Consider the following 56,109-nt stretch of genomic DNA (forward strand, 5'->3'; position numbering starts at 1 on the left):
CCCTGGCCCAGAGTCACGGCCAGTTCCAGCGGCTCGTAGCCGATGAAGGTGACTACCAGCGGCAGCGGCCCGGCGGCACCGCTGCGGAACCGGAAGCGGCCCAGCGAATCGGTGCTGGCCCCGTCGAAAGTGGTTTTCAGGAACACGTTCACGCCCGGCAGCGGCTGGCCGTCGCCGTCGCGCACCGTGCCGGAGAATTCGGTGACTGATGAACTAAGCGCCTGACTGGCCGCCGGGGTGGATTGAGCGGCGGCGGAACGGGCGGCCGTGAGCAGCACGGGCAACAGGAGCAGCGGGAGTAGCAGGGTTTTCATGGGGCCAGCGGTTAAGTACTGGTTCAAAGGTGCCGGCCGGCCCCACCCACGTTCAACTTTGTGTTGCCGAAGCGTCGGATGGCGCGGATGAAACGCAGCCGCGAGCCGACAACCGTTTTGTTGAGGTGGTGAGCACCGCGCCGGTTGCCGCAGATGTGCGTTGTTTGCAGCCCCGCCCGATGCCACGCCCGTGCTTAGCCGCCCGGCCGGCTTGCGCCAGAGCCTTTCTATGTCCGCCAACTTCTACGCCCGCATTGCCCACACCCTGCGCAACCAGCCCGCGCAGACGCTGCTCACCTGGCCAGCGGCCGCGCCCGGCGAGGCGGCACCCAGCGAGGTGACATCTGACCGGACGCCGGCCGCCGAAACGTATTCCGGGGCCGACATTGCCGCCTTCGTGGCCGAAATAAGGCAGCGCCTGACGGCGGCCGGGGTGCGGCCCGGGCAGCGGGTGCTGCTGCTGGTGCCGGTCAGCTACGAGTTGGTGGGCGCGCTGCTGGGCGTGCTAGCCCACGGGGCGGTGGCGGTGCTGCCCCCGGCCCGGGCCACGGCGCGGCAGCTGCTGGGCCTGGCGCGCCGCGGTGACGTGGTGGCGGCCCTGGTACCGCGCCAGCCCGGTTTCGGGTTGGCGCTGCTAGCCCGCTGCTTTGGCCTCAGACTGGTGCCAGCGCGCCGCCCCGCGCCCGGAAGTATCCCGCCGAATCTGGAGCAGGCCCCGCAGCCCGTGCCGCCCACTCAGCCGGCGCTCATCACGCACACTTCCGGCTCTACCGGCGCGCCGAAGCAGATTGTGCGCACCCACCAGGTGCTGGGCGCGCAGTCGGCGGTGCTGGCCGCCATTTTCCCGCCCGGGCCGGGGCAGCGCGACTTTCCGCTTTTCCCCAACGTGCTGCTGCACAACCTGGCCACGGGCACGGCCAGCGTTCTGCCCCAAGTATCCTGGGCTGATATTTCCGCCTTCGACCCGGCGCTGGTGGTGGCGCAGCTGCTGCGGGAGCAAGTGCACACCCTAACCGGCAACGCGTTTTACTTCCAGCGGCTGCTGCCCGTACTGAGTCAGCAGCCGGGCGGCCTGCCAACGGTGCAGGCCCTGGGCGTGGGCGGCTCGCCGGTGCCCGAATGGCTGGTCCACGCGCTGCAAGCCGTGTTTCCCAACGCCACCGTGTACGTCATCTACGGCTCGTCCGAAGCCGAGCCCATTGCCGTGCGGCCCCTGGGCCCGGTGCCGGCCAACCCGGCGTTGGGCTACCTGGTGGGCCCCGTGCACAGTTCGTTGGAGCTGAGACTGGAACCGCTCGGGGAGTTGACTTTGCCCGGGGACGCGCGCGCCGAGGTGGGCGAAATCCTGGTGCGCGGGCCCCACGTGGCCAGCCCCGCGCCGGGCGGCTGGCTGCGCACCGGCGACTTTGGCTACCTGCGGGCCGACGGGCAGCTCTGCCTCACCGGCCGCCAGGGCAACGAAACCATTCGCCACGGCACCCAGCACTACCAGCTCGAACACGTGCTCCAGCACCTGCCGGGCGTGGAGCGCGTGGCGGCCCGCCCCGGCGCGACGGGCTTCGCCGTCCACATCCAAGGCACTGCTGCCGAAGCGGCGGTGCGCACCGCGCTGGCCCTGCACTTTCCCGCCGCGGCCTGCACGGCCGTCCATTTCCGCGCCCACTTGCCCGTCGACGCGCGCCACCACTCCAAAATTCGCTACTCCGAGCTGCCGTAGCGGCAACAAAAGCAACTTGGGCTGCCAACGCCATCAGCCCGCTGCGAACCTCTGCGTTTTACCTCCGCGGACCTCCGCGAGAAATCAGCCCGCGCCTCACCACATCAGCCCTCATGAATTCCGAATTTCAGCACGTTGCGCTCGACCGCCTGCGCTATTCCCTAGTCTGGGAAGGCAGCGCCACGCTATACGAAGCCCTGCAACTCGGCCCCGACGACCACGCCCTTGTCATCACCGGTGCGGGCTGCAATGTGCTCAATGCCCTGCTTCAAGGCCCGCGCCAAGTCACGGCCATCGACCTCAACCCGGAACAAAACCGGCTGCTAGAACTGAAGCGGCACGTCATCCTGCGGCACGATTACCCGGTGTTTCGGGCGCTGCTGGGCCTGGACGGCCCGGTGCCGGTAGCCGCCGCCTGGCAGCAAGTTGAGCCCGGTTTAGCGCCCAACACCCGGCCGTTCTGGGCGGCATTTTTTGCCAATAACCCGGCGGGCCTGCTCGGCGCGGGGCGGCTCGAAACCTACGTCGCTGGCTTTCTGAGCACCCTCAGCGGTCCGGTGCAGGCGCAGCTGCGGCAGCTGCTGGCCTTTGACACCGTGGCCGAGCAACAGGCGTATTTTGAGGCGGTGGTGGAAGCGCCCGCCAGTGCTTTCCGCCAGCAGTTCATCGAATACTTCGACGCCGCCAACCTGAGCAAAGGCCGCGACCCGCAGTTGTTTAAGTACGCGGCGGCCTCGGGCGGCGAGCTGTTTTACCAGCGGCTGCGGCAGCAGGTGCAGCGGGAGCTGCTGCGCGACAATTTTTTCGCCCGGTTCTTCTTTTTTGGCCCGACGAATTTGCCGGAAAACATCCTGCCGCCCTGCTACCAGGGCCGCCATTACGCCCAGCTCCGGGCGCAGCTGCCCCGGCTGCGCATCGCCAGCGGCGAAGCCACCGCCTATCTGCTCTCGGCCGCGGGCCAGGACATCACCAAGGCCAGCTTGTCCAACATTTTTGAGTACGTCAGCCCCGCCGAGTTCGAGCAGGTATGCCAGGCGCTGGGCCGCACCGCCGCCCGCCCGCTCCGGCTGGTGTTCTGGAACCTGCTGCTGGCGCAGGCCCCGGCCCGCACGCCCGTCGTGCCGCTGCTGCCCGACCTTTCCCAACAGCTTTCCGACCGGGAAGCCTGCTTCTACTTTGGCGGCGTGCGGGTGCTGGAATGGGGCGGGCCCGCTTAACCAAAGCCCAGTCAAGAAAACCGCGGCACCGAAAACTCGAAAGCTGCTCTGGTTGCTGACGAAACGCTGCTTTTCAAGCGTCCAATTTTAGCCGGTGATGTGTTCCTAATACTCCTCCAAAAACCCTCGTTCAGCAAAATTATAAAGTCATATTTTTCATTTCAGCATGTGAGGCAGAACCGCGTTTTTAATCTATTAAAGCATTGCAAACAAATTTGTCAGACCTTTTCATTCGACGTTTGAAAAATCCCTAAAACCCATATATTTCCGCCGCCGCCAGCACCAGCCAACTAAAGCCAGTCGTTATTTCGGGCCGTTGATTTTCAGCTCAATCTCACCCCCGCCATGACGACCGCCGACTACTTCAGCCCCGCGTTTCTGGAAGAGATAATGCGCCGCCACGCGCCCGCCCGCAACATCCGCGTCGAGCGCGTGCGGCCCCTGGCTCTCGACAGCTCGTCGAGCATCCTCACGGCCCTCACCGCCGGCTGCTCCGACAAGCCGGTGGGCCACTTCGGTCTCGAAGTGCAGCTCCGGGCCGACGGCCGCCCCCAAACCCAGCGCCTGGTGCTCAAGCTCAAGCCTGCCGGGCGCGAGATTGCCGCCATGCTCACCGGCCTGGCCGGGGCCTGCGGCGGCCCGGTGGCCGAAATCTACCCCGAGTTTCAGGCCCTCACCGGCTTCGAGCACACCCACTGGCGCGAGCTGCAAGCCTACGGCCAGGCCGACCCCAGCGGCCTGCTGCCCCACGTGTGGGCCACCCACGCCGACCCCGCCCGCGACACCTACCTCGTGCTGCTCGAATACCTGGAAGAAGGCCGCACCGTGGAGCTGCTCAACTCCGTGCTGGCGCCCGAGCGCTGGACCGACGCCCACCTCCGCGCCGCCCTCACGCAGGTGGCCGCCTGGCACGCCGCCCACCTCGCCCCCACGCCCACGGCCCGCGCCAACTACGGCCCCGACGTGCCCGGCGGCGCCTTCATGCAGCAACTGGCGCCCCTCTGGGAAGCCCTGCTGACCAACGCCGCCACCCGCTTCCCCGACCTCTACGGCCCGGCCCGGGAAGCCCAGCTCCGCCAGGCCATTGCCCGCATTCCGGCCTACTGGGCGCGGCTGGAGCAGCACCCCCTCACGCTGGTGCACAACGACTTGAACCCGCGCAATACTTGCTTCAAGCGCGATGCCGCCGGCCAGCTGCGCCTCTGCGCCTACGACTGGGAGCTGGCCACCTACCACCTGCCGCAGTACGACGTGGTAGAGCTGCTCGCCTTCGTGCTCGACGCCGACCGCTACCACCTGCGGCCGCTGTACCTGGAGCACTACCGCCAGGCCCTGCACGCCCTCACCGGCCAGTTCGGCGACGCCGCCCACTTCCGCGAAGGCTTCCGGCTGGCCGCGCTCGACTTCGGCCTGCACCGCCTGGGCATGTACCTCATGGCGCACGCCGTGAGCCCCTACCCCTACCTGCCGCGCGTCGTGAACAGTTTTTTCGACACCATTAAAGACCTCGATTTAGAGGCGCTGGCTGACGACCAACGCATTTTAGCGCAAGGTTTCACAAGGCTAAAACAGGTTTCGCGGAGCGCATAGCTCGCTTCGTAACGACCAGAGAGCGGCGGCTTAATTCACGCGGCGCTCAAATAGCGCGTAGTGCGCCGTTTCCACGGCCAGGCCGTCGGTGAAGCGCAGCGAGTAATTGTCGGCGCGCATCAGGCAGAAGATGATTTCCTCGTAATAAGTCTGGAAGCGGCGCATGGCGTAGGCGGCCAGCAGGTCCATCAGGCCGCGCTGGCGGAAATCCGGGTGCACGCCCACGGTTTTGGCCAGCAGGGTTTTGCGGGGCAGCCGGGGGTAGTCGCGGGCAAAAACCGGCGACTCCCCGGCGGGCAGGCGCAAGGCGTGGTAGTTGGGGTGGCACAAGCTGAGGGCCGCCAGCCGCCCGCTGGCCCGGTCCCGAAACAGCACCGACGAATGCGGGCACAGCTTGGCGGCGTACTGCGGGTTGTACAGCAAATCAAACTGCGCCCGCCCCACCGGTTGGTAGGCCGGGTTCAGGCTGAATATTTCGTGAATCAGCTGAAAGATGTCGTCGGCGAGCAGGGCCCAGTTTTCCGGGGTCACCGGGATAAAGTCGAAGGGGATTTGCGGCAGTAGCTCCAGCGCGGGGTTCTTTTCCAGGTACACCCGCGGCACGGTTTCGGCCCGCAGCAGGCGGCTTTCAAAAGTCAGCGCCGGGGTGAGGCCCGCGTGGTGCAGCAGGGCCGGGTAGTAGGCCGGGTTCACCGGCTCGCGGTCGAACTGCTGCCAACTGGGCGCCGGGCCCAGGCGCAGGCGGTAGCGGTGGTAGGTGCTGAAGTGCAGCGGCCCGCTGATGGTGGTTTTGCCGAAACGGGCCGCGTCGGCCGCGAGCAGCCCAAACGCCTGCGCATTCAGCGCGGCATCGTCGGTGGTTTCCCAGAAGCCGAAGTACGCCGCGTCGCCGTGGTGCGGGAACAAGCCCACGAGGCGCAAATGCCGGTGGTCGGTATAGATAATGATGTCGTGCCGGGCGGCTTCCCACGTCAGCAGCTGCTGCACCTGGGCCGCGCTTTCCTCGGGGGCGAATGGCAGGCTCGCATATGGCGCCTCGGCCAGCGAAAAAAAGCCAGCCGGCAAGTGGCCAGCGTAAGGAATGCGCTCAAGCATGGATGGGGCAGGTGGAAGTTGGAAGCGGTAGAAAAACAGTAGGAAAAGAAACCAAAACACCGCTCCACTCAGCGCGACATCCCGCATGTGACAGTAATCCAATTGGCTGTCCTGCTCATCTGGCGTCCGCGCAGCGAAGCATCTTCTCGGGTCGGAATGATTCGGTTCAGCGGTGAGAGGGTGCTTCGCTGCGCGGACGCAGATAAGCAGGACAAGCAGCGTCGGCACGGGAGCCAAACAAGCTATTCTCCCGCGCAAGAGGCTACCTGACCTGCTGGCTGCGCGGGCCCTCTATCGTCACTTGCTACCCCATCAGCTTCGCTAATGATTTCCCCGCTGGCGCCGTCCATGGTCAGGGGCTGGCCGGAGCGCAGGCGCTGGCACAGGTTCGGGATGTTGATGATGGTGGGAATGCCCAGCTCGCGCAGCAGAATCACGGAATGCGACAGGGCCGAGCCGCGCTCGATGAGCACCCCGCGGCAGGTCGGGAACAGGGCCGCCCAGCCCGGGTCGGTGCGCGAGGCGGCCACGATGCGGCCGGCCACGGCCAGGCTGTCGCCGGGCTCGGCGATGAGGATGACCTCGCCGGATACGCGGCCGGGGTAGCAGCCGGTGCCGCGCAAGGTGCCAGCCGCCAGGGCAGCGGCGTCGGCCGCAAGCGGAGCGGTGGCCGCGCGGCTGGGCAGGCTTACCCGGCCGGGCACGGTTTCGGTGCGGTAGCGGGCAAACTCCGCGCGGCGGCTGGCCACCAGTGCCGGCCAGGGATTTATTGAAGTTGCCTCAGCTTTGATGGCCACACCGGTTTCGATGGCCGCACCGGTTTCGCGGGCGGCGGCGGCTATTTCGGTTTCGGTCAGGTAAAAAACATCCAGCGGCGCACGCAGCGCACCGCTTTCCACCAATCGCTGCCCCAGGGCGCGGTAGAGGCTGCGGTACATGCCGAAAAGGCGGGTACGGTCGAGGCGCAGCTCTTCGCGCCGGGCCAGCGCCTGCTGCAACTGCCGCAGGCTGCCCCACACCTGGCGGGCAAAAAAGGTGGAGTGGCCGCGCAGCAAGGTTTGCAGCTCGGCTGCCGCGGCTTCGTGCAAGCTTCCCGCACCCGTGGGCACGGTGGCCGCAAAACCAGCGGCACCGGAGCCAACAGTTGCGGAATCATCAGTTGAATCTTCACCGAAGTAGTTGCGCAGGTACTTGTAGAACAGCAGCTCATCGGTGCGCATGGTTTCGGTTTCAAGCTTGAGTTCCCCGATGCTGCGGTCGCCGTACTGCGCGAGGTAGGCTTCGATGGCGCCGTGCAGGGCCGGGGCCATGCGCCGCAGCTGGGCGGGCAAGTCGGGCGGCAGCTGGCGCAGCTGCGGCACGAGCTGCGGGTATTCGGCCTGGGCTCGCCGGGCAATGGCCTGCATGGCGTGGGCAGGACGGGCGCTGGCCAGCTCGGCGTTGGCCGCGGCGTAGTAGCGGCTCAGGAACTCGTCAGGGTCGGCCAGGCCGGCCCGGCGCAGGCGGCGGGCCACGGTGCCGTTGGCCATCATCACCCGGAAGTCGTTGACGATGGGCGTGGTCCAGCGGTCGAGCAGGGCGGTATCGAGGCGGGCGCGCTCGGCCAGTAGCGCGGGGGCGGTCAGGTCGGCCAGCGGCAGGCGGTAGAAGCGCTGGTACTCTCCTTCAAAACGCTGCTGAAACGCCGCCACTTGCCGGGGCAGGCGAGCGAAAGCCAGCAGCAGGCGGGCCAGGTTCAGGGCCAGGCGGGGCAGCAGGCGCAGCCGTTCGGGCAGCGTCTTGGCGTGGCTTTGCACGAAGTCGACGGGGGCTTCCAGGCCCATCATGCGCTCCAGGTCGGCCTTGTTCTGGCGGAAGGCCGGCAGCAGCCGCAGGCCGCGGTACCAGTTGTTGATGTTGTAGTAAACCCGGCCCCGCACCAGGCCCAGCAGCTGCGTCAGCACCGGCTCGTGGGCGGCGATGGTGGCGGCGGGCAGCCCCAGCGTGCGCATGGTTTGGCGGTACACGGTGGCGTAAGCGCGCTGCGCGAAGCTGAAAGTCAGCGGGGTGGTTACGCCGCAGTAGCTCTCCTGGATGTTGGCATTGTCGTATACCACCACCTTGGGAATGGCTTGGGTAATGGGCCGGGTCTGCACCAGCCAAAGCTGTTCATCCTCGTCCACCACAAACTCCACGTCCTGCGGGCCGCCGAGCAAGTCTTCCAGAAAAGCCCCGGCCTGCCGCAGCTCGGCCAGCGTTTTGGTGGACAGGCAGGCCTGCGCCCGGCGGGCGGCGGGCACGGGTACCAGGCCCGGGGCGGCATCCGGCCGGGGCTGCACCTGCTGGGTTTTGAGCGCGATTTTCCGGTGGGTTTCCCGCCGAGTTTGCTTGTCGATGTAAAATTCGTCGGGCTCCAGCGCGCCCCCCACCAGCCCCTCGCCCAGGCCCCACACCGCGTGCACGGCCATTTCCTCCGGGAACTCGGGGAAGGTGGTGAACAGCACGCCCGCCGCTGCCGCCGCCACCTGCCGCTGCACCACCACGGCCGGCCGCGCCGCCAGCCCCAGGCCCCGCTGCCGCCGGTAGGCCAGCGCCCGCTCGGAATAAGCACTGGCGGCGCAGCGGGCCACGGCCGCCAGCACGGCGGCCCGGCCGCGCACCCCCAGCACGGAATCCATCAGGCCGGGAAAGGCCGCGTGGGCGCCGTCCTCGTCGGCCACCGAGGAGCGCACGGCCACGGCCGCGTTGTCCCACTCGGCCAGCACGCCCGCCAGGCCCGCCTGAATAGCGGCCGGCAGCGCACCGGCCAGCAGCGCGGCGCGGCGGGCGTCCAGCCCGGCGGCGTCGGTGCCGAGGCCGGCCAGCAGCGGGTCGAACACCTCGGCCGGAATCACCACGAATTCCGGTACGGCCAGGCCCAGCTTGCGCAGCTGGTAGAGGCCCGCGGCCTTGCCGCCCACCGTGTGGCCGGCCGGCGGCGCCGACGGGCGGGAACCAATCAGCAGGCTAACGGGCGCTGTGGACATGGAAAATGAGGGTTAAGTAGCTACTCAGCATCACCAGCGATACCAGCACTTCGGCGCGGCGGAACAATGCCTCCCGGGGCCGGGCCAGCGCGGCCCCGTACGCGGCCAGCGTGAGGGCCAGCAGCCCGCCCAGCACGACGTAGGGCCAGGCCGGGGCGCGTAGTTGCCGCAGCAGCCCGGCTTGCGCCGCCGCGCTGGTCAGCAGCACCAGCCCCACGCCCGCCACCGCACCCGCCAGCCCCAGCGCCCGGGAATAGGAGTCGACGCCGGCCCGCTCGGCGGCCGGGGCGTGGGTTTTGCGGGCCAGCTCGAAGGCGAAGCCGCCCAGCAGCGCCAGCAGCATCAGCCAGCCCAGCCCGGCGCCGGCCGGCAGCGCGTACGCCAGCCACAGCCAGCCAATGACGAGCGGCATGATGAGCATGTGCGAGACGGCGTAGAGCAGCAGGCGGGCCCGCAGCCAGGCCGGCGCGAAAAACTCGTAGCGCATGGCCAGGCTGTAGGCCAGCGCCAGGGCCCAGCCCAGCAGCGCCGCCCGCCCCCGCGTGGCCGACCAAGCCAGCTCCAGCCCGGCGCCGGCCCAGGCCAGGCGCTGGAGCTGCGGCAGCGTTACGCGGCCCTGTTGCAGCACCCGCTCGGGGTGATTTTGGGCATCGAGGGCAAAGTCCTTGATTTCATCGAACACCCGCAGGCGGAAGAAAAACGAAATAGCGGCCGCGATGCCGCCCACTTCCGGCCAGCCCAGCGCCGCGCGGCCGGCCGCCGCCGTGGCCACCGACCACACCGTGAGGAACAGCACGGCAAACAGCGCCATGTTGACCGGGGGAAAGCGCTGGCGCAGGTACGCCCAAAAGTTGACCAGGTTCATGATGCAAAGAAGCCAGCGGACTGGGAACAGTGGCCCGAGAGGCCGCAAAGAGAACCAGCCGGCGCCCACTTGTCAGCACGAATTGTTGCGGCCAGGGACTTTCGCGCCGGGCCTTAACACTCCCCATCTAATTGATTATCATTATACTCTTCGCAATATTCAGGGACATTGACACTCATGAACCAGCACTAGCAAACCACCCCAAAAGCTGCTTGCTTTGCGGTCATGGTTTCGTTGCTGTACCGCATTCGCTGGGTCTTTCTCGCGCTTACCCTGCTGGCTTGCGCCGCGCTCTGGCCGGGCGTGCGGGCCGCGCTGGTGGTCGACAACAGCTTGGCCGTGTGGTTCCTGCCCGGCGACCCGGCCCTGGCCGCCTACCAGGAGTTCCGCCAGAAGTTCGGCAACGACGAGGTCGTCATCGTGGTGGTGCGCGCCCAGGAAGCCGACCTGCTCGCCCCGGCCAGCCTGCGGGCCCTGACCAGCCTGAGCGCCGAGCTGGCGGCCCTGCCCGCGGTGGCCAGCGTGTTCGGACCCGGCAACGCCACCGTGCCCCGGCGCGCCATCACGGGCGCCTACGCCGCGCCGCTGCTGGCCGGCGCTACCGGCGCGGCCGTGCGGGCCACGCTGCAAGGGCTGCCCACGCTGCGCGAGCAGCTGTTCAGCCCCGACTACCGCACCGCCCGCCTGCTGCTGACGCTGCGCACCGCGCCCGATTTCGACAACCGGCGCGGGCCCCTGCTCGACCAGGTGCGGGCCGTGGTGTACCGGCACTTTCCGGCCAGCCACGCCCACCTCGGCGGCGTGGGCGTGGTGTACGCGGGCCTGAACGCACTATCGCAGCGGGACTTTGGCTTTTTTCTGGGGGTGGGCTACCTGCTGATGTGCGGGCTGTTTCTGCTCATTTACCGCGACTGGCGGCTGCTGCTTTACGTGCTGGGCGTGGTGGGCCTGGCCACCTACCTTACCCTGGGCCTGTACGGCGCCCTGGGCTACCGCCTCAACCTGATGACCGTGCTGCTGCCCGTGGTCATCATCCTGCTCGGGCTGATGGACGCGCTGCACGTCATCAACGAGCGCAACCAGCTGGCGGCGAGTGCCCCGGATACCGGAAAGGACTTGGCCCTGCGGGCGTTGCGCGACACGCTCTACCCCTGCCTGTTCACGATGTGCACCACCATTGCCGGCTTTTTGGCGCTGCTCACCAGCCCCATGGCCATCCTGCGCACGTTCGGGGCGTTTGCGGCGGTGGGCATTGCCTTTTGCCTGCTGTTCACCTACGGCCTGGGGGTGTGGCTGCTGCCGCTGGCCCGCCCGGCCGCGCCCAGCACCCGCGCGGCCAGCACACGGCTGGCCCGGTTCTACGCTTGGGTGCTGCGCCAGCAGCGGGCGCTGGGCGGCTTTTCGCTGCTGCTGATGCTAGCCCTGGCCGCCGGCCTGCCCCGGCTGCGGGCCGACACCTACACCCTGGGCTACTTTCCCAGCACCCACTTGGTGGTGCGCGACCACGCCGCCATGCAGGCCGCCTGGGGCGCGTATTTGCCGCTGGAGCTGTTGGTGAAGCCGCACGCCGGGCTCACGCTGCACAGCCCGGCCGTGGTGCAGGCCGCGGCGGCCTTCGCCGACTCGGCCCGGGGCTTGCCGGGCGTGGGGCGGGTGTTTGGCTTTCACTCCCTGTATCTGGGCGGGCTGGAGGCGCGTCTCGGCCGCCGCGCCCGCGCCGCGCTGGCCAGCGCCTCGGTGCTGCGCCTCACCCACGAGCAACTACTGGCCGACTACCCCGCCCTGGCCCGGCAGTACGAAGACAGTGCCGGGACCACGGGCCGCCTCACGGTGGCCGGCCCCATGCTTTCGGCCCGGCAGCTCACGACCAAAACCGACTCGCTGCTGCGCCTAGCCCGCGCCACGCTGGGGGCGGTGGCCACCGTGACGCCGGCCGCCTACCAGCCCATGTACGCCCGCATCGTGCAATACGTCACCACTTCGCAGACCAACAGCTTGCTGCTCTCCTTCGGGCTGGTGTTTGGGCTGGTCTGGCTCTTCATCCGCGACGTGCGGCTGGCCCTGCTCACGGTCGTCCCCAACCTGTTTCCGGTGCTGGTGGTGCTGGGCGTGATGGGCTGGCTGGACATCACCCTCGACACGGCCACGGCCAGCATCGCGGCCATCGTGCTCAGCTTCAGCGTCGACGACACCATGCACTTCATCTACCACTACCGCCAGCAGCGCCGCGCGGGTCAGGGCCCGGCGGCGGCCCGGCTGGCCACCATCACCCACGTGGGCCCGGCCATCGTGCTCACCAGCGCCATCCTGTTCGGGGGCTACGCGTTCATGATGCTGGGCTCGCTGAAAACGGTGCAGCTCTTCGGCGCCCTCACGGCCGGGGCCATCGCCGGGGCCCTGTTCGGAGAACTGATTATTCTCCCGATTGTGCTGGCCTGGTTCGACCGGAAGTAGGCCAAGCACCCGGTCCCGAACGCATCACGCGACTACCAGCCAAAGCCGTTCCCCTCTTCAGAGCACTTCGGCCGCGCCCCCCTCACAGGTTGAACAGCGCGGCGGCGTTGCGGGTGGTGGCTTCGGCCACTTCGGCTTCGGTTTTGCCCAGCAGCTCGGCCACGCGGCGCAGCACCAGCGGCAGGTAGGCAGGCTCGTTGCGCTTGCCGCGGTGCGGGGCGGGGGCCAGGTAGGGGCAGTCGGTTTCGAGCAGCAGGTGCTTGAGGTCGAGGCCGGGCAGCACCTGGTCGGCCCCGCCATTCTTGAACGTGGCTACGCCCCCGATGCCCAGCAAAAAGCCCAGCTTGATGGCCTGCTCCGCCTCTTCGGGCGAGCCCGAGAAGCAGTGGAACACCCCGCGCAGGGTGCCGTCCTGGGCGGCTTCCACCAGGGCCAGGGTTTCGGTGAAGGCCTCGCGGGTGTGTAGCACGATGGGCAGCTGGTGGGTCTTGGCCAGCTGGAGCTGAATCTTGAGGGCTTCCTGCTGCTCGGCCAGCAGGGTTTTGTTCCAGTGCAGGTCGAGCCCGGCCTCGCCCACGGCCGCGAAGGGGCGCCGGCCCAGCCAGGTTTCCACCTCGTACAGGTCCTGCTCGAAGCTGCGGGTGACCGAGCACGGGTGCAGGCCCATCATGGCAAAGCAGGTTTCCGGGGCCTGGGCTTCAAGCTCCAGCATGGCGTCGATGCTGGAATGGTCCACGTTGGGCATTACGATGGTGCGCACGCCGGCCTCCTGGGCGCGGCGCAGGGCCTCGGACCGGTCGGGCCGGAACTGCTCGGAGTAGAGGTGGGCGTGGGAGTCGGTGAGGTGCATTTTTGTATTCTGCGAAGAAATCGACTTAAGAAAAGTGTTGGGAAGGTACGGGGTAGGCCTGGAGTAGGTTCGGACTTTGCTCAAAGAAAGCCGCTTTTGGCTTTTTGCACTTTACCGGCGGGGCGGGGGGGCACCGGAAGCGGCCGGCGCGGCTACCCGTACCGCCGGCCCTTCCAGACCACGGCGCCACCAAACAGCCGGAAACTGACCAGGCCCAGCGTGAGCCCCAGGGTGTACAGCTCGAACAGCGGCAGCAGCCGCCAGCGCAGCCGCAGCCCGGCGCGGCGGTGGGCGAGGTAGGCCAGGGCGCCCTGCACCAGCACCTTCAGCCCCCACACCCCCAGCGCGGGCCCCGGCCCCGCCGCCCACGCCAGCCCCGCCAGCGCCGGCCAGAAACCGCCGAAGAACAGCAGCTCCAGCCGCAGGCGCCGCGGCAGGGCCTCCACGCCGCGCAGCCAGCGGCGGCGCTGCTTCAGCAGGCCCGACCAGGTGGGAACGGGAAGCGAATCGGCCCGCGCCGCCGGGCTGAACGCGTGCCGGAAGCCGTAGCCCGCCGCCACCACCGCTTTGAACAAGGCAAAGTCCTCGGTTACGGAGAAGGGCAGGGCCTCGTAGCCGCCGGTGACCTCGTAGGCGGCGCGGATCACGAGCATGTTGTTGCCCATGGCCGTGACCGGGCGGCCCCCGTCGCTCACCACCTGCACCAAGCTGAGGGAGAGCAGCCAGTCGAGCCCCTGCAGCTGGTCGAACACCCGCGGCCCGCGCACGGCGGTGATGCCCGTGACCGTGCCCACGTCCGGCGCCGCGTGGGCCAGCAGGGCCGCAATCCAGGTGGGCGGCACGGCAATGTCGGCGTCGGTGATGAAGAAAAAATCGGTGGTGGCTTCCCGGGCCAGGTGGGCCAGCACGTTGGCCTTGCCGCGGGCCTCCCCCATCGGCTCGACAATGGGAATGATGCGGAACCGACCCGCCCAGCCGCGCATGGCCGCCGCGGCCACGGCGGCGGTGCGGTCGGTGCTGGCGTCGTCGCCGACGAGGATTTCGAGCAACTCCGCCGGGTAGTCGAGCGCCCGCAGGCTGGCCAGGCAGCGCGGCAAGGCCAGCTCTTCGTCGCGGGCGGCGAGGAGGATGCTCACGCGGCACGTCGCGGGCGGCGACCCGGCTGGAACGGCGCCGCGCCGGGTGGCGAAGCACCAGGTGGCGTAGGCCAGGCCCAGCAGCCAGAGCGCCAAAAAGACCAGCAGTCCGCCTGCCACCAAACTGCTCACAGGGCCAGGAATTGATAGCCCCGCTCGGCCAGGTGCGCCAGCACCCGCGGCAGCACGTACCGCAGCCGGGCGCTGGCCTTGCGGCTGTCGTGAAACACGAGCACGTCGCCGGGCCGCACGGCGGCCAGGGTGAGGCGCAGGCAGGTTTCGGGGCGCAGGTCGGGGTCGTAGTCCCGCGTCAGCACCGACCACATGGCCACCCGGAATTGCGGGCGCAGGGCGGCGAGCAGCGGCCAGGTCAGGCGGCCGTAGGGCGGACGGAAAAGGGGTTTCTCGTTGCTGACGGCCGGTTGCTGGTTGCCAAGGCCCGGTTTTTCGCCGGCCGTTGCTGGGTGAAAAGCGCCCCTCACTTCCGGGTGCTGGCCGCCCGTTGCCAGCAGGCCGCCGAGCACGGCCTGGCACGCGGCTACTTCGCGCCGGTACCCGGCGCGGCCGGTGGCCCAGGCGCTACGGTGGTGTTGGGTGTGGTTGCCCAGCCGGTGCCCGGCGGCCAGGGCGGCGCGGGCAATGTCGGGGTGGCGCGCCAGGTTGTCGCCCACGCAAAAAAACGTGCCCTGGGCCCCAAAAGCAGCCAATTGCTCCAGCACCCACGGGGTTTCCTCGGGCACGGGGCCGTCGTCGAAGGTCAGGTACACGGCCGGGGCGCCGGCGGGCGTGGCGGGCGGGCCGGTCCACTCGCAGCCGGGCAGCAGGGCGTGCAGCAGCCGGGGCGGGCGGGTGAGCAGGGCTGCTTGGAGCCGGGCGCGCATCGGCATCAGGAACGCACCACGCGCATAAACGGCACCTCCGTGTCGGGCAGCGGGCCGAGCACGGTGGCCAAGGCGGCCAGGAAGGCGTCGGAAGTATCGGGCTGGCCGCCGGCGGGGCCCCGGCCGAGGTGGCGGTGCACTTCGCCGGCCCATTCGCCCACTACCGTGGGCGTTCCGGCGGGGCCGCTCAGCCCCAAAGTGGCTTCCAGGGTAAAGTAGCGGGGGCGCGTTTCCTCGGCTTCGGTGGCGGCCGGCTCGTCGTCTTCCTCGTACACGAGGGCCGAGAAATGCGCTTCCATGGTGGCCTGGGGCGGCGGCAGGTGGAACAGGGCCGTGACGCGGCCGGCCACTTCGTGCCAGCTCAGGCGCAGGCCCCGGGGCGGCACCTTCTCCCGGGAGGGCAGGTTTTCGGCCGCCTTGTCCCACACGTAGTGCAGCAGCTCGCGGGCCAGGTACGGGTCGCTCAGCTCCCGGCGCACCGACACCGGCCGGCGCCAGGCCAGCTGGGGTAGCAGCACGTGGGCGAAATTGTACGGGTGCGAACGGGCCATGGCGCAAAAGTAACGCCGCGCTTAATCTTAATGAATAATGAGGAATGAAGAATTAGCAGATGACAATTCCTCATTCTTCATTAATCGCAGCGTCAACGGCTTCCCACAACACTTCGGCGCTGCGGGCCCAGGAGAAGCGGTGCAGGTTCTGGTGGCCCCGCGCTACCAACTGCTGGCGCAGGTCGGGTTCGTGCCAAAGGCGGCCCAGGCCCAGGGCAATGCTGTTCGGGTCGTGCGGGTCAACCAGCAAGGCGCCCCCCGGCCCGGCCACTTCGGGCATCGAGCTGACGCCGGCCGTGAGCACGGGGCAGCCGCTGGCCTGGGCTTCGACGATGGGAATGCCAAAGCCTTCGAAATACGGCACGTACACCGTGGCCCGGGCCGCCGCATACAACCCGGCTAGCTCCGCGTCGGCCACTCGGCCGGCGAAATGCACGGCTCCTTGGTGGCGCATCTGCCGATAGGCATCGAGGATGGGGCCCGCCCGCCAGGCCTTGCGGCCCACGATGAGCAGCTGCGCCTCGGCCACGGCGGGCCCGCCGGTGGTCTTGAATGCGTCGAACGCCCGCAGCAGATTGCCCAGGTTTTTGCGCGGCTGCAAGGCCCCGACGAACAAAAAATACGGCTGCCCGTGGCTGAAGCGGCGCCGAATTTCCCGCTGGGCGGCCTCGGGCTGGGGCCGAAACAGCTCGGCCGGCGCGTTGTACGCCACGGTGATTTTCTCCGGGGCGACGCCGTAAGTCCGCACGAGGTCGGCCTTAGTGACTTCGGACACGGCCACCAGCCGCGCCGAGGCGCGGACAAAGCGGGGCGAAAAAAACCGGTAGTACCGACGCACCAGCGGGCCGACGTCGTGGGGAAAATGCTCGAAGGCGAGGTCGTGCAGCACCGTCACGCGGGGCACGGCCGTGTTCAGGGTCGTGAAGCCGTCCAGGCTCAGAAAGACCGCCGGGCGGTGCCGGGCCAGCCACCAGGCCACCGTCCCCTCGAACCACGCAACGAACAGCAGCGGGTGGCGCGCCAGCGGGCCCAGCACGTGCGGCACCACGTTGGGCCCGAACAGGTAGCGCGGGTCGTAGGCCCGGTCAAACAGAAAATGGAACGTCACCGCCGGGTGCTGGGCCACAAGCCGGCGCAGCGTTTCGAAGCTGAAACGACCAATGCCTTCCAGTTGGTCGCCGGGCAGCAAAAAGCGGGTATTGACGGCGACTTCCAAAAGAATTAAAAATGAAGGATTAAAAATTAAAAGCCGTTCGAATGGGCGTTACATGACAGAGTTTTTAATTCTTCATCTTTAGTTTCTTTTCTCCGCCCGGCAGCAGCTGCTCGATTTCGCTGCGGCGCACCAGCCCGGTGCCCAGCACAATGAGGCCGAAAACGACGGCCATCAGTCCGGCTTCCAGCCACCAGCTCAGGTTGAGCCCAAACCGCAGCCCAAACCACGCCCCGCACAGCAGCCCGAAGGCCAGCAGCAGCCGGGCCAGCAGCCGGCCGGGCACGCCCACCCCGGTGCGCCGCGCCACCAGCACCACGTAGCCACCCGACACCGCCACCGCGCAAATCAAGGTATTTACCGAGGCGGCCACGGCGCCGAAGCGGGGCAGCAGGAACAGGTTCAGGCCGATGTTGAGCCCGATGCTGCCGGCCACCAGCCAGCTCAGGGGCCGCTCGTGGGCGGTGCTGGTGAGCAGGGTGCTGTAGATGGCAAAAAAGCCGTGCACCAGCACGTTGAGAAACAATATTTTCAGGCACACGGCCATGCGGGCCACCTCGGCCGGGCTGCTGTGGCTGAACTGCCAGAACAGCACCTCGCCCCGAAACAGCACGAAGGCCACCACGAACAGCAGCGGCACCGCCACCACCCGCTGCCCAAAGCGGAGCAGCGCGCGCTGGGCGCCCACGTCGCGCGAAACACTGGCAAACTTGGCAAAAAACAGCGGCAGCACCGTCCAGGCGTACATCATCACGGCGTCGACCCAGCGGTAGGCCCCGGCGTAGTAGCCGGCCTCGGTGGGCGAGGCCAGCCGCTCCAGCATCACCATGTCGATGCGCTCGTTCACGCCGTAGAGCAGGGTCATGAAGGCAAAGGGCAGGCTGGCGCGCAGGGCGGTGCGGGCCACCGGGCCCTGCCAGCGGTACCGCACCCGGCCAAAAAAGCGCGTCATCAGCCCGTAGAACAGCGCGGTGGTGAACACGGCCGCGCCCAGCCGCGCGCCCACGTAGCGCGGCAGCGTGAGGCCCGCCGGGAGCAGCACTAGCACGGCCCCCAGCAGCAGCCCTTTCTCCACCACCGAGAGCACGGCGTCGGTGTTGAACTTCTGGTGGGCCTGCAGGGTCCCGCGCAGGAACTGGCCGTACTGCGTGAGCAGCACCGCCCCACCCACCACCAGCAGCAGCAGCAGCTCGGGACCGCGGTAGCCCAGGGCCCAGCCCACGGCCGCCATGGCGGCCAGGGCCACGGCGTTGAGGGCGCCGCGCAGCGGCAGCAGGGTCGGGAAAGTTTCGGCCATGAAGCCGGGCTGCGCCGCCACGCGCTGCACGGAGTAGGGCGTCAGGCCCAGGTCGAGAAAGGCGGCCACGACCAGCGTGAGGGCCGACAGGGCCGTGACCAGGCCGAAGGTGGCGTGGCCCAGCCGGTCCTGCACCAGGTTTTCGACCACCACCCAGCCGGGTTTCACCAGCAGGTTGAGCAGGACGACGAAGCTGATATTGCCAAAAAACCGTTTGATGCCGACTTGGGAGCTAATGCTACAATAAAAACCAGCGCCGGGCGCTGACCCGCAAAGCTACGCACCGCACCGGGGCAGCCGCGCGCATGGGCGTGCTGGGCCATTTCCGGCTATCTTTGCTCGCCACTTTCCCGCTTCATGCCCAATGAAAAGCGGGCGGAGGAAAGCGGATTCCTTACTCTATATGTCTGCACCTACTTTCTCGCTGGTGGGCCTGGGGCCCATTCTCAACCGCTGGAAATACTACGTGGCCGGGGCCGTGGCGCTGGCCGCCCTCGTGAGCATCGTGGTGGCCCTGCTGCTGCCCAACGTGTACCGCTCCACCGCCATTTTCATCCCCACCAACCCGCAAACGGCCGACCCCGACCGGCTGCTGGAAGACAACAGCCAGTCGCGCAGCAAGCTGGAGCTGGGCGGCCGGGCCGAAGACCTGGACCGGGCCATCACCATCGGCGAGTCGCAGCCGGTGGCCGAGCTCATCATCAAGAAGTTCGACCTCTACAAGCATTACGAGGCCGGCACGCCCGGCGACGACGCCACCGACAACTTCGTGCTGAGCGAGTTCAGCGGCAACCTGGGCATTGTGCACAACGAGCGCGACGCCATCGAGCTGGCGTTCATGGACCGGGACAAAAACCTGGCGGCGGCCGTGGCCAACACCCTGGTCCACGTCATCGACTCGGTGAACCAGCAGCTGACCTTGGAAAACCGCCGCACCGTGCTCGGCCTCTACCGCCAGCGCTACGACTACCTGAGCACCAGCTTCGAGCGCAGCCGCCAAGAGCTGGTGGGGGCGCGGCGCCGCTACGGCATCTACGGGCTCGAAATGCAGGGCCGCTACATGGCCAAGCAAATCATCGAAACCGAGGCCGCCCTGCGCAAGGCCGAAGGCGGCGGCGGCGACGTGGCGGGCTTCCGGCGGGCCCTGCGCGGCCTGACCCGCACCGACGGCGGCAACGTTATCAACCTGGAAAGCTTCGTGCGCGGAGCCGACTCGCTGGCCATGTTCACCAACCGCGTGAGCGACCTGCAAACGCGCCTCATCGCGGCCCGCTCGGCCTACGAAACGGCCGAGCTGAGCATCAAGGGGCGCATTTCGAGCGTGTACCTGGTGCAAAAGGCGTACCCGGCCACCAAGAAAAGCAAGCCCGTGCGCTGGCTCATCGTGCTGGGCTCGGTGCTGCTCACGTTTGCGCTTTCGGTGGTGTTCATCACCTTGCTTGAACTCTACCGCTACAACCGGCCCGGCGCCGCCCGCCCCGCGTGAACCCACCCGTGAACGAGCGGCTGCACCGGCTCTGGCGTTCTTTTGACGGGCCCCAGCTTCTGTTCCTGGGGTTCGTGGGGCTGCTGCTGGCTGGCGGGGCCGCGGCCGCGCTGGCGCGGCAGCCGGCATTGCTGCTGCCCGGACTCGGGGCGGTGGGCTTGCTGGTGGCTTTGGTGGAATGGCGCTGGCTGTACTACTTGCTGTTTTTCGTGTTGCCCTTCACCCAGGAAATCGCGCTATTTGGCGGACTGAGCCTGGACGTGCCTTCCGAGCCGCTCATGCTGGCCATCACGGCCTGCGTGGGCGGGGCGCTGGTGCTGGGCACTGGCCGCCTGCCGCGCCGCGAATGGCTGCACCCGCTGGTCGTCATTCTGGCCCTGATGCTGGCGTGGACGGCCGTGGACACGGTTTTTTCGGTCGATACCACCAAGTCCGTCAAGTACCTGCTGGCCAAGGTGTGGTTCCTCACGCCGTTCCTGCTCGGCACCTTGCTCATCGTGCAACGGCCCCGCGACAGCTGGCACTTCGCGGCCGTATACGCGGCCGGGGCCTGCCTGAGCGTGCTCTATGCGGCCAGCCGCCACGCCACCATGGGGTTCAGTTTCGAGATGGTTAACTGGGCCCTACGCCCGTTTTTTCGCAACCACGTCATCTACGCCGCCATTTTGGCGCTCCTGATTCCCTTTGTCTGGCTGGCCGCGCGGGCCGCTCAGAAAAACAGCGCGCGCCTGGCCTGGCGGGTGGCGCTGGGCATTTTGCTGTTCGGCTTGCTCACGTCTTACACCCGGGCGTCGATGCTGTCGCTGCCCATTGCGGGCCTGTTCTACTGGGCAATGCGGCTGCGCTTGACGCGGGCACTTTTGGGAACGGCGGCCGTGGGCATCACGCTCACGGCAAGCTATTTCGCGAGCGGCTACACGTTCATGAACTACGCGCCCGATTACGAGACGACGGTGTTTAACGGCAAGAACTTCGAGAAGCACCTCCAGGCCACCTACACGCTGCAGGACGTGTCGGGCATGGAGCGCGTGTACCGCTGGGTGGCCGCCGCCCGCATGATTGCCGACAAGCCTTTGGTGGGCAGCGGGGCCGCCACGTTTTACCCCGAATACAAGCGCTACACCGTGAAGAGCTTCCGCACCTACGTGAGCGACAACCCCGAAAAATCTACTACGCACAACTATTTCCTGTTGCAGCTCGCGGAACAGGGCATTCCCGGGTTTCTGCTCTTCGTCATCCTCGTCGCCACGGCGCTGCTGCAGGCCGAGCGCCTCTACCACCGCGCCGCGCACCGGCCCGAAGTGCGGCGCGTGGTGCTGGCGGCCACGCTGTCGCTGGTCGTCATCATCTTTCACCTCACCCTCAACGAGCTGGTGGAAGTGGACAAGATTGGACCCGTATTCTTCGTGTGCCTGGCCCTGCTGGTTCGCGCCGGTTCGTGGCTGGCGGAAGAATCAGTGAGGAGTGAGCAGTGAACGAGGTAGAGACGCATCCTTGCGTCTCATCGTCCGCACCGGTTCAACGACACTTGTTCAACCCAAGGTCAGCGGCGCGGCCGACGAGACGCAAATATTGCGTCTCCACATCGTTCTAGCGACGACGGGCCTGGTATTCGGTTGCAACGCCGACAATTTGGGCCAAGTGCCGCTCGGCGTGTTTGGCCAGAAAGTAGACGAAGTCATACACATCCATCTTGCCCAGCTCGTTCACCGTCATGTTGATGCGATGGAGGACGCCTTCGCCGTTAGGCAGGCGGCCTAGCACGGCTTGGCACTGTTGTAGCTGCTGCTGGAGCGTGGCGGCTACCTCCGGGCCCGATTTCAGTCCGCCCGGGGCCATGTGGTTGGGCCGCATCCAGGTAAAAGCCCCTGGCCGACCAATTTCGTCGAGGCGGGCGCGCACCGATTGCCGGGCGGCCAACTCCGTGGCCAGGTCCAGCCCATGGGCATTTTTGAGGGCTTTATTCGTCCCTTTCTCAATGAGGATGAGCAGGTAATGGTTGGTAAGGGCAACGTGCTCCAGAATCTCATCGATGGTCCAGCCGCTGTTTGCCGGACGGTAGCGGCGTAGGTCCTCCGGCGCGGCAAACCACTCCGCGAGCTGGCCGAAAGCCGTTTTCAGCTTTTGATTGATTTCCGCGATTACGCTTGTCGGTGTCATCCTGACCATTACTTGAACCGGCAGCTGAGAATCGTCACGTCGTCGGCAAATTGCGCGTCGTGGGCGCTGAAGGCGTTGATGCTGCGCAGCAACTCCTGGTGCAGCTTGGGCAGCGGCAGGTAGCGGCTGCGGTGCAGCACGGCCAGCACGCCGCCTTCGCCAAACTCGTTGTTGTCGGCGTCGAATACTTCGGTGAGGCCGTCGGTGTAGAGCAGCAGCAGCGAGTGGGGCGGGATTTCGACCTCGCCCACCCGCAGCAGGGGCAGGTCTTCCATAATGCCGAGCATGACGGTGCCGTGCTGCAGGGTTTGCACGGCGCCGTCGTCGGCCAGCAGCAGCGGGTCGTTGTGGCCGGCGTTCACGTAATGCATGCGGCGGGTGCGTCGGTCGTAGATGCCCAGAAAAGCGGTAATAAACTTTTCGCCCCCCGAATTGCGGAACAGCAAGTGGTTAAGCTCGGGCACGATGGTGGCCAGTTCCACGCCCTGGCGCAGCAGCGTGCGCAGCCCGGCCTGGAAGTTGGACATGAGCAGCGAAGCCGGCACGCCCTTGCCGCTCACGTCGGCCACGCACAGCAGCAGGCAGTGCTCGTCGACTTCGACCACGTCGTAGTAGTCGCCGCCAACTTCGGTGTGGGGCACGTAGCTGCGCTCGATGGCCAGGTGGGCGTCGTTGGGCAACTGGCGCGGAAAAAGCAGGGCCTGCACCTCCTGCGCAATTTCGATTTCCTTGCGCACGGCCGCGTCGGCCACGCGCTGGGCCTGGAGGCGGCGGTTTTCCACGGCGCCCACCAGCGTGTTGGCCAACGAGCTCAGGAACGGAATGAGCTGCTGGCGGTCGTAGTCGTGGCGCAGGCCGCCCAGCAGCACGTAGGCGGCCACCTGCTGCTGGCGCAGAATGGGGATGATGAGCTCGTACCGGTCCCAGTCCGGGCCCAGGTGCAGGTCTTCCACGGCCTGGGGCAGCGTCACGCCGCCGTCGAGCAGGAACTGGGACAGAGTGAGCTTTTCGGCTTCGGCTAGGTCGCGGCCCAGCGCCACCCGCGCCCGAAATTCGTCGCCCTCGCGGGCAAACAGCAGCAGTTGCACCACGTTGCGCTGGCCCTGCAGGGTGAGGCGCAGCATGTGGTAGAGCTCGTCCACGGTATGGTCGCGGGCGGTCATGTCGTGGGCCACGCCGAGCACGGTATCCAGCTCAAACTGCTTGAGCAGCAGCTGCTTTTTGAGCGTTTTAATTTGCTCGTCGCGCGCGCTGACCTGCGCGGCCAACGAGTCGAGTAACGGTTCAGTAGAGGAAAGGGAAGCGGCTGGAGCCATGACGCAAGCTAAGCAACGCAGCGGGAATGCGCGCCCGAAGGCGCAATTTAACCCGCCACCGGGGTTTTGGGGTCGTAGGCGTCGCGCAAGCCATTGCCGAGCAAGTTGAAGCTGAGCACGAGCAGCGAGATGGCCGCGCCCGGCAGCAGCGTGAGCCACAGGCCGGCCGTGGTGCCGAGCAGGTCGTAGCCTTCCTTCACCATGAGGCCCCAGCTGGGCGCCGGCGGCTGCACGCCCAGCCCGAGGAAGCTCAGGCCGGCTTCGAGGAGAATGGCGGCGGCAAAATTGCTGGTGGCCAGCACGATGAGCGGGCCGCGCATGTTGGGCAGCAGGTGCCGGGCAATGAGGCGCGGGGTGGGCAGGCCCAGCACCCGGCCGGCCTCCACGAAAGTGGCCGCGCGCAGGCTAAGCATCTGGCCGCGCACCACGCGGGCCACGTCGACCCACATGGTCAGGCCCACGGCCACGAAGCTGACCCACACGCCCTTGCTGTCGAGGGCCAGCGAGATGGCGATGACCAGCATGATGCCCGGAATGCTCCACACCACGGTCATCAGGCCCAGCAGCACGGAGTCGACCCAGCCGCCGAAAAAGCCGGCCACGGCCCCCACGGTCATGCCCAGCACCAGCGAAATGAGCACCGCCACCAGCCCAATGCCCAGTGAAATGCGCGTGCCCAGCAGCAGCCGGCTCAGCTCGTCGCGCCCGGCCTTGTCGGTGCCCAGCCAGTAGCGGCGGGTGGTGAGGTGGCTTTGCACCATTAGTTGCTGCAGCTCGGCGCGGGGGCCCGGGCGCCCCACCACGGCCGCGAGGGCCAGGCGGCGGGGCCGGCCGGCCTCGGCCGAGTGCACGCCCAAGGGTTTCAGAATGATGGAGTCGCCGGCAAACTGGTAGCCGCCGATGGGCGTTTCCTGCACGGCGGGCTCGCGGCCGCGCAGCCAAATGGTGAAGAGGTTGTCGGCGGCCGGGCCGGTGCGGGCGGAGTCGGGCAGGGGCTGACGCAGCAGCAGCACGCGCAGGCCGGGTGCTTCCTTCTGCACCTGCACGAAACCGTGGTTAGCGTTGGGCGAGTTGTCGGGCAGCACCCAGTAGCCCAGCAGCGCCACCAGCGTGCACAGGGCAATGAAGGCCAGCCCGGCCACGGCGGGCCGGTTTTGCCACAGGCGCTGGCGCACGTAGTAGCCCGGCGGCCGGGCCGCCGCTTGCGCGCTCGTGCCCGGCGCAGGCGGCGCGGCCGAAACTGCCGGGGCCACGGCTAGCGGGTGTTGTGCCGCAGCAGGCCCTGCTTGGAGGCCAGGTACGAGGCGTCGCGGGCAATGGCGCCGAAGGAGGTGGTTTCGTAGGCCAGCTCAGTGTCCGGGTCGGGCCAGTAGCTGCGGATGAGGCCCTGTTCGAGCAGCTCGCGCAACTGGCTTTCCAGCTCGGGCGCGGGCAGGCCGGTTTTCTGGAGCAGCGTGCGAAACGGGGTGACGAAGTACAGCTCGTCGAGCAGGTCGAATTCGGGGTCAGTCACGGAATAAAGGGGCGTGATTAGGTAGTTGGCAAATGTAAGCCGGGCGGGCGGCATTGCTTCTACCGAACCGCAACGACGCCACCGGTGGGAACTGCAGGTTCTTCCCGCGAAATTGTATAGGCCAGAATGGATTCTACCTCTTGGTCGGATAGCGCGAAAGAAGGCATTTGCTGCTTGTTGAACTTGTTGTAGAGGACCACCGCGTACTCGTCGCCGCTGGCTACCACCTTGCTCGAATTTTTTATCCACGGAATAAGCCAGGCAATGGTCCGGCGCTTGGTGATGCCGGCCAATGCGGGGCCGACTACTACTTCATTCACGGCGTGGCATTGAGCGCAGTTCCTGCCAAATAGCGACTCGCCCGCGGCAATGGCCACCTCTTCTTCCGCTGAAACCGGCTTTGCGGTAATTGCTTTCACCGTTACCGCACCAGAATCTTTGCTACTTACCGGCTGCTCGATGCCGCTTGATGTATCGCCTGCCGCAAAGCCGGCCAGGCCCGCCGCGCTTAAGAGGGTGAAACCAAACAGCACGACTATCAAAGCCATGCCAACCGAAAGGGCGAAACCAACCGAATTGAAGCGCATTGGGACTTGGGTTTAGGAGGAATATAGTTGCCGCAAATTTACCTTCCAAGCCTGTTGAGCAGGTTTTTTTCGCGTAATAAAGTATGTCGGACCCGAGGACTGCTACCGCACCGCCCGCCCCTTCCACACGTACCCGCCGCCCCAGCCCGCCGCCCCCACCGCCAGCGCGTACGGCGCGTACAGCACCTGCAGCGGCAACAGCCCCCACAGCCACCGGCGCCGCCCAAAAAACCCGAGGACGGGCCAAAGAAACCACGCATCGGCCCCGAGCTTAACGGCCCACGCCGCCACTGCCCAGGGCCAGAGGGCGGGCCCCACCAGCCCCGCTCCCACCCCGGCGGCCAGGGCCACGTTGGCGCCCAGCACCAGCAGGGCCAGGCGGCGCGGGGCGGCGCTTTGGTAGTGCCGCCACTTGCTGGCCCAGCGCACCCGCTGCCGCAGCAGTGCCCGCAGCGTGGCGGGCGCGGCCGTGCGCACCGTAGACGCGGCATCGGCCAGGAAATGAACCGTGCCCGGGTAGGCCGCGTGGATTTTATGGAGCAGAAACTCGTCGTCGCCGCTGGCCACGTGGGCGTTGTCGGCGAAGCCCCCCACGGCTTCGAACGCCGCGCGGCGGTAGGCCAGGTTGGCGCCGTTGCACATGGTGGCTCGCCGGCGGGCCAGGCAGGCCGCGCCCACGCCCACCAATCCGGCAAACTCCAACCCCACCAGCAGGTGCAGGAAAGTGGCCGGCCCCGTGAGCAGTACCGGGCCGCTGATGAAATTAGCCCGCGGCAGTTGGGCAACCCGGGCCGCATAAGCCACCAACCAGCCCGAGCCCACGCGGCAGTCGGCATCGGTACACACCAGCCATGGCGCTTGGGCCACCTGCAGAGCGGCCAGCAAAGCGGCTTTCTTGCCCGTTTGCACCGGCCCCAGCGGCACGAGGCGCAACGAAAAACCTACTTCCCGAGCCGCCTCGGCAACCAGGGCCGCGGTGGCATCGGTCGAGTGGTCGTCGGCCACGAGGACCTCGAAGCGGGCGGCCGGCAGGGTCTGGGCCGCCAAATCCCGGAGCAGCCAAGGCAAAGCGCCAGCCTCATTGCGGGCGGCAATGAGAACGGAAAAAATCAATGAAGAATGAGGAATTAAGAATGAGGAATTCTCACTCGGTAATTCTTCATCCCTCATTCTTAATTCCTCATTAAGCGGCGCGCGTCGCGGCGCGACGCGCGCCGCGTCAACCCATCCGGCCCGGAGCCAAACCATCAGGCCCGCGTACAGCAGCGGCAGCGCCAGCAGGGCCAGCCCGGCGGCCGGCATCACCGGCCCGCGCGCCGCTCGCGCAGCACCCGCAGGCCCGGCAGCAGCAGCAGCCCCGCCGCGCTGGGCAGCGCAATGTTGATGACCCACAGGCTCAGGCTGGCGCTGAGCACCGGCAACGCCGGCTGCCCCAACAGGCCAAACAAATGCGTGGCCGACAACTCCCGCACCCCCACGTCGGCCAGGGCATTGAGCGAGGGCACCAGCGACTTCAGGAAGAAGGTGCCCGCCACCGCCGCCAGCCCAGGCCCCAGCGGCGCGGCCACGCCGTAGGCCGCGAGCAGCAGCAGAAACTGCGCGCAGAACACCACGTAGCGCAGCCCCGCAATGGCCAGCACCGCGTGCAGCGCCCGCGCCGGGTAGGTGGGCATGACGGCCAGCGCCGGCCGGAACCGCCGCAACGGCCGCCACGCGCCCAGCGCCGCCACCAGCAGCCGCGAGCGGTACAGCGGCACCAGCACCAACCCGCTCAGCAGCAGGGCCGAAGCCACCGCGCCCAGCCCCGCCGCCGGGTAGCCGTTCAAGTAAAAAGTCAGCAAAAAGTACAGCAAGCCCGCCACGCCGGCCAGCACCGTGGCCACCAGTTGGCAGTAGCGCCCCAGAAACACGGCTCCCAGCGCGCGCACACGCCGGCTTCTCAGCTCCAGGATGCGGCCGGCGTAGTCGCCCACCCGGTTGGGGGTGGCAAAGCCCAGGGTGAGGCCCACCAGCACCGCCCGCAGGCTGCGCCCGAACGTGACGGGCTCCAGGTGCCGGGCCAGGCGGTGCCACTTCCAGGCCTCCAGGCCCCAGTTGGCGGGCACCAGGACCAGGGCCAGCAGCACGGGCCCGCGCCCCGCCCCGCCCAGGGCAGTGGCCAGCAAGGTTCGCCACGCCACGGCCGTGTCGGGAGCGGCAAAGATGGAATGATAAAGCAGGCCCAGCGTGAGCAGCGTGACCAGAATTTTGCCCCCGAGCACGAGGCGGGCCCCGTGACGGGCCGCGCGGGCGGCACGGCCCGGGGGCAACGGGCCGCGACCGGGCCTCAACGCAGCCGGGGGGGCCGCGGCGGTGGGCCGCGCCGGACGGGCGGCTTGGCTGGGGTCGTAGCTTTGCACTTGATGCCCGCCCCCCTTCGCCCCCGTCCCGCTCCCGCCGAGGAGCTGCTGCCCAAAATCATCATGGGCGTCGACCCCGGCACCCAGATTATGGGCTACGCCCTGATTGAGGTGCGTGGCCAGCGGGTCGACGTGCTGTGCTACGACGTGATTAACATGAAGGCGCTGGGGTCGAATCACGCCGTAAAGCTAAAGCGGATTTTTGACCGCATGCTGGAGCTGATTGACGAGTACCTGCCCGACGAGCTGGCCATCGAAGCGCCGTTTTTTGGGGTTAACGTGCAGAGCATGCTCAAACTGGGCCGGGCCCAGGGCGTGGCCATTGCCGCCGCCCTCAGCCGCCAGATTCCTTACGTGGAGTACGCCCCCACCAAGGTGAAGCAGTCGGTCACCGGCTCGGGCGCAGCCACCAAGGAACAAGTGGCCCACATGCTGCGCCAGACCCTCACCCTGCCGCCCCTGGCCGAAGCCAGCAAGTTCCTCGACGCCACCGATGCCCTGTCCGTGGCCCTGTGCCACCATTACATGAAGGGCAACAACACCACCGTTAGCGGCGGCAAAAGTTGGGGCAAGTTCCTGGCCGAAAATCCCGAGCGGCTGGGGGCCAGCACGGGCAAGAAGAAGGTGCCGGCGAAACCGTAGGCGCTTTTTCAGTGACGTACAGTTATTTCAGACGCCAAGGCACTTTATGCCTGTCTGCGCGACGATACACTTATTGGCAGCCGTTTTTACGGTTTCAATATTTCCCTTTTTGAATGCCACTTGATTTTAATTTCAGGGTATTCTAGTTTTAGAATTAGTTTAATCTCCTTTTCCAGTTCTATTTCGTCATCAACGTATGTGGCATCATAAAATGAATGCACAGTTTTATCATCGGTGGTGGTCTAATTCAGGATGATGCTGCGATTATGGTTGTCGATGACGATTTTGATGCGGGCGGTGTGCATTTTCAAGCATTTGCTGAACGAGCAACTTTTGCGCACCAGCACGCCGCTGCGCTGGCGCAAGGAACAATTGATGGCTTCGACGATGCTGGTCTGGCCCTCGCCTTTGGGGCAGGGCCGGTGCCGGAGCCGGGGCAAGACGGCGGCGTAGGCTTTCCACTCGTCGGTGAAGTACCAGCAGCGCCGCCGGTAGCGCCGGGGCAGTTGGTGCCAGAGGCGGCGGGCCGCCGCTTCGCCCCGGTTGCCCAACGTCCAGGCCACGATGCGGCGGCTGGCCCGCTCGACGGCCAACCAGAGCCACATTTTGCGCTTTTTGCGCCCGACAAACGTCCACAACTCATCGAGTTCGAGGGCGTCCCAGCGCTTTTTCTGGGCCTTTTTCGGCCGCAGGCGCGGCAGCGGCGGGCTGCTGGCCCGCGCTTTTTTTTATCCGCTTGGCAATGCTCATGCGCGAAACGCCGGTCACGCGCACGATGCTGCGCTGCGAGTTGCGCTCGCCCAATAACTGGTCGACCTGCGCGTATTGCGCGGCTTTGGCCACGGCGGCGGGCTCAAACCGCGCCTGGTACCGGCAGGTTTTGCATTGATACCGCGCGTGGCCCTGGCTGTGGCCGTTGCGCCGAATTTGGTCGCTGCCGCATTTGGCGCAGAAGTGTTGCGTGTAAACCATAACTGGCAATACGGATTTCATCCTAACTTAGACCACCGCCTTATCCTGATTTTGTTTTCTGATTTGGTGCGTAAGAAATAATTCCTTTGCTATGTCAAAATGTATTACTGAGGGCAGCGTATTCGTGCTTATCAAAACAAAACTTGTGTCTTCATTTACATCCAAAGTTTTGACATATTCAGCAATATCAGCTATCACCACTCTTACTTGGTCATTTGAACAACTTGTTTTGATTGATATCAAGTACTCTGCTGCATTTTGAACGTGGCATCTACAAATGAGCTGCACATCTCGCTTAGTCCATTTTGTTTTAAACGCATTCTGCCTTCTACATGATAATGTAAGGGCTTTACCACCAACTTTTTGGAGGTAGTCGATAAGACTGTCAATATTATCCTGGGTACAATCGATGTAAGCAGAATTTAAGTAATTTGTCTTATTTACATTCTGAATTAATAAAATAGTTGTCTACATCCATGAATAGCTACTCAGCACGTCTGCAAGGAGCCAGCATCTGTTCTCCGTATCAAGGAATCAGATTTAGAAGCCAGTGTTGTAAGGCCAACCGCCGAGTCTAGTAAAAATTATTACTACTCTCCTAACAATAACTCCTCCACCGCATACGTCACCGCGTAGCCGCTGATGTCGACCCGGTCGCCACGGAGGGCGCACCACAGGTCGCCGCCGCGGGGCGACACCTGGCGGGCGCGCAGCTCGGGTTTGCCCAGCTTTTCGGCCCAGTAGGGAATGAGCGTGCTGTGGGCTGAGCCGGTGACCGGGTCTTCGGGTACGCCCACGCGGGGGGCGAAGAAGCGCGATACAAAGTCAATCTCACCCGTGCCGGGCGCGGTGGCGATGACACCCACGTACTCCAGGGCCGCGAGGCGGACGTAGTCGGGGCGCAGGGCCAGCACCTCGGCTTCGGAGCTGAACACCGCCAGCAAATCGCGGGCGGCCAGCACGCGCAGGGGCGTGGCGTGCAGGGCATCGGTGAGGCCGGTGGGGTGCGCGGCCAGCTCCCGCGGCGGGCGCGAGGGGAAGTCGAGGGTGAGGCGGCCGGCGGCTTCGCGCGCCACCCGCAGCGGGCCGCTCTGGCTGTGAAAGGTGACTTGGGGGCCGGCAAAATCGAGGTGGGTGAACAGCACGTGGGCCGAGGCCAGGGTGGCGTGCCCGCAAAGGTCAATTTCGACGGTGGGGGTGAACCAGCGGATGTCGTACTCGGCCGGCGCGGCGGCGCGGGGCACGATGAAGGCGGTTTCGGCCAGGTTGTTTTCGGCCGCGATGTGCTGCATGAGGCCGGCGGGCAGCCAGGCGGGCAGCGGGCACACCCCGGCGGGGTTGCCGGTGAAGGGGGCTTGGGCGAAGGCGTCGACGTGGAAGTAGCGGGGCACGGCGGGGGCGGGGTGTGGAAAGTGGACGGATTTCCGGGCAAGAATACGGCGTGGCGGGCAGTTGCCCGGAAAAGCGCCAACTATTTTCAAAATAACTTAGGGGCCGCGCAACCGCGCCGGCCGGCCGCCGGTCAAGGGTACACCAGGCGGGAGGGTACAGCCCGCTTTATTTCTGCTTTTTCTGCATGCCGCCTCCCATTGCACCTGTCGATGAGGCCTTGCTGGCGGCGTGCCGGCGGGGCGAATCGGCGGCGCAACACCAGCTGTACCAGCGGCTGGCCTATCTGCTCATGGGCGTGTGCCTGCGCTACTGCCCCAACCGGGCCGAAGCCGAGGACGCGCTGCAAAACACGTTCGTTAAAATCTTCACCCGCCTCGACCAGTTCCGCGGCCAGGGACCGTTCGAGGCCTGGGCCCGCCGCATTGCCGTCACCACCTCGCTGCACGCCCTGGCCCAATACCGCCTGCGCCACCCCGCCCCCAGCCCCGACCCCGACGACCGGCCAACCGACGTGTCCAGCGCCGAGCCCTCGGCCCTGGAGCACCTAGCCGCCGCCGACCTGCTGGCCCTGCTCGCCACGCTGCCGCCCGGCTACCGCACCGTGCTCAACCTCTACGCCGTGGAAGGCTACTCCCACCAGGAAATCGGCGAGCTGCTGGGCATCGCCGAAGGCACCTCCAAATCGCAGTTGGCCCGGGCCCGCCGGCTGCTCGAAACCCGCCTCGCCGCCCAGCACCACCCGCAACTGCCATGACCGACCGCGACCCCGACCCTTTGTACGATGCCCTACGCAACCGCCTGGCCAACCACGGCCAGGAGCCGCCCGCGGCGCTGTGGGCCGGCATCCGGGCGCAACTGCCGCCGCCGGTAGCGGCGCCCCAACTGCGCCGCCGGAGCCGCCGCACGGTGCTGCTGGCGGGCCTGCTGCTGCTGGTGCTGAGTGCCGCGGGCTGGCAGTGGTGGCGCACGGCGGGCAATGGCCCAGCCCAGCCGCTGCTGGCGGGCGGTGCAAAACGGGCAACAAACGGCATTGCAACCGCTTTCCCGGCCGGAACCGGCCGGGCGACCGCGCCGCACCAAGGCAAACCCGCAGCGACTGCGCCAGCGGGGGGGCTTGAAGCATTACAACGGCCGGCTCCGGCTCACTATTCGCCCAACGTCGGCGACTTAGCCGAAGCCCGTCGCGCCACGGGGGTTTCGGCCGGCCGCTTGGCCCCGGCTGTGCGCGGGCCCCGACCTGTTCGCCTGCTCGCCAGCTCAGCGGTGGCGGGCAATAATGGCCGTTTTCAACCAGGAGCTGCCCCACGGCCCGGAACAACGCCAAGCCGCCGCGGCCGGCCGTCGGTGGCAACCGAATCAAGCGCCGCTGCTTTCCCAGCTCCTGCTCCTACCCTGGCGCCGGCCACGCCCGCGGCGTTGACCGGGGTAGCAGCTTCTTTCGCTTCGGATAGCGTCTTCAAAAGTGCCGGCGTGGGCCGGGCCACCTTGTCAGCCATTACCCAAAAAAGCTCCCGTATCCCGGCGTTGGCGGCGTTGCGGGCCTCGAATCTGGCGCCGGAATCTGCCGGGCTGCTGGTGCCGCGCATTGCGGCGCTCGTCCCTCCAGCTTCTTCCCAACCATTGTCCCGATTACTACCGGACACGTCGGCTACCCCTCCGTCCCCGGTGGCGCGGCGCTGGGCAGTGCAACTGCTGGCAGGCCCGGCGCTCACCTACCGGAAGCTGGGAGCGGGGCCAAAGTTCACAAACGTGCCAACTGCGTCGCCTAACAATAGCGCTTTTGATAATTCGGGGGCCAGTCGCGCAGCGCGCAGCGAACAGCTGGCGGCAGGCTTTGGAACGCAGGCACAAGTGCGCCGGGCGCTCAGTGGGCGGTGGAGCCTCAGCGCGGGCATGGGCTACCAGGAGTACGCCCACCGGGGGAACTACCCAGTCCCAGGCGCGAATTTCAGCCAGGGGAACGTTGGCTCCAATCCCAACATTCCCCTGGCCGAGTACACTCACCGGGACACGTACCGGTTCGTGACCGTGCCCGTGCGCCTGGGGTACGTGCTGGGCCGCCCGGTGGGCCGGCTCAGCTACGGCGTGGTGGCCGGGGCCGATGCCGACTTTTACGTCGGCGGCAAGAGTCCCGACGCCAGCGGCACCGTCAAGGCCTGGCGCATGGGCAGCAGCCCCTACCGTTCGCTCAGCCTGGCCTTGAGCGCGGGGCTGGACCTGCGCTACCGCCTGGGCCCGCACCTGGAGCTGCTGGCTCAGCCCACGGCTACTTACTTCCTCACCTCGCTGCCGCAGCCCATATCAGGCCTGCCGCAGCGCCATTTACTGGGCGGCAGCGCGCTGTTCGGCTTGTCGTACGGCCTCTAGCAACCCGTAGCAAGGACGGCCTCGCCAGGGCCGCGGCTACGTCCAGTACTGCACCGGAGCGGCGGGGAAACGGCACTGCCACTCGGCGTAGAACCAGGCTTTCATGGTCTTCATCTGCTCGGGCTGGTACACGTATTTGAGGCCGCCGAACTTGTTGCGCTTCACCGCGCGGCCTTCTTCGGCCAAGTCGAGGCTGGTGTTGGGGTACCACTGCAGCAGCACGTCCTTCGAGCCGGGCGTGAAGCGGTGGGTGATGAGCTCCACGGTCAGGTCGCAGTCAAAATCAAAGGCCGCGTGCAGGCGGTCGAGCAATTCGGCGTAGTACCGCTGCCAGTCGGGAATGGGCATGATGGGGGCCAGCACCACGCCCACCGGGTAGCCCCCGCCGCCCTGGGCCACGGGCAACGCCAGCCGGCGCATGGCCTGGATGCGCGCCTCCACCGAGGCCGTGCCGCCCTCCAGGCGCCGCACCACGGGCTCGGCGTTGAGCGAGAAGCGGGCGCGGGTGCGGCCCTGGTGCGGCAGCCCCAGCAGCGCACCCACGTGGTCGTACTTGCTCACGAAGCGCAGCTGGGCGCCTTCGCGGGTACCGAAGTGGCGCACGGCCGCGGCCAGGCTGCCGGTGAGGTGCTCGATGCCCAGCACGTCGGTGTAGCAGCTGGCCTCGAAGCTGGTGACGCGGCCGGGCTGCTCGTAGGTAGCGGTGTTGGCCAGCAACTGGGGCAGGTTGGCAAAGGCTTTCACTACGGGCGGGCCGCTGAGCGAGCCAGCCAGGTAGCAGTACTGGCAGTGAGCGGGGCAGCCCTCGGCCAAGTTGAGCTGCCAGTCGGCCGAAGGCGGCGTGGGCTGCAGGCGCAGAGCCCCGGCGGGGGCCTTCACCACGGCCAGCGTATTCTTGGCGGTGCGGTAGGTGGCGCGCACGTCGTCGCCGCGCAGGCCGGTGAGGCGGTTGCTTTTCAGCAGCTCCACCTCCAGGTTCTGAGCCGAGACGCGAGCCAGGATTTGCTGGCCGAACTCTTCGTCCAAAGCATCGGGCGTGAACACCACCCGCTGGGGCAGCCAGAGCTTGGCGCCGTGGGTGCGGGGGGCCTGCGGGGCGGGCGCGGGCAAGTCGGTGAGCAGGGCGTCGGAAGGCGAAACGAGGGCACCGGAGGTGAGCATAAAAGGGGGTTGGGGACGGATAATCTACCAACGTTTCGACGGCGGAATAAAGTCCCTAAAATGGCCTGAATTACGCAGCCAGTGCATTTTTTGTGGCATGGGCCCGGCTTGAACGCAGCCCCGCACCCGGGCTGGGCGCGGCGAATGGCGGCGGCTTTTCGTACGCTAGCTTTTGCCCCGTCTGCCCTGCCCCATGCCCACCGTTGCCGCTGCTCCGCTCATCCTCACCCTCGCGCTGGACGCCACGGCCCAGGCGTATTTCAACGCCCTGCGCCGCCGACACTTCCCGCCCGCGCACCTCACCTTGTTTCACCACCTGCCCGGCGCCGAGCTGGCGGCCGTGCGCGAGCTGCTCGGCGCCCATTGCCGCGGGCAAGCGCCGCTGCCGCTGCAGGTCACGGGGCTGCGCTCGCTGGGCCGCGGGGTGGCCTTCACCCTGGAAAATGCCGGGCTGCGCGAGCTGCACCGCCGGCTGCAGGCGGCGTTCGCGGCCCACCTCACGCCCCAGGACCAGCAGAAGCTCCAACCCCACGTCACGGTGCAAAACAAGGTGGACGCGGCCGCGGCCCGGCAGCTACTGGCGGACCTGCGGGCCGACTTCGCGCCCTTTGAGGCCGTGGGCACCGGGCTGCACCTGTGGGCCTACCGCAACGGGCCCTGGGAAAGCCTGGACGAATTTTCATTCGGCGGCTAGTGAGGCGCCGAACGGACCGGTTTAGCAGCCCGCGCTACTTCCACGGAGTCCCGCGGCCCGACGCTCCCGGCCTCAGTCCGGTTTGGAGCAAATGGGCAGCTGGGGCCCGGCCGACAGACTGGCCACAAACTCGCGCAGCAGGCCCGCCACAACCGTTTGGGCGTGGTAGCCACGGGGCAATTGCCCGGCGCGAAGCTCAGGCTCCAGGTAGGCCAGCAGGCGCGCCAGCGCCGCGGGGCATACCTCGCTGAACCCCATGCTCCAGTGGGGAAACAGGCGCTCCGGGCCGGACGCATCGAGCAGCTTGACCACGTTGGCCTGACGCGAGTCGTGGGCAATGTGCTCGTACAACGGCCGCACCACGGCCGGGTCGCCTTCCAGCACTTGCAGAAATTGTTGCCCGGCGTAGAACAGCACGCCGGTAACGGCCTGGCTGTAATTGTAAATACGGGCCTGGGCTATCAGGCGCCCTAGCTCGTCGTCGGCCAACCGCCGGGAGGCAGTGCTGCGGTAGATTAGTTGGTGAATGGACATTGGTAGAGGGCAGTGAAAGAATGAGGGCGGGCGAGGGAAGGCTCTGGGACCCGCTTACGTCGTAATGATACGAATGAGGGGCCCCGCCGCCGAATGGCAGGACAAAGCGGGCATTGCCGAAGTGCTATACGGGTTGGAGCCGGCACCCGGTGCTTCGGTTTCAGTTGCCGCCTTCCCAGGCCGCCAGGGCCGTACGCCGCTCGCGGGCCACCTGGGCCCGCACGGCACTGTCCGGCCGCAAGCCGATGGTGATGAGCGTGCCCCGTTCGCGGGCGTAAGGGTCGGCCACGGCGCCGAAGCGGCGGTAGGCCGCGAAGTGCGGAGCCAGCTCGTCGTCGGGCTCGTCGTCGACGATGATGAGGGCCTGGCAGCGGTCCAGGGCCGGGTACCAGTAGATGAAGCTGCCGTTGAGGCTGTGGGCCGAGGGCATGGCCCGGCGGCGGTTGTAGTAGTTGATGGCGCTGGCCTGGCCGTAGTTGGCGCAGTGAATGAGGGTGTGGGCGCGGACGGAATCGGGCAGGGTTTGGTAAGCGGCCCAGGTTTTGGCGGCCAGCTCGCGCCAGCCGCGCATGTCGGCGTAGTCCTGGGGCAGGGCGTGGTCGCGGCCGTCTTCCCAGCGGTAAAACCCGATGCCGGCGTAGCGGGCGCGCAGGACCGCCATGGAGGCTGGCGGCCGCACGGGGTAGAAAAACGGGAAAACCGGCCAGAGCAAGGCCAACGGCAGCGCCACCAGGGCGGCTTGCAGCGCGGGTTGCCACCGGAAGTATTGCGGCCGACCGCCCGGCGGGAGCTGCCCAAAATGCTCGATGCGTCCGAAACGCTTGATGCGCGTTTCCCACCACCGCGCGCCGAAGGCGAACAGGACCGGGTAGTAACCCAGGGCGTAGTATTCCTTGCCGTGCAGCGCGGCCAGCAGGCCCACGCCCAGCACGGCCGTCCACCCCACCGCCCGGTAGGGCCGGAAGGCGCGGCCGGCCAGCAGCGCCGCCAGGCCGGGCGCCCACACCCAAAGCGCGGCCAGGCACATGAGCAGCTGCATTTTCCAAAAATTGGCGGCGTCGTTGTTCACCAATTGGGTATCGTGCAGCAGCGCCATGTGGCGGCGGAAGGGCCAGCCGTGAGCTATTTGCCAGGCCAGGTTGGGCGCCCACAGCAGCAGCGCCAGTCCCGCTGCGCCCCAGAGGTGGGGATTCAGGAATAGCCGCCGCTCCGGGGCGAGCAGCAGCAGCCCGCCGCCCAGCGCGGTAATAAAAAACAGCGTGGTGTACTTGTTGAGCAGGCCCAAGCCCACGGCCGCGCCCAGGGCGTAGAGCCAGCCGGGTTTCTTTTCCTGCTCGTAAGCCACCAGCGCGTACAAGGCCGCCACGAAGCTCAGCACCTCGAATGAGTTGGGCTGAAAGAGCAGGTTGGTACGGGCGAAGGCCGTGCCCAGGTAGCAGGTTCCGGCCAGGGCCTGGGCAAACCAGCCGCCGCCCAGCCGCCCGGCCAGCCGCACCACCAGGTACACGGTGGCCGCGCCCCACAAAAACGGCCAGAACCGCACCCAGCCCTCGCCCCCGCCCAACGCCAGCGTAACCCAGCCCTGCGCGGCAATGAGCGGCGGCACCTCCAGGTAGCCCCAGGCCAGGTGCCGGCCGTGGTTGAGGTAGAGGTACTCGTCACGTTGCAGCTCGTAAGCTGAACTGATGAGGAAGTAGCCCGACGCGAACTTGAGCAGGGCGAAGGCGAGCGGCAGGAGGCGGTTCATGCGAACAAGGTCAGCAGAAACTCAAGTATTTCCGAACTACCATTTCGAGACCGGCAGCAGGCCTGCCCACTGTAGGAAGTCGTTGCCCACGGTGTCCCAATAAAAGTCGTCGTAATTGATTTTGTCGCCTTTGAAACCAAAAAAGTTGTGCTCCCGGGCTGCGTACTCGCGGAAAGTAAAGTTGGTCTTACGCAGCCGAATGCATTCCAACCGCAGGAAATCGTCGCCGGCAAAGCCGTGGTCACGGGTGCCGTAGCCCACAAATACCGGCACCCGGGTGCGCAACAGCACCGGCAGTTGGGCCGCCCCGAAGCCGAACAGATGGCGCGGGTCGTCACCAACGCAGTCGGCCACGGCCGGGGAATTTACTGCGGTTTGCCACCGCCGAAAGGTGGCGGCTGCCCCTATCGAGTCATCTGTTTGCCGGCTCTGAGCTAGCATGGACATGAGCTGGCCCAGTGGGTTGCCGCTCAGATACACGGCGTGGCTCACCAGGCCCGGCACGCTGGCCAAGTGCGCCACAATGGTGCTGCCTTGCGAGTGGCCAGCGGCCACCACGTGCGTTTTGTCAACCCAGGGCTGCTTTTTGAAGTAGCGCAGCACGGCCACGTCGCGCCGAACGAAATAGTCGAGGTAATTGCGGGCGCAGTAATACGGGGGCGGAGCGGTTTGGGCGAACATCTGATTGGGGTCACGGCCCTCCACGTCGGCGGTGAGGGGAATACCGGGCTTGCCCACAACGACCAAATGGCTATGTTTGAGCACTTCCTTGGGGTGAAATGGAAACACCGGGAAAGCGCCCTGGCGGTCGTACAGCACTAGAGGCGTGGGCAAAGAGCCTTGCACCCAGAAAAGCAGCGGCTTCCGCTGCTTTTCCTCGCCCGGCCGCGAGAGCACCAACACGTTCACGCTGTCCCGCCCGTACATCACCACCAGATGCCGGTAGCCAAACTCTGCCGGCGTGCGCGAAGCAGGCGCAGTTTGGGCCACGACCGGCCCAGCCAGTGCCGCCAGCAGCAAAAGCATGAATCCTAAAACCCTCATTAAACAGTTAGGCTAGCAAAGCACCCCAGCAGCGTCGCCGAAGCGGCGCAAGGACCTTAGAGGTTGGCCGGCAGTTGCACCAGGTGCAGGTAGTCGCCCAGCCCGGCGGGCTTCTGAAACACGTGGATGAAGAGGATGGCCTCCTCGCCGCGGCTGCGCCAGATTTCGGCGTAAAAGCCCTCCACGGCGTACAGCGTCAGCTCGAAGCTGTCTTCCGCGCGCTCGGCCAGGCGGTGGCCGTGCCGGGCGAGGTGCTCGGCCTGGCGGCGCTGGTGCAGGGCTTTGAAAGCGGCCAAGGTCATTTTTTAGTGGTTAGTGCTTAGCGGTTAGTGATTAGTGAGGTGCTGGTGGAGGGCAGCGGGCCAGGGCGGTTCCTACCTTGTCGCAAACTGCTCATTAAAGGTAGAAAGGTAATCGGGCGCTGCATGGTGCCTACTCACCGCTAACCACTCACCGCTAACCACTAATCACTATGACGTTTCGTTTTCCCCACCCGCTGGTGCTGCTGGTGGGCTTTATCATCCTGGCCGCGGCGCTGAGCTACGTGCTGCCGGCCGGCCGCTTCGACCGCCAAAAGGACCCCGCTACCGGGCGCGACGTGGTGGTGGCCGGCTCTTACCACCGCGTGCCCGCCACCCCGGTGGGCCCGCTCGACATGCTGGTCGACATCCCCAAGGGCCTAGCCGACGCAGCGGCCGTGGTGTTCCTCATCTTCCTGGCCGGCGGCGCGTTTACAGTGGTGGACCAGACCGGCGCCTTGCGCCACGGCGTGGACTGGCTGCTGGCCCGCGCCCAGGGCCGCGAGGTGGTGGTTATTCCGCTCGTGAGCCTGCTCTTTGCCACCATGGGCGCCCTGGAAAACATGGGCGAGGAAATCATTCCGCTGGTGCCGGTGCTGCTGGTGCTCATGCGGCGATTGGGCTACCCGACGCTCACGGCCGTGGCGGCCAGCGCGGGCGCGGCCTTCGTGGGCGCCTCCTTCAGCCCCATCAACCCGTTTCAGGTGGGCATTGCCCAGAAGCTGGCGCAGCTGCCGCTGCTCTCGGGCGGGGGCTGGCGGCTGGCGTTCCTGGCCGGGGCCGTCACTATCTGGATACTCGGCACGGTGCGCCACGCCACCCGCCACCGCGTGGCCCCCGAAGTCACGCCCGCCGACGTGGCCGCCGACCAGGCCGGCGCGGGCCGCCACGGGCTGGTACTGCTGCTGCTGCTGGCCACGTTCGCCCTGTTCGCCTACGGCGTGCTGCGCCTGGGCTGGGACTTCGAGCAAATGGCGGCGCTGTTCTTCGTGCTGGGCGTGGCGGCCGGCCTATTGGGCGGGCTGGGCGCCACCGGCACCGCTGAGGGCTTTGTGGCCGGCTTCCGCGACATTGCCTTTTCGGCCCTGCTCATCGGGTTTGCGCGGGCCATTTTCGTGGTGCTGGAGCAGGGCAACATCGTGGACACCATCGTCAACGGGCTGGCCTCGCCCCTGGCCCACCTGCCCGTCACGTTCGCCGCCCTGGGCATGATGGCCGTGCAAACCGCCCTGCACGTGCCCGTGCCCAGCGGCAGCGGCCAGGCCACGCTCACCATGCCCCTGCTCACGCCCCTGTCGGACCTCATCGGCCTCTCGCGCCAGGTGATGGTGCTGGCCTTCCAGTACGGCGCCGGCCTCTGCGAGCTGATTACGCCCACCAACGGCACGCTCATGGCCATGCTCGCCGCCTGCGGCGTACGCTTCGACCAGTGGTTACGCTTCGTGTGGCCCCTGTACGCGCTGCTGCTGCTGCTGGGCGTGGCCAGCGTAGTGGGCGGCATCGCGGCAGGGCTGTGACGCTGCGCTTAATGAAGAATGAGGAATGAAGAATGGTCATTGCGAGCGCAGCGAAGCAATCCTTCCCCCACTCAGCAACTAGCCTGATAATTTGAAAAGTCCAGGCGATAGGACGAAGTCGGGGTTACTCGGTGAAACTGGTCACCTCACCCGGTTGGTCGTGGGGAACAAGACGGATTGCTTCGCTGCGCTCGCAATGACCATTCTTCATTCCTCATTCCTCATTCCTCATTCTTCATTAAGCGCAGCGTCAGCGCGCAGCGTCAATCGACCCGCAGCTCGGCGGCGGTGAACACGCGGGGCAGCTTGCGCTTGTGCTGCACAATCTGGTAAGAGGCCGTGTCGGTGGCGTCGTCCCAGAACACGTCGGACACCAGCCCGAACTGGCGGTACTGGCCGGGGGCGGGCGTTATTTCTTCCACCGAATCGCCGAAGCTGAACTTGGGCCGGTGGTGGATTTCCTTGAACAGCTCGGGGCGCACCAGGAACTGTTGCTCGTCGTAGCGCAGCGTGAGCCACTCGCCGGCCTCGTCCTCTCTGATTTTTTCGAACAGCTTGCCCACCGGCTCCAGCAGCTCGAACGAGCGGCGGTTGGCGGGGTGCACGTAGCGGAAGCCGTAGGCGGGCGACCAGCCGTAGAGGCCAAAAATGACGGGTTTGGGACGACGCATGGCAGGGCTGCAACGGGACAAAGATTGCCCCGAAAACCCCGAACTGCCGGCCAAGGTTGCCCGCCCAGGCGTTTCCGGCCGGCCGCCGAACTTCCTGCCGCCGCGCAAAAGAACCAAGCACCCCGGGATGAGATGGCCAAAAACCGGGCGTTTCCGTATGGCCGAGGTAACCCTGGTCCGGCACCGGTCGCATTTTCGGCCGCCCGGGCAGGGAGCCGCTTCTTTACCAATGCCCCACGCTTCCGCTTCCAAAACTGCGGCTAATCCCGCTTCCACCCCCAAGGCTGCGCCGAAATCTTCTTCTGTACAGGCAGTCGCAAAAACCAAGACCGCCCCGAAGGCTGTGGCCGCCGGGCCGGCCGCGGCCCACGGCCCCGCCCCGCAGCCCGGCATGGGCGCCGTGCCCCACGCGGCCGGCACCACCTTCCGGGTGTGGGCCCCCCACGCCGAGGCCGTGGCCGTGGTGGGCGACTTCAACCAGTGGGACGCCACCAGAAACCCGCTACGGCCCGAAGCCGACGGCTACTGGGCCACCGACGTGCCCGGCCTGAAGCCCGGCGCGGAGTACAAGTTTCACCTCACCAGTCAGGGCCGGGAGTTTACCCGCAACGACCCCTACGCCCGGCAAATGACCAACTCGGCGGGCTCGTCGGTGGTGCACGACCCGCACTTCGATTGGGGCGACGACGAGTTCCACATGCCGGCCTGGAACGAACTGGTGATTTACGAGCTGCACGTGGGCACCTTCAACGCACCCGGTGCCGACCAGGTGGGCACGTTTCTGAGCGTGGCCGAGAAGCTGCCCTACCTGCGCGACCTGGGCATCAACTGCATCGAACTGCTGCCGGCCACCGAGTTTCCGGGGAGCCGCTCGTGGGGCTACAACCCGGCCTGCCCGTTTGCGCTCGAGAGCGACTACGGCGGGCCGGTGGCCTTCAAGGAACTGGTGAAGCAGGCCCACCAGCACGGCATCGCGGTGGTGCTCGACGTGGTGTACAACCACTTCGGCCCCGGCGACCTCGACCTGTGGCAGTTCGACGGCTGGCACGAGAATGACGGCGGCGGCATCTACTTCTACAACGACTGGCGCGCCCACACGCCCTGGGGCGACAACCGCCCCGACTACGGCCGCCCCGAGGTGCGCCGCTACATCCGCGACAACGCCCTGATGTGGCTGCAGGACTACCGCTGCGACGGCCTGCGGGCCGACGCCATTGCCTTCATCCGCAACGTGCGCGGCGAGGAAAACCCCGGCGCCGACCTGCCCGACGGCTGGAGCCTGATGCGCTGGATTAACGAGGAAATCGACCAGACCATGCCCTGGAAAATCACCATTGCCGAGGACATGCGCGGCAACGCCGGCATCACGGCCAGCGTGGCCAACGGCGGGCAGGGCTTCGACTCGCAGTGGGACAGCTCGTTCGTGTACCCCGTGGTGGCGGCCCTCACTGCCCGCGACGACGCCGACCGCGACATGCGGGCCGTGGCCGAGGCCATCTCCGAATCGTACAACGACGACGCCTTCCGCCGCGTCATCTATACCGAAAGCCACGACGAGGTGGCCAACGGCAAGAGCCGCGTGGCCGAGGAAATCATGCCCGGCGCCGCCGACGGCTACTTTTCGAAGAAGCGCACCGTGCTGGGCGCGGCCCTGGTGCTCACGGCCCCCGGCATTCCGATGCTGTTTCAGGGCCAGGAGTTTCTGGCCCTCGACGCGTTCAACGACGCCGAGCCCCTGGAGTGGGCCGACGTGAAAGCGCGCGCCGGCCTGGTGCAGCTCTACCGCGACCTCATCGGCCTGCGCCGCAACACCGGCGGGCGCACCCGCGGCCTGAGCGGGCAGCACACCCACGTGTTTCACGTGAACGACGCGGCCAAGCTGGTGGCCTTCGCCCGCTGGGCCGACGGCGAAGGCGGCCCCCGCGACACGACCCTGGTGGTGGCCAACTTCGCCAACCAGGCCCACGAGGCCTACGCCCTCGGCCTGCCCGGCCCCGGCCACTGGCAGGTGCGCTTCAACAGCGACTGGCGCGGCTACGACGGCGAGTTTGGCGACTTCGACAGCTTCGGCGTGGAGGCCGAGGCGGGCGAGTACGACGGCTACGCCTGGCACGGCCGCATCGGGCTGGCGCCGTACGCGGTGCTGATTTTATCGCAGGAAGGGTAACGGCGCGGGTGGGGCAACCTCACCCCCTGACCCATCTCCAAAAAAGGGGGCACCGCAAGTCAGTTTTAACTTTTAACTCTCCACCTTTAACTGACTTTCGGTGCCCCCTCTTCCCCGGAAAGGAGGTCAGGAGGTGAGGCCCTACACCGGCGCCTGGTCGTACCGCTCCTCCTCCAGCCCGGGCCAGCCGCCTTCGAACAGGAACTCGGCGAGGGGCTTGCGGGTGCGGGGCGCCGTTTCTTTCTCGCGCAGGCCATCGGGCAGGCTGGCCGGGTCGCCGGGGTAGCCCAGGGTGAACACGGCCACCGGCTCGTAGCCGGCGGGAAGGCGGAAAGACTCGCGGATTTTATCGACCGAGAAGCCCGCCATCTGGTGAATTTGCAGGCCCAGCTCGGTGGCTTGAATGGCCAGGGTGGCGGTGGCCTGGCCCACGTCGTGCAGGGCGTGGCGGTTGGGGTTGTCGTCGTGCGAGAAATTCAGCTTGGCAATGCTCACGGCCAGCACGGGCGCTTGGTTGGCCCAGGCTTGGTTGAACTCGCCCATGCTGCTCAGAATGGCGTCGTAGGCCTTGGCGCTGCTGGCGCGGCTGCCCACAATGTAGCGCCAGGGCTGCTCGCCGAAACAAGACGCGGCCGAAGCGGCGGCGGCAAAAATCTGGTGCAGCGCCTCGGTGGGCACCGGCTGGGCGGCGTAGGCGCGGGGGCTGCGGCGCTGGGCCAGCACCGGCAGGATGGGGTGTTCGGGGGCAAGGACGTTGGTGGTATCGGCCATAAAAGCGAGAGAGTAATGGGGCAATGATGTGGTGAATCTGGCGGAGCGCTGGAAGCGTTGCATTCGGCCCCGCAAGCCGGATTCAGACGCGGCCGAGCACGGCGGTGAATTTCCCGCAACCGGAGTGCGGCCCGGGACGAAGCGACGGCGGGGCGCCCGACAGCGACTGCGGCGCGAAGTTACGGGCCGGGGCTTACGCCGGCCCCCGGCCCAAAAAGTACGGTCCGCGGTGGCATCTGCGCCCCGGGCGGCTTACCTTTCGCCGCGCTCTGTCCTTCGTCCTTTCGCCCCCACCCGCATGCAGCCCACGCCCGCCGCCCCCGACGCCCTGTTTCCCGAAGCCCTGCTGGTGGAAGTGGCCTGGGAAGTCTGCAACCAGGTGGGCGGCATCTACACGGTGATTCGCTCCAAGGTACCGGCCACCGTGCCGGCCTGGGGCGACCGGTACTGCCTGCTGGGCCCTTACTTCCCGGCCATGGCCCAGGGCGAGTTCGAAAGCTTCGACGACCTGACCGTGCACACCGCCGCCGACCCGTTTGGGGCCGCCGTGCGCACCATGCGCGCCGCCGGCTACGACGTGTGCTACGGCACCTGGCTGGTAACGGGCCGGCCGCGCGTGGTGCTCATCAACCCATTCCAGGCCTACCACCAGCTCGGCCAGCTCAAAACCGACCTCTGGCAAAGCCACGGCATTCCGGCGCCCGACACCGACGACCTGCTGCACCAGGTCATCGCCTTCGGGCACCTGACCACCATTTTCTTCCAGCACGTGGCCGCCCAGGTGGACACCACGCCCGGCCAGCGCCTGCTGGGCCACTTCCACGAATGGATGACCGGCGTGGCCATCCCCGAGCTGCGCCGCCTGCGGGTGCCCGCGCACCTGCTCTTCACCACCCACGCCACCTTGCTGGGCCGCTACCTGGCCATGAACGACGGCGACTTCTACGACCACCTCATGTGGGTGAACTGGGAAGCCGAGGCCCGAAAATTCAACATCGAGCCGGCCGTGCGCATGGAGCGCGCCGCCGCCCACGGCAGCCACGTGTTCACCACGGTGAGCGAGCTGACGGTGCGCGAGTGCATCTACTTGCTGGACCGCATTCCCGACGCGGTGCTGCCCAACGGGCTCAACATTGAGCGGTTCGTGGCCCTGCACGAGTTCCAGAACCTGCATCAGCAGTACAAGGCCAAGATTCACGAGTTCGTGATGGCCCACTTCTTCCAGTCGTATTCTTTCGACCTGGACAAGACGCTGTACCTCTTCACCTCGGGCCGCTACGAGTACCACAACAAGGGCTTTGATTTGACCCTCGAAGCCCTGGCCCGCCTCAACCACCGCCTCCAGCAAAGCGGCCTGGAAGGCCAGGTGGTCATGTTCTTCATCACCAAGCGGCCCTTCACCAGCATCAACCCTCAGGTGCTGGAGCGCCGGGCCATGCTCGACGAAGTGCACGAAACCTGCCGGGCCATCGAGCAGCAGGTGGGCGAGCGGCTCTTCTACGCCGCCGCCGCCAGCCAGGACCACAAGCTGCCCGAGCTGGGCACGATGGTGGACGACTACTGGAAGCTGCGCTACCGCCGCACGCTGCAAAGCTGGAAAACCAACGCCCTGCCCCCGGTCATCACCCACAACCTGGTGAACGATGGCGACGACGACATCCTGGACTTCATGCGCCGGGCCCGGCTCCTCAACCACCGCCACGACCGGGTGAAGATGGTCTACCACCCCGATTTCGTGTCGCCCGCCTCGCCCCTGCTGGGCATGGAGTATGGGCAGTTTGTGCGCGGCTGCCACCTGGGCGTGTTCCCGTCCTACTACGAGCCCTGGGGCTACACCCCGCTCGAATGCGTGGCCCGCGGCGTGCCCGCCATCACCTCCGACCTCTCCGGCTTCGGCGACTACGTGCTGCAAACCATCCCGGACCCCGAGCAGAAGGGGATTTTTGTGGTGCACCGCCAGGAAAAGTCCTTCGACGAGTCGGCCGAGGAGCTCACCGAAATGCTCTGGCAATTTGTGCTGCTCAGTCGCCGCGAGCGCATCATGCAGCGCAACGCCGTGGAAAGCTCCGCCGAGCTGTTCGACTGGAAAAACCTGCGCGTGCACTACGACCGGGCGTATGCGCTGGCGCTGGAACGGCGGTAAAAAACGACTCAGCGGACCTCGGAGGTTACCTCCGCGAGCCTCCGCGAGAAAATCAATTCAACGAAATTTCTCGCGGAGGTCCGCGGAGGTAACCGCCGAGGTCCGCGGAGAAGACAAGCACGTCAATGAGAATACCAGCCGCCACGCTTTTATTATTGGCCGCCACCACCGCCCTCGCCCACGAGTTCTGGCTTGAGGCCCCGCGCTTCCGCCTGCAACCGGGCCAGACGGTGAACGTGCACACGCTGGTGGGCGAGAATTTCCGCGGCGAACCCTGGGGCACCAAAGCATCCAAAATCCTGCGCTTCGTGCGCTACGGCCCGACCCCGGCCGACTCCACCGACCTCACGCCGGCGCCCAGTTTTGCACCGACTGATACATTTCGCACGGCTCTGGCCTTTGCCCGGCCCGGCACTCACCTGGTGCTGCTGCGCTCCACCAACTCCTTCATCGAGCTGGCCGCCGCCCAGTTCACCGCCTACCTGCGCGAGGAAGGCCTCGATTACGCCCTCAAGCTGCGCCAGGAAAACGGCCAGGAAGCCACCGCCGGCCGCGAAACCTACCGCCGCTGCGCCAAAACCCTGGTGCAGGTGGGCGAGGCCAGCGCCGCACCCGCCGCCACCGACAGCGCCTGCCTGCGCGTGTACGGCCTGCCGCTGGAGCTGGTGCCCGAGCAAAACCCTTACCGCCTGGGCACCGATAGATTGCTAACGGTAAGAATTCTGCGCGCGGGGCGGCCGGTGCCGGGCGCGTTGGTGCAGGTGTGGCAGCGTCAGCCCGGCGGCCTGCCCACCACCCATTTCACCACCCGCGCCAACCAAAACGGCCGCGTGCTGTTACGATTATCCGGCCCCGGCCCCTACCTGCTGGCCACCGTTCACATGACCGACGCACCGGCCCCGCTGCGCGACCGCGCTGAGTGGCAGTCTACTTGGGCCTCCCTCACCTTTGCCGGGCCGCCCGCGGCCGCCCGGCGCCCCACCACAAAGCGCTAGTCAACTTCCCCTAAAATTTTAGTTTTTTGCTTTACCTTCGCCGTTCTCTTACCCTCCTTGCCTTAGCTGTATGAAGTACACGATTGATAAAAAAGAAAGCTACACCATCATTACCATTGAGGAGAAGAAGCTCGACACCACCGTCGCGCCCGACCTCAAGTCGGAATTCGTGAAGCTCAACGCGGAAGGCATCAACAACCTGATTCTGGACCTGACCAACGTGAAATACACGGACTCGTCGGGCCTCAGCTCCATCCTCATTGCCAACCGGCTGTGCAACTCCACGGGCGGCCTGCTGGTGCTCACCGGCCTGCAGGACCACGTGCTCAAGCTCATCACCATCAGCAAGCTGGAGTCGGTGCTGCACATTCTGCCCACCGTCGAAGAAGGCATCGACCGGGTGTTTTTGCACGCCATCGAGCGCGACCTGACGGACAAAGAATAGCTTTATAGTTGTCGGTTGTTGGTTGTCAGTTGTCAGTTTTTGAAGCTGGCAAGTGGCAGCCAACTTTTGTTTTTAGAGCCTACCCGAGTAGGTAATTGAAAATAGCAGAACCGCCTGTCTGGACAGGCCCTCACCATGCCTCAATCCTGACAACTGACAACTAGCAACCAACGACTACAAACCTTGACTTTTGAGCTGAAGATTTTGGGCTCGGCCTCGGCCACCCCCACCGCCGGCCGCCACCCCACGGCGCAGGTGCTGACCGTGGGCGCCATTAATTACCTGATTGACTGCGGCGAAGGCACCCAGTGGCGCATGTTGGAGCACCGCGTGCGGCCCCACCACCTGCGGGCTATTTTCATCTCGCACCTGCACGGCGACCACTACTTCGGGCTGTTTGGCCTGCTGGGCACCATGCATTTGCAGGGCCGCACCCAGCCGTTGCGCATCGTGGGCCCGCCCGGCCTCGACGAGGTACTCGTCACCCAGGCCCGGGTGTCGGGGATGCAACTGGGCTTCGCGATGGAATTTACGGCCGTCGACACCGAGGCCCACGCCGTGGTCTACGAAGACGAGCGCCTCGTGGTGTCGTCGCTGCCCATGCGCCACCGCATTCCCTGCGCCGGCTACCTCTTCGCCGAACAGCCCCGCCGCGCCAACCTGCTGAAGGAGCAGCTGCCCGACGGCCTCTCCCCCGCCCAACTGGCCCGCCTCGCCCAGGGCGAGGACCTCGAAGCCGACGAGCAGCAGCCCGGCCTGCGCCACGCCGACGTGGCCGGCCCCGCGCCCACCCCGCGCCGCTACGCCTTTTTTTCCGACACGCTCTACACCCCCGCCCTCGCCGACCTCATCCGCGGGGCCGACCTGCTCTACCACGAAGCCACGTTCTTGGACGAGATGAAGGAGCGGGCCGCCCAAACCCACCACAGCACCGCCCGCCAGGCCGCCCAGCTCGCGCAGGCAGCCGGCGTGCAGCGCCTGCTGCTGGGCCACTTCTCCAGCCGCTACAAGGCGCTGGAGCCGCTGCTCGACGAGGGCCGCCAGGTGTTCCCCAACGCCGAGCTGGCCCTCGAAGGCCTGGTGGTGAGCCTGTGACCACGACCGTCGTCCGCGAAAGGCTCAGGACGACAACAGATAATACCATGACGCCCTACGCGCACAAAAAACAGCAGCTTTACCTCGTCCTCAGCGGCATTTTCATCGTGAATGCGCTGCTGGCCGAAATCATTGGCGTCAAGATATTCTCCGCCGCTAAGCTCATGAACCTGCCCGGCAGCCTTACGGCCGGCGTGCTCATCTGGCCCGTGGTGTTCGTGACAACGGACATCATCAACGAGTATTTTGGCAAGGCCGGCGTGCTGCGCATCAGCTACTTAACGGTGTTGCTGATTTTGTTTGCGTTCGGCGTTATTTACCTCACCACCAAGCTGCCGCCGGCGGATTTTTGGCTCGCCGTGAACAAGACGGACGACCAGGGCCAACCCTTCAACATCGACTTCGCCTACCAGCGCATTTTCCGGCAGGGGCTGGGCATTATCACCGGCTCCATCGTGGCATTTGGCGTGGGGCAGGCGCTCGATGCCACCATTTTCGCGGCCATTCGCCGGGCCACCGGGGGCCGCTACATTTGGCTCCGGGCCACGGGCTCCACGCTGGTGTCGCAGTTGGTGGATTCTTTCGTGGTGCTGTACGTGGCGTTCTACCTGTTCGGCAACTGGACGATGGACCAGGTGCTGAGCGTGGCCAACACCAACTACTGGTACAAATTCGCGGCGGCCATCCTGCTCACGCCGGTGCTGTACCTGGCGCATTTCCTGATTGACCGGTACCTGGGCCCCGCCGAGGCCACCGAGCTGCAGCAGGAAGCCGTGGCGAACGTGGGCGTGTAAGCCGAGCTATTAAGTAGTCGTCCAGAAGTAAGCGAGTTGTCAGTTGTCAGTTGCTCGTTGTTCGTTGTCAGTCAGATATTTATTGAATGGCTAACAACTGACAACTAATGCCTGACAACTTAGCTCAAGCTCCTGGCCGATAGCCGTTAGCTGACGTTCATTTGGTCGATTCCCTCTTAAATTTTCAAAGGCTAACAGCTGACGGCTGAGAGCTACTAGCTAACAGAAAATGTCCCGCATCCTCACCGGCATCCAGAGCACCGGCCGCCCCCACCTGGGCAACCTGCTCGGCGCCATTCTGCCCGCCATCGAGCTGTCGCGCAACCCGGCCAACGACTCGCTCTACTTCATCGCCGACCTGCACTCGCTCACGACGGTGCGCGACCCGGCGCTGCTGCGGGCCAACACCTACGCCGTGGCCGCCGCCTGGCTGGCCTGCGGCTTCGACACCGCGAAGAACCTGTTTTACCGGCAGTCCGACGTGCCGCAGGTGACCGAGCTGGCCTGGTACCTGAGCTGCTTCACGCCCTACCCGATGCTGGCCAACGCCCACTCGTTCAAGGACAAGGCCGACAAGCTCTCGGACGTGAACGCCGGCCTCTTCACCTACCCCGTGTTGATGGCGGCCGACATTCTGCTTTACGACGCCGAAATCGTGCCCGTGGGCAAAGACCAGGTGCAGCACCTCGAAATTGCCCGCGACATTGCCCACGCCTTCAACGCCCGCTACGGCGACACGCTGGTGGCGCCCCAGGCCCGCGTCGACGCCGAGCTGATGACCATCCCGGGCACCGACGGCGCCAAGATGAGCAAGAGCTACGGCAACATCCTCGACGTGTTCGCACCGGAAAAAGAGCTGCTGAAAGCCGTAAGAAGCATCATCTCGGACAGCACGCCGCTCGAAGCGCCCAAAAACCCGGACACCGACACCACCTTCAAGCTGTACTCGCTGCTGGCTCCGCCCGCCGAAACCGCCGCCCTGCGCCAGCGCTACGAGGCCGGTGGCTACGGCTACGGCCACGCCAAACAGGAGCTGTACGAATTGATTCTGCGCCGCTTCGCGACCGAGCGGGATCAGTTCAACTTCTACCTGAGCAACCTGCCCGAGCTGGACGCCCAGTTGGCCATCGGGGCGCGCCGCGCCCAGGAATACGGCGCCGGAGTGCTGGCCAAAGTGCGGGAAAAAGTAGGTTATTCAGCTCGGTAATTCCCTCAACTCCGTGCGAACCAATCAGTAGCTCTGTTCGTGCGAGAAGCTGAAGCCCACCTTGCTGCCGCGGCTCACCTGCTGGTTTTCCAGCTTTTGCTTGACGCTGATTTTCTGGATTTCGGGCAGCGGCGGGGCAATGAGGTCGTTGTTGACGGCCGCAATCATGGCGCTTTCCACGAACAGGCGCAGGCCGTCGGGCGTGATGAGGTTATCCGACATATCGTTGTTAGGCAGTTCCAGCTGCTGCACGCCTTCGAGGTAGTAGTGGTTGTCGATGTTCACGAGCAGGCGGCCCACCAGGTAGCCGGGGTCATTGAGGCGCTGGTACTTGATGCTGTCGGCCATGAAGTTGTAGGCCATGATGTGCCCGAAGAAGCGGCGCCGAAAATCCTCGGTGACGTAGGCGCTGGGCATGGGCCCGTAGTCCTCGGCAAAGGTCACAACGTTGGAGTGCATGACGAACACCAGCAAGTCGCCCGAAAACTTGATGTGAAACTCCATGTCGTTGACGGAGCGGTACTCAATCACCACGCTGGAATCGAGCGGCGTGAGCTTACGCGTGAGCTCCACCACCAGTTCCTGCGACACCAGGCGCAAGGTATCAAACGCGGCCTGGGTGTTGCGGAAGATGGCCTGCTTGGCGGTGGATTTCTGCTTGAGGCCATCGAAAATCTGGTCGAGGCGGTCGGCCGGGGCCTCGGTGGGCGAGCCGGCCTCGGCGGTGGGGCGGTCGTCGGTGGCGGTGGCGCCGCTGTGCACCGCCTCGGGCGCGGCGGAAGTCGCCGCTTTGGGCGCCGCTTGGCTGGCCTTGGCCTCTTTGCCGGTTCTGACCGCTCGTTTTTTGGGCGCTGCCGGCAGCGGGGCCTGGTCCGGCACGGGCGTCACAACGGTGGTTTCGGTGGTGAACAGCTCAGGAACGGCGTTTCTTTGGGTGGGTGACTTGGCCATGCAGCAAATAAATGGCGCCCCTGCCCGGCAGCGGCGAAAACAATAGAGATAGCGCAGCCGCAACCCGCCCGGCCGCGCCGCTACGACGGCGGAGGTACGGAAGTGGGCGGGGCCGCAGTTTCGGCGGCGGCCGCCGAAACTGCGGCAAATTTCGCGCCGGGCGCCGGCCCCAGCGCCGGCGGCGCGCTCAGCTGCGCCGCCACGGCCCACTGCGGGCTGCGAAACGCCACGGTGCGCAGCCCCGCGCGGCGGGGCTCGGCCCCGCGCAGCAGCAGGGCTTGCGCCGCGGGCTGGGCCAGGGCTTCCCCCACCGAGCGCACAGCGCCGGCGGGCACCGCGCGGCGCGCCAGCTCCGCCAGCAGCGCGTCGCCGTCCACGGCGGCAATGCGGGCGGCGAGCAGGACTTCCAGCTCGGCGCGGTGCTGCACGCGGGCGGCGTTGGTGGCAAAGCGGGCCTCGGCGGCCCAGTCGGCTTGGCCCAGGGCGGCGCACAGGTGCCGGAACTGGCTGTCCGAGCCCACGGCCAGCACCAGCTGGCGGCCGTGGGCGGCGCGGTACACGGTGCCGTAGGGCACGATGCTGGGGTGGCCCGAGCCGAGCGGCAGCGGGTCGTGCCCGGTTGCGAGGTAGGTGGCGGCCTGGTTGGCCAGGGAAGCCAGGGCGCTGTCCAGCAGACTGACTTGCACCAGGGCCCCGCGGCCCGTGCGCTCGCGCTGAAACAACGCCGTGAGCACGCCTTCCTTCAATTGATGCGCGGCCAGCAGGTCCACCATGGCCACGGGCATTTTCTGGGGCGGCTGGCCGGGGCCGGCGGCGTTGAGGTGCATGAAACCAGCTTCGGCTTGCAGCACGGCGTCGTAGCCGGCACGGGGGTTGTCGGGGCCGTAGCCGGTGAGGTGGCCGTAAATCAGGCGCGGATTTCCGGCCGATAACGTGGCGTAGTCGGCGCCGAGCTTTTCGGCGTCGCCGGGCTTGTAGCTGGCCAGCACGACGTCGGCCCGGGCAGCGTGGCGGAGCAATTCAGCTTGGCCGTCGGCGGTGGTCAGGTCGAGTACCAACGACTCTTTGCCCCAGTTCGACGCCGCGAAATACGCCGAAACGGGGGCTTCGCCCGCGGCTGGAGAAGCAGCCGTTTCGGCCGCAGTTTTCCAGGTGCGGGTTACGTCGCCGGCCGGGCTTTCCACCTTCAGCACTTCGGCGCCCAGCTCCGCGAAGAACTGGCCCACTTGCGGGCCCGCCAGCACGGAGGCGAGTTCGAGAACGCGCAGGTGGGCGAAGGGAGGATGATTACTCACGGGCATTACCACGTTTCCCAGCACGGTCTTCCGCGTTCAATTTCTCGGCCCACTCGACGCACTCCTGCACTTTGGTTGGCAAATCGTGGCCGGAACAGCACAGTTCGACCCGGCGGTGGTTTTGGTCGGTCAACGATACCCGATAAGCATCGTTAGAAGACTCATCAATTCGAAGCAGCCAGCCGGGAATCGGGTAGGTTTTGTCGTAAAAATCCATAGTTGCTGCGCATTTTTTCTGCCTTAGCCTAAGCCACCAAGTAGCCGTGGGCCGCCAATTCCGCCTGCGGGTCGGCGCCTAGCTTGAACAGGCGGCCTTGGTGCAGCAAATAAACGACGTCGCTCAACGCCAGCACCTCGACGTAGCGGTGGTCGCTCAGCAGCAGCCCCTTGCGCTGCTTGGCTTGCTGCATCTCAACTGCCAGGGTTTCGAGGTGCACGGGCATGATGCCGCTGAAGGGTTCATCGAACAGTGAAAACGACGTGTCGGCGTGCAGCAGCAGCAGCACTTGCGCCAGGCGCGCCGTGCCGCCCGACAGCTCGCCGGGCCGGGCCCCGAGCTGCGCGTGCAGGTCCGGGAAGTTGGCCGTGGCTTTTTCCAAATTCACGCGCAACAGCCGGGCCGCCTGCGCTAAGGTAAGGTGCGCGGGCAGCAGCGGCACCTGCGGCAGGTAGTTGAGCAAGCCCGCGGTTTGAAACGCGGGCACCGCCCGGCGCCCGTTCACCCGCACCGAGGCGTCGGGCACGGCCCGGGCCCCGAACACGGTTTGGAGCAGCGTGGACTTGCCGCTGCCGTTGCGGCCCAGCAGCCCCACAATCTGGCCGGTTTGCACCCGCAGGTACACATGGCTCAGCACCGGCCGCCCGCCAAACGACACTTGAATCCCGTCGGCTTCCAGCACGTGCGGGCCCGGCGGGAACAATCCTGCGCGCCAGCTCATGAAACCAGGGCCGTGGTGGCGGTCGTAGCGCCGACAAACAACAGGCCGTCAATCACGGCCACGCCGGTCCACAAGTGCCGGCGCGACACGCCCAGGTTGTAGTAAAACCAGTACTGCTGCGGCCGCGCGCGCTCGGCCAGGTACCACACCGCGGGCCCCGTCAGCAGCTTGGCCCCGGCCAGCCGGGGCAGCAAGCCGGCGGCCCGGCCCTCGTGCAACAGCGGCAGCAGCACCAGCAGCACCAGCAGCGCCGTGATGCCCAGGGTGAACGGCGCGATGCTGCGGTAAAACAGCCCCACGGCCCGCAGCTGGGTAAGCCAATGCGTCATAAAGTTCGGGGGAAGTTCATCTTCCCAACGCGCTTCAGTCCCGATTATTCTACTCGTTCTACTTGCCCGGCGCGCGCAAACACGGGGAAGGTCACCGTCCGCTCGCCCCTGCCCCACCGGTGCCTGACCTCCTCCGCAATCAGGTTCACGGGGTCCTCGCCCCGCTCCTGCCGGTACTTCGCCACGCTCGACCACGTGCGCAGGTACCGCAAAAACCACGCGGCCGACCACTGCCGCGGCACCGCAAAATGCGCCCGCTGCACGTCGGCAAATGGGAAGGGAATGCGGGCGTACTCGTCGTCGATGTGCCAGCGGTTCGGGTCCCAGTAAGGGCCCATCACCCCGTCGTGAAAACGCCGGATGAGCGGGTCGAGGGCCGGGCTGATGCGCAGCAAGCCGTAGCCCCACTCGGCCAGCACCGCCCCGGGCCGGGCCACGCGGCGCACCTCGGCGTGGTAGGCCTCCGGCTCGAACCAGTGCACGGCCTGGGCCACGGTGATGAGGTCGAAGCGCTGGGCGGGAAAAGAAGTTTGTTCGGCGCGGGCCGTTTGGTAGCTGATGTTCGGGCGCGGCGCGGCCTGGGCCAGCTGCTGGGCGCTGAGGTCGGTGGCGTCCACCCGAATGAACGAATCGGCCAGCACGGCGGCCACCTGGCCGTTGCCGGTGGCGCAGTCCCAGGCGCGCTCGCGGCACGCCACCAGCGGCAGCAGCCAGTCGTAGAGCGCGGCCGGGTAGTCGATGCGGTAGCGGGCGTAGCCGGCGGCTTGAGCGGAGAAACGGTCGAGGGGCATGGGATAAAAGTAGGGTGCGGGGCTGGCCCCCGCCCGGCGTTGAACAACGAGGCCTGTTTTCGTTTAACGCCGGGCGGGGGTCAGCCCCGCGCCCCACCCAACAAACCTGCGCCTGACCCGCCGTATCTTTGCCGCAAATCAAGCGGTTTGCTGGCCACGGCATCACGGTCAGCCCTTTACCAACTCTTATTAGCTGAACCTTGACGTTTCACGAATTTAAGCTCCATGACGACCTGCTGGCCGGCATCGACGCCATGAACTACCAGCAGGCTACTCCGGTACAAGAGCAGGCCATCCCCAAAATCCTCGACGGCAAAGACCTTATTGCCTGCGCCCAGACCGGCACCGGCAAAACCGCCGCCTACCTGCTGCCGCTGCTCGACAAGATTTCGCACGCCAAGCACGGCCACACCACCACCCTCATCCTGGTGCCCACCCGCGAGCTGGCCACCCAGATTGACGAGCAGGTGATGGGCTTCGGCTACTACGTCGAGGCCAGCAGCATTGCCATCTACGGCGGCGGCAAAAGCGAAGGCTGGGAGCAGCAGAAGCGCGCCCTCACCTCCGGCGCCGACATCATCATCGCCACGCCCGGCCGCCTCATCGCCCACCTGCAAATGGGCTACGTGAAGTTCGACAAAATCAAGTACCTGGTGCTCGACGAGGCCGACAAGATGATGGACATGGGCTTCGCCGATGACATCTTCAACATCGTGCGCCAGTTGCCCACCGACCGGCAGACGCTGCTCTTCTCGGCCACCATGCCGAGCAAAATCCGCGACTTCTCGCAGCAGATTCTCAGGAATCCCGAGGAAATCCGCCTGGCCGTGTCCAAGCCCGCCGCCGGCATCGACCAGCAGATGTACCTGGCCTTCGACCGCCAGAAAATCTACGTGCTGGAGCACATCATCAAAACCCAGGACGTGCAAAGTATGGTGCTCTTCACCAGCCAGAAGGCCGCCGTGGGCGGCATCGTGAAGGCCGTGAACAAGCTCGGCATCGAGGCCCGCGGCATCAGCTCCGACCGCACCCAGGAGGAGCGCGAGGAAATCATGCGCGCCTTCAAAAACAAGCAGTTCCCCATCCTCGTCGCCACCGACGTGCTCAGCCGCGGCATCGACATCGACAGCCTGAGCCACGTGGTGAACTACGACATCCCGCGCGCCGCCGAGGATTACGTGCACCGCATCGGCCGCACGGCCCGCGCCGCCACCAAAGGCACCGCCATCACCTTCATCTCGGACCAGGACCAGGACCGGGTGGTGAAAATCGAGAAGCTCATCGAGCGCGCCCTCGAAAAGCGCAGCATCACCGAAGAGCTGGGCCTGGGCCCGGCCCCGGAGTTTGACCCCAAGCGCTTCGCCGGCCTCGGCGGCAAAATCGGTGGCCGGCCCGCCCGCGGCAGTCACGGCGGCAGTGGCGGGCGCAGCGGCGGCGGCTCCCGCGAGGGCGGCCCGCGCCGCGAAGGCGGTGGCCGCGACGGCGGACGGGATGGCGCCCGC

The 56,109-nt window shown here is 66.5% G+C and carries 52 protein-coding genes (2 of these 52 cut by a window edge); 19 read left to right on the forward strand and 33 right to left on the reverse strand.

Annotated features, from left to right (window positions below):
- Positions 1-314, reverse strand: partial view of a carboxypeptidase-like regulatory domain-containing protein gene (locus RMO51_RS03945; protein WP_310392203.1) — the 5' portion only. The gene continues 295 nt to the left of window position 1, outside the view; the window shows 314 of its 609 coding nt (coding positions 1-314); it begins with the start codon at positions 312-314; the stop codon falls past the left edge of the window.
- A gap of 229 nt (positions 315-543) precedes the next feature.
- On the opposite strand from RMO51_RS03945, the gene RMO51_RS03950 reads away from it, so the two are divergent.
- The 3 genes from RMO51_RS03950 (at position 544) to RMO51_RS03960 (ending at position 4,838) form a co-directional block, all read left to right on the forward strand.
- Complete coding sequence (locus tag RMO51_RS03950) at positions 544-2,031, forward strand: AMP-binding protein (RefSeq protein ID WP_310392204.1); 1,488 nt, start codon at positions 544-546, stop codon at positions 2,029-2,031.
- A 113-nt stretch (positions 2,032-2,144) separates the two neighbouring features.
- A complete protein-coding gene (locus RMO51_RS03955; protein WP_310392205.1) occupies positions 2,145-3,248 on the forward strand; it encodes a DUF3419 family protein in 1,104 nt (367 codons plus the stop codon).
- A 345-nt stretch (positions 3,249-3,593) separates the two neighbouring features.
- Complete coding sequence (locus RMO51_RS03960) at positions 3,594-4,838, forward strand: phosphotransferase (RefSeq protein WP_310392208.1); 1,245 nt, start codon at positions 3,594-3,596, stop codon at positions 4,836-4,838.
- A 30-nt stretch (positions 4,839-4,868) separates the two neighbouring features.
- Here the strand turns inward: RMO51_RS03960 and RMO51_RS03965 are convergent, their stop codons facing one another.
- The 3 genes from RMO51_RS03965 to RMO51_RS03975 form a co-directional block, all read right to left on the reverse strand.
- A complete protein-coding gene (locus RMO51_RS03965; RefSeq protein WP_310392210.1) occupies positions 4,869-5,933 on the reverse strand; it encodes a hypothetical protein in 1,065 nt (354 codons plus the stop codon).
- Between the two features lie 242 nt (positions 5,934-6,175).
- Positions 6,176-8,938 carry a PEP/pyruvate-binding domain-containing protein gene (locus tag RMO51_RS03970; protein WP_310392212.1) on the reverse strand — a complete coding sequence of 921 codons (2,763 nt, stop codon included), beginning with the start codon at positions 8,936-8,938 and terminating at the stop codon, positions 6,176-6,178.
- Entirely contained in the window at positions 8,919-9,803 is an 885-nt protein-coding gene (locus RMO51_RS03975; protein WP_310392214.1) for a hypothetical protein, read from the reverse strand. Before RMO51_RS03975 ends, RMO51_RS03970 begins: the two co-directional genes overlap by 20 nt.
- Before the next feature lie 225 nt (positions 9,804-10,028).
- On the opposite strand from RMO51_RS03975, the gene RMO51_RS03980 reads away from it, so the two are divergent.
- Positions 10,029-12,257 carry an MMPL family transporter gene (locus tag RMO51_RS03980; RefSeq protein ID WP_310392215.1) on the forward strand — a complete coding sequence of 743 codons (2,229 nt, stop codon included), beginning with the start codon at positions 10,029-10,031 and terminating at the stop codon, positions 12,255-12,257.
- 82 nt (positions 12,258-12,339) lie between these two features.
- Here the strand turns inward: RMO51_RS03980 and RMO51_RS03985 are convergent, their stop codons facing one another.
- The 6 genes from RMO51_RS03985 to RMO51_RS04010 form a co-directional block, all read right to left on the reverse strand.
- Positions 12,340-13,107 carry a TatD family hydrolase gene (locus RMO51_RS03985; protein ID WP_310392216.1) on the reverse strand — a complete coding sequence of 256 codons (768 nt, stop codon included), beginning with the start codon at positions 13,105-13,107 and terminating at the stop codon, positions 12,340-12,342.
- Between the two features lie 152 nt (positions 13,108-13,259).
- A complete protein-coding gene (locus RMO51_RS03990; RefSeq protein WP_310392218.1) occupies positions 13,260-14,375 on the reverse strand; it encodes a glycosyltransferase in 1,116 nt (371 codons plus the stop codon).
- Positions 14,372-15,124, reverse strand: a complete 753-nt coding sequence (locus tag RMO51_RS03995) for a polysaccharide deacetylase family protein (RefSeq protein WP_310392220.1) — start codon at positions 15,122-15,124, stop codon at positions 14,372-14,374. Before RMO51_RS03995 ends, RMO51_RS03990 begins: the two co-directional genes overlap by 4 nt.
- A 5-nt stretch (positions 15,125-15,129) precedes the next feature.
- Positions 15,130-15,675 (reverse strand): hypothetical protein, encoded by a 546-nt coding sequence (locus RMO51_RS04000; protein WP_310392221.1) that lies wholly within the window; start codon positions 15,673-15,675, stop codon positions 15,130-15,132.
- A gap of 70 nt (positions 15,676-15,745) precedes the next feature.
- Positions 15,746-16,891 carry a glycosyltransferase family 1 protein gene (locus tag RMO51_RS04005; protein ID WP_310392223.1) on the reverse strand — a complete coding sequence of 382 codons (1,146 nt, stop codon included), beginning with the start codon at positions 16,889-16,891 and terminating at the stop codon, positions 15,746-15,748.
- Between the two features lie 64 nt (positions 16,892-16,955).
- Positions 16,956-18,422: a polysaccharide biosynthesis C-terminal domain-containing protein gene (locus RMO51_RS04010; protein ID WP_310392304.1), complete on the reverse strand. Its 1,467-nt coding sequence runs from the start codon at positions 18,420-18,422 to the stop codon at positions 16,956-16,958.
- Between the two features lie 166 nt (positions 18,423-18,588).
- On the opposite strand from RMO51_RS04010, the gene RMO51_RS04015 reads away from it, so the two are divergent.
- Positions 18,589-19,671, forward strand: a complete 1,083-nt coding sequence (locus RMO51_RS04015; protein ID WP_310392224.1) for a hypothetical protein — start codon at positions 18,589-18,591, stop codon at positions 19,669-19,671.
- Entirely contained in the window at positions 19,668-21,146 is a 1,479-nt protein-coding gene (locus RMO51_RS04020) for an O-antigen ligase family protein (protein WP_310392226.1), read from the forward strand. The genes RMO51_RS04015 and RMO51_RS04020 overlap by 4 nt, the downstream gene beginning before the upstream one ends.
- A 115-nt stretch (positions 21,147-21,261) precedes the next feature.
- Here RMO51_RS04020 and RMO51_RS04025 read toward each other — a convergent pair whose 3' ends face one another.
- The 7 genes from RMO51_RS04025 to RMO51_RS04055 all read right to left on the reverse strand — a co-directional run bounded on the left by RMO51_RS04025 (position 21,262) and on the right by RMO51_RS04055 (position 27,508).
- On the reverse strand, positions 21,262-21,831 hold the full coding sequence (locus RMO51_RS04025) for a DinB family protein (RefSeq protein ID WP_310392228.1): 570 nt from the start codon (positions 21,829-21,831) through the stop codon (positions 21,262-21,264).
- Positions 21,832-21,839: 8 nt separating this feature from the next.
- Positions 21,840-23,147, reverse strand: a complete 1,308-nt coding sequence (locus tag RMO51_RS04030; protein WP_310392230.1) for a PP2C family protein-serine/threonine phosphatase — start codon at positions 23,145-23,147, stop codon at positions 21,840-21,842.
- Positions 23,148-23,194: 47 nt separating this feature from the next.
- Positions 23,195-24,400 carry an ABC transporter permease gene (locus RMO51_RS04035; protein ID WP_310392232.1) on the reverse strand — a complete coding sequence of 402 codons (1,206 nt, stop codon included), beginning with the start codon at positions 24,398-24,400 and terminating at the stop codon, positions 23,195-23,197.
- A gap of 2 nt (positions 24,401-24,402) precedes the next feature.
- Complete coding sequence (locus tag RMO51_RS04040; protein ID WP_310392233.1) at positions 24,403-24,660, reverse strand: hypothetical protein; 258 nt, start codon at positions 24,658-24,660, stop codon at positions 24,403-24,405.
- A 59-nt stretch (positions 24,661-24,719) separates the two neighbouring features.
- Complete coding sequence (locus RMO51_RS04045) at positions 24,720-25,247, reverse strand: cytochrome c (RefSeq protein WP_310392235.1); 528 nt, start codon at positions 25,245-25,247, stop codon at positions 24,720-24,722.
- Between the two features lie 102 nt (positions 25,248-25,349).
- The gene (locus RMO51_RS04050) at positions 25,350-26,360 is read right to left on the reverse strand and encodes a glycosyltransferase (RefSeq protein WP_310392237.1); all 1,011 of its coding nucleotides are present in this window, start codon (positions 26,358-26,360) and stop codon (positions 25,350-25,352) included.
- Between the two features lie 188 nt (positions 26,361-26,548).
- Positions 26,549-27,508, reverse strand: coding sequence for a lysylphosphatidylglycerol synthase domain-containing protein (locus RMO51_RS04055; protein ID WP_310392239.1), 960 nt, complete (start codon positions 27,506-27,508; stop codon positions 26,549-26,551).
- A 141-nt stretch (positions 27,509-27,649) separates the two neighbouring features.
- Here RMO51_RS04055 and ruvC point away from each other — a divergent pair, with 141 nt between their 5' ends.
- A complete protein-coding gene (ruvC, locus tag RMO51_RS04060; protein WP_310392241.1) occupies positions 27,650-28,288 on the forward strand; it encodes a crossover junction endodeoxyribonuclease RuvC in 639 nt (212 codons plus the stop codon).
- 242 nt (positions 28,289-28,530) lie between these two features.
- Here ruvC and RMO51_RS04065 read toward each other — a convergent pair whose 3' ends face one another.
- The 3 genes from RMO51_RS04065 to RMO51_RS04075 form a co-directional block, all read right to left on the reverse strand.
- A complete protein-coding gene (locus RMO51_RS04065; protein ID WP_310392242.1) occupies positions 28,531-28,926 on the reverse strand; it encodes an IS1 family transposase in 396 nt (131 codons plus the stop codon).
- A gap of 1 nt (position 28,927) precedes the next feature.
- Entirely contained in the window at positions 28,928-29,260 is a 333-nt protein-coding gene (locus RMO51_RS04070) for a hypothetical protein (RefSeq protein WP_310392243.1), read from the reverse strand.
- Positions 29,261-29,850: 590 nt separating this feature from the next.
- Positions 29,851-30,651: a PhzF family phenazine biosynthesis protein gene (locus RMO51_RS04075; protein WP_310392244.1), complete on the reverse strand. Its 801-nt coding sequence runs from the start codon at positions 30,649-30,651 to the stop codon at positions 29,851-29,853.
- 185 nt (positions 30,652-30,836) lie between these two features.
- Between RMO51_RS04075 and RMO51_RS04080 the strand changes: the two genes are divergently transcribed.
- Both RMO51_RS04080 and RMO51_RS04085 read left to right on the forward strand, forming a co-directional pair.
- Positions 30,837-31,406 (forward strand): sigma-70 family RNA polymerase sigma factor, encoded by a 570-nt coding sequence (locus tag RMO51_RS04080; protein ID WP_310392245.1) that lies wholly within the window; start codon positions 30,837-30,839, stop codon positions 31,404-31,406.
- On the forward strand, positions 31,403-33,019 hold the full coding sequence (locus RMO51_RS04085; protein ID WP_310392247.1) for a hypothetical protein: 1,617 nt from the start codon (positions 31,403-31,405) through the stop codon (positions 33,017-33,019). The genes RMO51_RS04080 and RMO51_RS04085 overlap by 4 nt, the downstream gene beginning before the upstream one ends.
- Before the next feature lie 36 nt (positions 33,020-33,055).
- Here the strand turns inward: RMO51_RS04085 and RMO51_RS04090 are convergent, their stop codons facing one another.
- The gene (locus RMO51_RS04090) at positions 33,056-34,180 is read right to left on the reverse strand and encodes a spore photoproduct lyase family protein (protein WP_310392249.1); all 1,125 of its coding nucleotides are present in this window, start codon (positions 34,178-34,180) and stop codon (positions 33,056-33,058) included.
- 193 nt (positions 34,181-34,373) lie between these two features.
- Here RMO51_RS04090 and RMO51_RS04095 point away from each other — a divergent pair, with 193 nt between their 5' ends.
- Entirely contained in the window at positions 34,374-34,874 is a 501-nt protein-coding gene (locus tag RMO51_RS04095) for a 2'-5' RNA ligase family protein (RefSeq protein ID WP_310392251.1), read from the forward strand.
- Positions 34,875-34,946: 72 nt separating this feature from the next.
- Here the strand turns inward: RMO51_RS04095 and RMO51_RS04100 are convergent, their stop codons facing one another.
- From RMO51_RS04100 to RMO51_RS04115, 4 genes are all read right to left on the reverse strand, one after another.
- On the reverse strand, positions 34,947-35,408 hold the full coding sequence (locus RMO51_RS04100; protein WP_310392253.1) for a BLUF domain-containing protein: 462 nt from the start codon (positions 35,406-35,408) through the stop codon (positions 34,947-34,949).
- A 160-nt stretch (positions 35,409-35,568) separates the two neighbouring features.
- Entirely contained in the window at positions 35,569-37,155 is a 1,587-nt protein-coding gene (locus RMO51_RS04105; protein WP_310392255.1) for a glycosyltransferase family 39 protein, read from the reverse strand.
- 36 nt (positions 37,156-37,191) lie between these two features.
- Positions 37,192-38,199 carry a hypothetical protein gene (locus RMO51_RS04110; protein WP_310392256.1) on the reverse strand — a complete coding sequence of 336 codons (1,008 nt, stop codon included), beginning with the start codon at positions 38,197-38,199 and terminating at the stop codon, positions 37,192-37,194.
- A 56-nt stretch (positions 38,200-38,255) separates the two neighbouring features.
- Entirely contained in the window at positions 38,256-38,501 is a 246-nt protein-coding gene (locus RMO51_RS04115) for a hypothetical protein (protein WP_310392258.1), read from the reverse strand.
- A gap of 170 nt (positions 38,502-38,671) precedes the next feature.
- Here RMO51_RS04115 and RMO51_RS04120 point away from each other — a divergent pair, with 170 nt between their 5' ends.
- The gene (locus RMO51_RS04120; protein ID WP_310392260.1) at positions 38,672-40,015 is read left to right on the forward strand and encodes a YfcC family protein; all 1,344 of its coding nucleotides are present in this window, start codon (positions 38,672-38,674) and stop codon (positions 40,013-40,015) included.
- 263 nt (positions 40,016-40,278) lie between these two features.
- On the opposite strand, the gene RMO51_RS04125 is transcribed toward RMO51_RS04120, so the two are convergent.
- Positions 40,279-40,686 (reverse strand): DUF6960 family protein, encoded by a 408-nt coding sequence (locus RMO51_RS04125; RefSeq protein WP_310392262.1) that lies wholly within the window; start codon positions 40,684-40,686, stop codon positions 40,279-40,281.
- A gap of 343 nt (positions 40,687-41,029) precedes the next feature.
- Between RMO51_RS04125 and RMO51_RS04130 the strand changes: the two genes are divergently transcribed.
- Entirely contained in the window at positions 41,030-42,853 is a 1,824-nt protein-coding gene (locus tag RMO51_RS04130) for an alpha-amylase family glycosyl hydrolase (protein WP_310392264.1), read from the forward strand.
- Between the two features lie 141 nt (positions 42,854-42,994).
- Here the strand turns inward: RMO51_RS04130 and RMO51_RS04135 are convergent, their stop codons facing one another.
- Complete coding sequence (locus tag RMO51_RS04135) at positions 42,995-43,624, reverse strand: nitroreductase family protein (protein ID WP_310392265.1); 630 nt, start codon at positions 43,622-43,624, stop codon at positions 42,995-42,997.
- Between the two features lie 298 nt (positions 43,625-43,922).
- Between RMO51_RS04135 and RMO51_RS04140 the strand changes: the two genes are divergently transcribed.
- From RMO51_RS04140 to trpS, 6 genes are all read left to right on the forward strand, one after another.
- The gene (locus RMO51_RS04140) at positions 43,923-45,767 is read left to right on the forward strand and encodes a glycosyltransferase (RefSeq protein ID WP_310392267.1); all 1,845 of its coding nucleotides are present in this window, start codon (positions 43,923-43,925) and stop codon (positions 45,765-45,767) included.
- Positions 45,768-45,922: 155 nt separating this feature from the next.
- On the forward strand, positions 45,923-46,762 hold the full coding sequence (locus RMO51_RS04145) for a DUF4198 domain-containing protein (RefSeq protein ID WP_310392268.1): 840 nt from the start codon (positions 45,923-45,925) through the stop codon (positions 46,760-46,762).
- A gap of 70 nt (positions 46,763-46,832) precedes the next feature.
- A complete protein-coding gene (locus tag RMO51_RS04150; RefSeq protein WP_046246220.1) occupies positions 46,833-47,207 on the forward strand; it encodes an STAS domain-containing protein in 375 nt (124 codons plus the stop codon).
- A gap of 183 nt (positions 47,208-47,390) precedes the next feature.
- Positions 47,391-48,302 carry a ribonuclease Z gene (locus RMO51_RS04155; protein ID WP_310392278.1) on the forward strand — a complete coding sequence of 304 codons (912 nt, stop codon included), beginning with the start codon at positions 47,391-47,393 and terminating at the stop codon, positions 48,300-48,302.
- A 47-nt stretch (positions 48,303-48,349) separates the two neighbouring features.
- The gene (locus RMO51_RS04160; RefSeq protein ID WP_310392280.1) at positions 48,350-49,096 is read left to right on the forward strand and encodes a queuosine precursor transporter; all 747 of its coding nucleotides are present in this window, start codon (positions 48,350-48,352) and stop codon (positions 49,094-49,096) included.
- A 229-nt stretch (positions 49,097-49,325) separates the two neighbouring features.
- On the forward strand, positions 49,326-50,303 hold the full coding sequence (gene trpS / locus RMO51_RS04165) for a tryptophan--tRNA ligase (protein WP_310392281.1): 978 nt from the start codon (positions 49,326-49,328) through the stop codon (positions 50,301-50,303).
- A gap of 24 nt (positions 50,304-50,327) precedes the next feature.
- Here trpS and RMO51_RS04170 read toward each other — a convergent pair whose 3' ends face one another.
- The 6 genes from RMO51_RS04170 to RMO51_RS04195 form a co-directional block, all read right to left on the reverse strand.
- A complete protein-coding gene (locus RMO51_RS04170; RefSeq protein ID WP_310392283.1) occupies positions 50,328-51,254 on the reverse strand; it encodes a hypothetical protein in 927 nt (308 codons plus the stop codon).
- An 80-nt stretch (positions 51,255-51,334) separates the two neighbouring features.
- Positions 51,335-52,549 (reverse strand): CaiB/BaiF CoA-transferase family protein, encoded by a 1,215-nt coding sequence (locus RMO51_RS04175; RefSeq protein WP_310392286.1) that lies wholly within the window; start codon positions 52,547-52,549, stop codon positions 51,335-51,337.
- The gene (locus tag RMO51_RS04180) at positions 52,542-52,766 is read right to left on the reverse strand and encodes a hypothetical protein (RefSeq protein ID WP_310392288.1); all 225 of its coding nucleotides are present in this window, start codon (positions 52,764-52,766) and stop codon (positions 52,542-52,544) included. The genes RMO51_RS04175 and RMO51_RS04180 overlap by 8 nt, the downstream gene beginning before the upstream one ends.
- Before the next feature lie 28 nt (positions 52,767-52,794).
- Positions 52,795-53,487, reverse strand: coding sequence for an ATP-binding cassette domain-containing protein (locus RMO51_RS04185; RefSeq protein ID WP_310392289.1), 693 nt, complete (start codon positions 53,485-53,487; stop codon positions 52,795-52,797).
- On the reverse strand, positions 53,484-53,816 hold the full coding sequence (locus RMO51_RS04190; protein ID WP_310392291.1) for a hypothetical protein: 333 nt from the start codon (positions 53,814-53,816) through the stop codon (positions 53,484-53,486). Before RMO51_RS04190 ends, RMO51_RS04185 begins: the two co-directional genes overlap by 4 nt.
- Positions 53,817-53,860: 44 nt before the next feature.
- On the reverse strand, positions 53,861-54,607 hold the full coding sequence (locus RMO51_RS04195) for a class I SAM-dependent methyltransferase (protein WP_310392293.1): 747 nt from the start codon (positions 54,605-54,607) through the stop codon (positions 53,861-53,863).
- A gap of 200 nt (positions 54,608-54,807) precedes the next feature.
- Here RMO51_RS04195 and RMO51_RS04200 point away from each other — a divergent pair, with 200 nt between their 5' ends.
- Positions 54,808-56,109: the 5' portion of a DEAD/DEAH box helicase gene (locus tag RMO51_RS04200; RefSeq protein WP_310392296.1), read on the forward strand. 429 nt of this gene lie beyond the right edge of the window; the window shows 1,302 of its 1,731 coding nt (coding positions 1-1,302); it begins with the start codon at positions 54,808-54,810; the stop codon falls past the right edge of the window.

It is taken from the genome of Hymenobacter sp., from assembly GCF_031398885.1.
GTDB lineage: Bacteria > Bacteroidota > Bacteroidia > Cytophagales > Hymenobacteraceae > Hymenobacter.

Coding starts and splice junctions, on each gene's coding strand:
- RMO51_RS04000 (WP_310392221.1), bottom strand. CDS start 15,675: ATGGCCCGTTCGCACCCGTACAATTTCGCCCACGTGCTGCTACCCCAG.
- ruvC (WP_310392241.1), top strand. CDS start 27,650: ATGCCCGCCCCCCTTCGCCCCCGTCCCGCTCCCGCCGAGGAGCTGCTG.
- RMO51_RS04080 (WP_310392245.1), top strand. CDS start 30,837: ATGCCGCCTCCCATTGCACCTGTCGATGAGGCCTTGCTGGCGGCGTGC.
- RMO51_RS04085 (WP_310392247.1), top strand. CDS start 31,403: ATGACCGACCGCGACCCCGACCCTTTGTACGATGCCCTACGCAACCGC.
- trpS (WP_310392281.1), top strand. CDS start 49,326: ATGTCCCGCATCCTCACCGGCATCCAGAGCACCGGCCGCCCCCACCTG.
- RMO51_RS04190 (WP_310392291.1), bottom strand. CDS start 53,816: ATGACGCATTGGCTTACCCAGCTGCGGGCCGTGGGGCTGTTTTACCGC.
- RMO51_RS04140 (WP_310392267.1), top strand. CDS start 43,923: ATGCAGCCCACGCCCGCCGCCCCCGACGCCCTGTTTCCCGAAGCCCTG.
- RMO51_RS04015 (WP_310392224.1), top strand. CDS start 18,589: ATGTCTGCACCTACTTTCTCGCTGGTGGGCCTGGGGCCCATTCTCAAC.
- RMO51_RS04095 (WP_310392251.1), top strand. CDS start 34,374: ATGCCCACCGTTGCCGCTGCTCCGCTCATCCTCACCCTCGCGCTGGAC.
- RMO51_RS04195 (WP_310392293.1), bottom strand. CDS start 54,607: ATGCCCCTCGACCGTTTCTCCGCTCAAGCCGCCGGCTACGCCCGCTAC.
- RMO51_RS03970 (WP_310392212.1), bottom strand. CDS start 8,938: ATGTCCACAGCGCCCGTTAGCCTGCTGATTGGTTCCCGCCCGTCGGCG.
- RMO51_RS04180 (WP_310392288.1), bottom strand. CDS start 52,766: ATGGATTTTTACGACAAAACCTACCCGATTCCCGGCTGGCTGCTTCGA.
- RMO51_RS03955 (WP_310392205.1), top strand. CDS start 2,145: ATGAATTCCGAATTTCAGCACGTTGCGCTCGACCGCCTGCGCTATTCC.
- RMO51_RS03995 (WP_310392220.1), bottom strand. CDS start 15,124: ATGCGCGCCCGGCTCCAAGCAGCCCTGCTCACCCGCCCGCCCCGGCTG.
- RMO51_RS04115 (WP_310392258.1), bottom strand. CDS start 38,501: ATGACCTTGGCCGCTTTCAAAGCCCTGCACCAGCGCCGCCAGGCCGAG.
- RMO51_RS03975 (WP_310392214.1), bottom strand. CDS start 9,803: ATGAACCTGGTCAACTTTTGGGCGTACCTGCGCCAGCGCTTTCCCCCG.
- RMO51_RS04150 (WP_046246220.1), top strand. CDS start 46,833: ATGAAGTACACGATTGATAAAAAAGAAAGCTACACCATCATTACCATT.
- RMO51_RS04185 (WP_310392289.1), bottom strand. CDS start 53,487: ATGAGCTGGCGCGCAGGATTGTTCCCGCCGGGCCCGCACGTGCTGGAA.
- RMO51_RS04030 (WP_310392230.1), bottom strand. CDS start 23,147: ATGGCTCCAGCCGCTTCCCTTTCCTCTACTGAACCGTTACTCGACTCG.
- RMO51_RS04105 (WP_310392255.1), bottom strand. CDS start 37,155: ATGAACCGCCTCCTGCCGCTCGCCTTCGCCCTGCTCAAGTTCGCGTCG.
- RMO51_RS04160 (WP_310392280.1), top strand. CDS start 48,350: ATGACGCCCTACGCGCACAAAAAACAGCAGCTTTACCTCGTCCTCAGC.
- RMO51_RS03950 (WP_310392204.1), top strand. CDS start 544: ATGTCCGCCAACTTCTACGCCCGCATTGCCCACACCCTGCGCAACCAG.
- RMO51_RS04045 (WP_310392235.1), bottom strand. CDS start 25,247: ATGCGCTTCAATTCGGTTGGTTTCGCCCTTTCGGTTGGCATGGCTTTG.
- RMO51_RS04170 (WP_310392283.1), bottom strand. CDS start 51,254: ATGGCCAAGTCACCCACCCAAAGAAACGCCGTTCCTGAGCTGTTCACC.
- RMO51_RS03965 (WP_310392210.1), bottom strand. CDS start 5,933: ATGCTTGAGCGCATTCCTTACGCTGGCCACTTGCCGGCTGGCTTTTTT.
- RMO51_RS03980 (WP_310392215.1), top strand. CDS start 10,029: ATGGTTTCGTTGCTGTACCGCATTCGCTGGGTCTTTCTCGCGCTTACC.
- RMO51_RS03985 (WP_310392216.1), bottom strand. CDS start 13,107: ATGCACCTCACCGACTCCCACGCCCACCTCTACTCCGAGCAGTTCCGG.
- RMO51_RS04090 (WP_310392249.1), bottom strand. CDS start 34,180: ATGCTCACCTCCGGTGCCCTCGTTTCGCCTTCCGACGCCCTGCTCACC.
- RMO51_RS04100 (WP_310392253.1), bottom strand. CDS start 35,408: ATGTCCATTCACCAACTAATCTACCGCAGCACTGCCTCCCGGCGGTTG.
- RMO51_RS04070 (WP_310392243.1), bottom strand. CDS start 29,260: ATGGTTTACACGCAACACTTCTGCGCCAAATGCGGCAGCGACCAAATT.
- RMO51_RS04120 (WP_310392260.1), top strand. CDS start 38,672: ATGACGTTTCGTTTTCCCCACCCGCTGGTGCTGCTGGTGGGCTTTATC.
- RMO51_RS04110 (WP_310392256.1), bottom strand. CDS start 38,199: ATGAGGGTTTTAGGATTCATGCTTTTGCTGCTGGCGGCACTGGCTGGG.
- RMO51_RS04025 (WP_310392228.1), bottom strand. CDS start 21,831: ATGACACCGACAAGCGTAATCGCGGAAATCAATCAAAAGCTGAAAACG.
- RMO51_RS04135 (WP_310392265.1), bottom strand. CDS start 43,624: ATGGCCGATACCACCAACGTCCTTGCCCCCGAACACCCCATCCTGCCG.
- RMO51_RS04125 (WP_310392262.1), bottom strand. CDS start 40,686: ATGCGTCGTCCCAAACCCGTCATTTTTGGCCTCTACGGCTGGTCGCCC.
- RMO51_RS03960 (WP_310392208.1), top strand. CDS start 3,594: ATGACGACCGCCGACTACTTCAGCCCCGCGTTTCTGGAAGAGATAATG.